This is a genomic window from Streptomyces sp. CB09001, assembly GCF_003369795.1.
Classification (GTDB): domain Bacteria; phylum Actinomycetota; class Actinomycetes; order Streptomycetales; family Streptomycetaceae; genus Streptomyces.
On record NZ_CP026730.1, the window covers coordinates 6681184 to 6736636 of the forward strand.

Below are 55453 nucleotides of genomic sequence, written 5' to 3' on the forward strand. Positions count from 1 at the left end.
CTCGCGCAGTTCGCCGATCAGGTCGGCGTCCTCGGAGAACTTCTCCGTGAGGATCGAGCGCGCCCCGTCCAGCGCGGCCTGCGGATCGGCCACGCCCTTGTCGGCGTCGACGAACGCCGCCGCCGCGGCGAGCGGGTCCACGGAGGCGTCGCTGAGCAGGCCCTCGGCCAGCGGCTCCAGGCCCGCCTCGCGCGCGATCTGCGCCTTCGTGCGCCGCTTCGGTTTGAACGGCAGGTAGATGTCCTCCAGGCGCGCCTTGGTCTCCGCCGCGCGGATGCGCCCCGCCAGCTCCTCCGTGAGCTTGCCCTGCTCGCGCACCGAGTCGAGGATCGCCGCGCGCCGCTCCTCCAGCTCCCGCAGATAGCGCAGCCGCTCCTCGAGCGTGCGCAACTGCGCGTCGTCGAGCATCTCGGTCGCTTCCTTGCGGTAGCGGGCGATGAAGGGCACCGTCGAGCCGCCGTCGAGCAGCTCGACCGCCGCCTTCACCTGCCGCTCCCGTACGCCGAGCTCGTCGGCGATCCTGCTTTCGATGGACCCTACGTCGGGTGTCGTCACGATCCCGTACCGCCTTCTCACTGAGGTTGCGCGGCAATTGTGGCAGGTGGCACCGACAATCGGGGATCAGGGCGCCGACCGGGCCGGTCGCGCGACCGAGGAGAGGGGCCCGGATCAGACCCTGCGGCTCCGGGTGGCGGACGAGGCCCCGCCGAAGAGCCGGGCCAGGGCCCGGAAGGGAAGCGTCACCACGGTGGCGATCGCTCCACCGATCTGGCGCAGGACGTCTGCGATGGCACGGAACACGTGTAGCCCCTTTCGTCTCCCGGCCGACTCGGCCGGGAGACATACGGGTACCTCGGTCGCGGCCTCGCATGCCTGTCCGTACACTTCGTCCGAGCCCGGGCGTGTCGTCAGCGCTTGGCGAGCAGATCCGCCGGGAAGGCGCCCGCACCGAGGGCCGTTCGCGCGAAGACCGACGCGAGTTCCGTCAGGCGCGCCACACCCTCGGCGCCCAGGTGCGCGTAGGGGGCCGTGTCCAGCCGGTCGGTCTCCCGCTCGATCCCCTCGCGCAGGGCCGTGCCCGCCTCGGTCAGCTCGCCCGCCGCGTCGACCAGCCCCCGCTCGCGCAGTCGGCCGGTGGCCGCGTCCCACTCCTCCTGGGTCCAGCCCCGCGTGGTGAAGATCCACTTCGGTGCCATGCCCTTGCCGGTGGCGGTGTGCGTCACCAGCGCCTCCAGGCCGTCCAGTCCCGCGGTCATCAGTGCGGCGAGATGGCCGTCGCCGCGGTGCTCGCGCAGCAGGGTCGCCGCGTGCCACAACGCCAGGTGCGGCGCGTCGGGCACGGGCAGGTCCGCGTGGGCCGAGTAGAGCGGCCGGGCGGCGCGTGTGCAGCCCTCGGCGGCGCGCAGCGCCAGCTCGGCCGCCTCCGCCATCCCGGCCGACGTCACGGCCTCCTCGCCCACGAGCCGGCGCAGCGTCGCGTCGACGGCGCGCACCCGTGCCGCCAGCGCCTGCTCCGGCGTGACCTTCTCCCACACGGCGGGCACGTGCCGGGCGACGAGGTCGTGCTTGTAGTTGTAGAACGCCGCCGTCACGGCACCGGCGCCGACCGGCCCCAGCGCGGCGGCGCGCACCGCGAAGTTGACGGCCGGGGCGCTGGTGACCCCGAGGGCGCCCAGTTCCCGGCCCAGGTCGGGCGAGAAGTAGTGCGTCGAGTGCAGCGAGTTGAGCGCGTTGTGGCAGCGGCGGCCCGCGCGGGCGTCGATGGCGGCAGTTGTCATGCCACGCACGTTACCAACCGCTCAGTACGTCGCTTCGGGCCTGCGGGCGCATGGCAGGAAAGGAGGGGTTCTCGTCATTGCGGCCGCACGGCGGCCGGGCGAAGAATCGAGGGCATGGCGCAACGAACCGGCCGAACCGTTCTGGTCCTCCTCTTCGACGACGTCCAGAGCCTCGACGTCACCGGTCCCGTGGAGGTCTTCGCGGGCGCCGAGCAGCACACACCGGGTACGTACCGCATCCGCACCGCGTCGCTGGACGGTGCTCCCGTGCGCACCTCCAGCGGTCTGAACGTCGTACCGGACCAGGCACTCGACGCCGGGCCGCGGCCGGACACCCTGGTGGTCCCCGGCGGTCAGGGCGCCCGGAACCCCGACCCGCGCCTGACCGACTGGCTGCGCGAACACGGAACGGGCGCCCGGCGCCTGGTCTCCGTCTGCACCGGGGCGATCCTGCTGGCCCGGGCCGGACTGCTGGACGGCCGCCGCGTCACCACCCACTGGGCGTACAGCGACCGGCTCGCCCGCGACCACCCGGCCGTGGAGGTGGACCCCGACCCGATCTACATCCGGGACGGGAACGTGGCCACGTCGGCCGGTGTCACCTCCGGCATCGACCTCGCCCTCGCGCTGGTGGAGGAGGACCTGGGCCGGGACGTCGCGCTGACCGTCGCCCGGCACCTGGTGGTGTTCCTGCGCCGGCCCGGGAACCAGGCCCAGTTCAGCGCCCAGCTGGCCGCCCAGACCGCCCGTCGTGAGCCGCTGCGGGAGCTCCAGCACTGGATCACCGAGCACCCCGGCGCCGACCTGAGCGTCGAGTCCCTCGCCGCCCGCGCCAGTCTCTCGCCCCGCCACTTCGCCCGCGCCTTCCAGGCGGAGACCGGCACGACGCCGGGCCGCTACGTCGACCGGGTCCGTCTGGAGCACGCCCGCCGGCTCCTCGAGGACACCGGCGACGGAGTCGAGGAGGTCTCCCGCGCCAGCGGCTACGGCACGGCGGAGGCCATGCGTCGCGCCTTCGTCAAGGCTCTCGGCACCTCACCGGCGGAGTACCGCCGCCGGTTCCGGCCCGCGCCGGTCTCCTGACGCAGCGGGACACCCGCATGCCGTACCACCGAACCGAAAGAGGCAGCACGTGCGTACAGCCATCGTTCTCTTCGACCGCTTCACCGCCCTCGACGCCGTGGGCCCGTACGAGACCATGAGCCGCATTCCGGGCGCCGAGACCGTGTTCGTCGCCGAGCGGACCGGGCCGGTGCGCAACGACACGGGGAGCCTGGCGCTCACCGCCGACCGGACCCTGGCGGACGTGCCGAGCCCGGACGTCGTCGTCGTGCCGGGCGGCCCCGGCCAGGACGCGCAGATGGGTAACGAGACCCTGCTGGACTGGCTCCGCGCCGCCGACGCCGCCAGTACCTGGACCACCTCGGTCTGCTCCGGCTCGCTGCTGCTCGCCGCCGCGGGACTGCTGAGCGGCCGCCGCGCCACCTCGCACTGGCTGGCCCTGAACCTCCTGAAGCAGTACGGCGCCGAGCCGACCGGGGAGCGGGTCGTCACCGACGGCAAGTACGTCACCGCGGCCGGTGTCTCCGCCGGCATCGACATGGGCCTGACCCTGGTCGGCCGGATCGCCGGCGACGAGCACGCCCAGGCGGTCCAGCTGCTCACCGAGTACGATCCGCAGCCGCCCTACGACGCCGGGTCCCCGGACAAGGCACCCGCGCACCTCGTCGAGGAGTTCCGCACGAGGAACCGGTTCATCCTGAAGTAGGCCCGTTCCAGCCGAAACGCGGCTGCCTGCGCTCCAGGAAGGAGGCGACCCCCTCCGCGGTGTCGCCGCTGCCGTGCGCCTGCGCGGCCCAGTGGGCGTCCCGGTCCGTGCGCCCGGCGGCGAACTCCTTCGCCGCGGACTGCGTCAGCAGGGAACGGGACGCCAGCACCCGGGTGAACTCCGCCACCCGCTTGCCCAGTTCCCCCACCGGCAGCACCTCGTCCACCAGGCCGGTGCGCAGCGCCCGCGCGGCGTCGATCAACTCACCGCTGAAGAGCAGGTACTTCGCCGTCGCGGGCCCGGTCAACGCCACCAGCCGCCGGGTGGCGGACGCCGGATACACGACCCCCAGCTTGGCCGGAGTCACGCCGAACAGCGCCGTCTCCTCGGCGAACCGCAGATCGCACGCCGCCGCCAACTGCGCCCCGCCGCCCACGCAGTGACCCCGGATCGCCGCGAGCGTCGGCTTGGGGAACGCGGCGAGAGCCTCCTCGGCCCGCACCGCCAGCCCCTGCGCCTCCGCGGCCGACTCGCGCAGGGTCGAGATGTCGGCCCCGGCGCAGAACGTCCCGCCCTCGCCGGTGAGCACCAGTGCCCGCACCCCGGGATCGGCGGCCAGGCCGTCGAGGACGCGGGGCAGCGCCCGCCACATCGCGGCCGTCATGGCGTTGCGCTTGGCCGGGTGGTGGACGACGACGGTGGCGACCGAGTCGGCGACCCGGTGCAGCAGCTGCGGCTCCATGGACCGGATGCTATCCACCGGCCTCTCCGCTTCGAGCGGCCGGGCGGGCGGGACAGGAACGGTCGCTTCTCATGCGCCAACGGTCAGAAACCGCTCGATACACGCTGACTTGTGTTCAGTCCGTGAGGGCGACGCGGCGCGTTACCAACACTCAGGGGTGTGGTGACAATCGAGCCCAGGGGTGGCGACCGGACGATGGACGAGACCGGGCCCGCCGGGCCGCTGCCGTACGAAGGTGTCTGGCGGTTCACCGCCCCCGCCGTGGACGCCTCGGTCCCGCAGGCCCGGCACGCCGTGCGCGACCTGCTGGTGCGCCAGGGCGTGCCGGTCTCCGACGACGTGACGCAGGCCCTGCTGCTGATCGTCTCGGAACTGGTCACGAACGCGGTCCGGCACGCGGCGGTGCTCTCGCCGGTACTCGCAGTGGAGGTCGCCGTCGGGCCCGAATGGGTCCGGGTGGCCGTGGAGGACGACCACCCCTACCGCCCGACCGCCCTGGAGACCGACCACGGCCGCACCGGCGGGCGCGGCCTGCTCCTGGTCCGCGAGGTCACCCGCGAGGCGGGCGGGGCCTGCGACGTGGCCCACACCGCGAGTGGCGGCAAGGTGATCTGGGCGGCCCTGCCGCTCAAGCACGCCCCGCGCTAGTACGCGAAGGGCCCGGCAGTACGCGAAGGGCCCGACGGCGGGACGTCCCTCACCAGCCCGCGGACGTGCCCGTCAGCTCACGCACGGCCGGCCGGGCCGCGTCCAGCACCGTCATGAACCACGCAGAGAAGGTGTCCTTCGCGTGCCGCTCGGTCAGCTCGGCCGGGGACACGAAGGCCGTCCCCACCACTTCCTCCGGGTCCGGGCGCGGCTCGGCCTGCACCAGGCCGACGAAAAGGTGGTTGTACTCCTGCTCGACCAGCCCGGAGGCCGGGTCGGGATGGTTGTAGCGCACCGTGCCCGCCTCGGCGAGCAGGGACGGCGACACCCCCAGCTCCTCGAACGTCCGCCGGGCCGCCGCGGCGAACGGCGCCTCGCCGGGGTAGGGGTGACCGCAGCAGGTGTTGGACCACACGCCGGGGGAGTGGTACTTGCCCAGCGCCCGCTGCTGGATCAGCAGCCGCCCCCGCTCGTCGAAGAGGAACACGGAGAAGGCGCGGTGCAGCCGCCCCGGCGGCTGGTGCGCGGAGAGCTTCTCCGCGGTGCCGATCGTCACGCCGCTCTCGTCGACCAGTTCCAGCAAAATGGCTTCTGCGGTGCCGTTCGACGAGTTGGGCGTCGCGGTGGCAGGAGTGATCGGCATACCCATCCTTCACATCGGTCCTCGCGCCCCAAGTGTGCCGTACGAATCCGGCACTCTCGGCACTTCCCGGCACACCCGCATGTCCTGCGTGCCCGTGCGGGCACCGGAGGGCGACCGGTCGGACACCGAGCAGGGGTCCGATGGGTGATCGTTCCCGGGGGCGTGCGCCGGGAACCTTCCGGTCCGCGCTCCCTCCGGGCGTGCCGCGGCGGACCGGAGGCGGACGGGGCGTTCACCGGCGCTTTCCGGTGCGTGCGCGCCCCCGGTCGGCCGCCGTGTCACCCAGGCTCAGCGGCACAGCCGCGCCTCGTGCTCCGCGTGACCGCCGGGCTCCAGCTGGAACGTGCAGTGCTCCACGTCGAAGTGGTCGCCCAGGCAGCCCTGCAGCTCGTGGAGCATCTTCTCGTGGCCGATCGCGCTCAGCGCTTCGCCGTCCACCACCACGTGCGCCGACAGTACGGGCATGCCGGAGGTGATGGTCCAGGCGTGCAGGTCGTGCACGTCCTTGACCCCGTCGAGGGCCAGTATGTGGGCGCGCACCTCGGCGATGTCCACGCCCTTGGGAGCCGCCTCGAGCAGCACGTCCAAGGTCTCGCGCAGCAGCCGCCAGGTCCGCGGCACGATCATCAGACCGATGAGCAGCGACGCGATCGGGTCGGCCTGCTGCCAGCCGGTGGCCAGGATCACCAGCGCCGAGACGATCACCGCCAGGGAGCCCAGCGCGTCGGCCGCCACCTCCAGGAAGGCGCCCCGCACGTTCAGGCTCTCCTTCTGGCCGCGCATCAGCAGCGACAGCGACACCATGTTCGCCACCAGGCCGATCGCGCCGAAGACGACGGTCGGGCCGCCCGCGGTGTCGGCCGGCGTGACGAACCGGTCGATCGCCTCGTACAGGACATAGCCGCCGACCCCGAGCAGCAGCAGACAGTTGGCCAGGGCGGCAAGGATCTCGGCGCGGGCGTAGCCGAAGGTGCGGCGGTCGCTCGGTGGCCGGCCGGCGAAGTGGACGGCCAGCAGGGCCATGCCGAGACCCAGGGCGTCGGTCGCCATGTGCGCGGCGTCGGCGATCAGCGCGAGGGAGTCGGCCAGCAGACCGCCGACGATCTCGACGACCATGACGGTGAGGGTGATCGCCAGCGCCGCCCGCAGCCTGCCCCGGTACGCGGCGGTCGCCGTCCCGCCGGCGTGCCCCCCGGGCGCGTGCCCGTGATCGTGCCCAGCCCCCATGGGAAAGCCGCCTCCCTCTGTGTACCGGCGTCCGGTGACCCGGCGCCCGGTGCCAGTCAACTACGGGTAGGGGGTATCGGGCAACGCGGCACTGAACACCGTTGTCATGTGCCCTGACCTGCGGAAACGTTCCGCAGGTCAGGGCGCGTGCTGACCCTGGGCGAACAACGGCAGACCCTGTGCGATGTCCGCGATGCCCGGTCTGGGGGCGCGGTTTGTCGGGCGGGCCCCGAATCCACGATGATGATCGCGGCAAAGGCGGGAGCAAGTGACGTCGACCGACCGTCAAACGGGCGGTGAACACGGCGTTCCCGGTATCCGATAACCTCTGCCGACATGCCGCCCGGGTGCCCCAGGCACGGGCGCCCCACCATGTACAGGCCCGGCGTCCAGGCGCCGCCACCAGGGAGTGAGTTCGGTTGCCGACTGCCATCCTCACCGGTCAGCCGGTCCCGGGCTCGTCGATCGAGAGCGAGCTGCGGTCCCTGGGCTTCGACGTGCAGCTCGCCGCCGGCACCGCCGACACCGAGACCCTGCTCGCCCGGGTCCCCGGCGAGGAGCGGGTCGCCGTCGTCGACGCCCGTTTCGTGGGCCACCCGCACGCCCTGCGCCTCGGCCTCACCGACCCCCGCTTCCCGCTCGCCGCGGTCCCCGGCGCCGTGACCGCCCAGCCGGCCGCCCGCCGGACGCTGACCCGCGCGATGGCCCGCGAGAACTCCGCCCGCGGCGGCACCGCCGTGGACGTCGACAGCCTCGCCGACCGGATCACCGCCGCCCTGGACGCCGACGGCGCCGAGGTGCACCGCCCCGAACTCGGCAGCCTCGTCGCCGCCGTCCCCGCCGACCCGCAGGCTCGCAACGAGGCACGGCAGGCCGTCGCCGCCGTCGACGACGAGGCCGTACGTCTGAAGTCGGCGGTCAAGGCCCGCGACGGCTTCGTCACCACGCACTTCGTCAGCCCCTACTCCCGCTACATCGCCCGCTGGTGCGCGCGCCGCGGCCTGACTCCCAACCAGGTCACCACCGCCTCGCTGATCACGGCGCTCGTTGCGGCCGGCTGCGCGGCCACCGGCACCCGCGGCGGCTTCGTCGCCGCCGGTGTCCTGCTCATCGCCTCCTTCGTCCTCGACTGCACCGACGGACAGCTCGCCCGGTACTCCCTCCAGTACTCCACGCTCGGTGCCTGGCTCGACGCCACCTTCGACCGGGCCAAGGAGTACACCTACTACGCCGGCCTCGCCCTCGGAGCAGCCCGCGGCGGCGACGACGTGTGGGCCCTGGCCCTCGGCGTGATGGTGCTCCAGACCTGCCGGCACGTCGTCGACTTCTCCTTCAACGAGGCCAATCACGACGCCTCGGCCAACACCAGCCCCACCGTCGCCCTCTCCGACAGGCTCGACAGCGTCGGCTGGACGGTGTGGCTGCGCCGCATGATCGTGCTGCCCATCGGCGAACGCTGGGCCATGATCGCCTTCCTGACCGCGTTCACCACGCCCCGGATCACCTTCTACGCGCTGCTGATCGGCTGTGCGTTCGCCGCGACGTACACCACCGCGGGCCGCGTCCTGCGCTCGCTGACCCGCAGGGCCAGCCGCACCGACCGGGCGGCGAAGGCGCTGGCCGACCTCGCCGACTCCGGCCCGCTCGCCGAGGCCGGGGCCAAGGGCCTCGGCGCCGCCGCCCGCCGGCTGCCCGGTCCCGCCCCCGCCATCGCCCTCCTCGGCGGCGCCGTCGTCGTCGCCACCGCCGCGCTCACCGACTTCGGGGGCCCCTGGCCGCTCGTCGCCGCGCTCGTCTACGTGCTGACCTCCGCGCTCGCCGTCGCCCGCCCCCTCAAGGGCGCGCTCGACTGGCTGGTCCCCCCGCTCTTCCGGGCCGCCGAGTACCTCACCGTCCTGTTCCTGGCCGTGAAAGCCGACGTGAACGGGGCCCTTCCGGCAGCTTTCGGGCTGGTGGCCGCGGTCGCCTACCATCACTACGACACGGTCTACCGCATCCGTGGCGGCGCGGGCGCGCCGCCGCAGTGGCTGGTGCGGACGGTCGGGGGGCACGAGGGCCGCACGCTGGTGATCACCCTGCTGGCCGTGCTGCTCACCGCCACACAGTTCAAGGTCGCGCTCACGGTCCTCGCCGTGGCTGTGGCACTCGTGGTGCTCGTGGAGAGCATCCGCTTCTGGGTCGCCGCCCACCAGGTCGGCGCACCCGCCGTACACGACGAAGGAGAACCCGCATGATCGGCCTCGTGCTGGCGGCCGGCGCCGGACGCCGTCTGCGCCCCTACACCGACACCCTGCCCAAGGCACTGGTCCCGGTCGGACCCGAGGGAGCGGAGGAGAGCATCACGGTCCTCGACCTGACGCTGGCGAACTTCGCCGAGGTCGGCCTGACGGAGGTCGGAATCATCGTCGGCTACCGCAAGGAGGCCGTGTACGACCGCCAGGCGGAGCTGGAGCAGAAGTACGGCGTCAAGCTCACCCTCATCGACAACGACAAGGCCGAGGAGTGGAACAACGCCTACTCCCTGTGGTGCGGCCGTGACGCCCTCAAGGACGGTGTGATCCTCGCCAACGGCGACACCGTGCACCCGGTCTCCGTCGAGAAGACCCTGCTCGCCGCCCGCGGCGACGGCAAGAAGATCATCCTCGCCCTCGACACGGTGAAGAACCTCGCCGACGAGGAGATGAAGGTCGTCGTCGACCCCGACAAGGGCGTCCGGCGCATCACCAAGCTGATGGACCCGGCCGAGGCGACCGGCGAGTACATCGGCGTCACCCTCATCGAGGGCGGGGCCGCGGCGGAGCTGGCCGACGCGCTGAAGACCACCTTCGAGCGCGACCCCCAGCTGTACTACGAGGACGGCTACCAGGAGCTCGTCAACCGCGGCTTCAAGGTCGACGTGGCCCCGATCGGCGACGTCAAGTGGGTCGAGATCGACAACCACGACGACCTCGCCAAGGGCAGGGAGATCGCGTGCCAGTACTGACGAGGCTCATCCCGTCGCCGGTCGTCGTGGACATCCGCGCGGGCGCCCTCGACGACCTGGGGTCTGTGCTCGCCGACGAGCGCATCTCCCACTCGGGCAAGCTCGCCGTCGCGGTCAGCGGCGGCTCCGGCGCCCGGCTGCGCGATCGCGTCGCCCCGTCCCTGCCCGGCGCCGACTGGTTCGAGGTCGGCGGCGGCACGCTGGACGACGCGATCAAGCTGGCCGGCGCCATGAAGGGCGGCCACTACGACGCGGTCGTCGGCCTCGGCGGCGGCAAGATCATCGACTGCGCCAAGTTCGCGGCGGCGCGCGTCGGCCTCCCGCTGGTCGCCGTGCCCACCAACCTCGCGCACGACGGACTGTGCTCCCCGGTCGCCACCCTCGACAACGACGCGGGCCGCGGCTCCTACGGTGTGCCGAACCCCATCGCCGTCGTCATCGACCTGGACGTCATCCGCGCGGCACCGGCCCGCTTCGTACGCGCCGGCATCGGCGACGCCGTCTCCAACGTCTCCGCGATCGCGGACTGGGAGCTGGCCAACCGGATCAAGGGCGAGCGGATCGACGGCCTGGCCGCCGCGATGGCCCGCCAGGCCGGCGAGGCCGTGCTCCGCCATCCCGGCGGCATCGGCGACAACGACTTCCTCCAGGTGCTGGCCGAGGCACTGGTGCTCAGCGGCATCGCCATGTCGGTCTCCGGCGACTCGCGGCCGTCCTCCGGCGCCTGCCACGAGATCAACCACGCCTTCGACCTGCTCTTCCCCGAGCGCGCGGCCGCCCACGGCGAGCAGTGCGGCCTGGGCGCGGCCTTCGCGATGTACCTGCGCGGGGCCCACGAGGAGTCCGTCAACATGGCCCGGGTCCTGCGGCGGCACGGGCTGCCCGTGCTGCCCGAGGAGATCGGGTTCACGCCCGAGGAGTTCTTCCGGGCCGTCGAGTTCGCCCCCCAGACGCGGCCCGGCCGCTACACGATCCTCGAGCACCTCGCCCTCACCACCGACCAGATCAAGGACCTGTACGCCGACTATGTCAAGGCCATCGGTAGCTGAACTACGCCCGGTCGTCCATCCCGCGGGAGTCAAGGACCGGCGCAGCGGTGAGCACTGGGCGGGACGCCTCTACATGCGCGAGGTCTCGCTGCGGATCGACCGCTATCTGGTGAACACCAGGATCACGCCCAACCAGCTCACGTACCTGATGACCGTCTGCGGCGTGCTGGCGGCACCGGCACTGCTCGTGCCGGGCATCTGGGGCGCCGTGCTCGGCGTGGTCGCGGTCCAGCTGTACCTGCTCCTCGACTGCGTCGACGGCGAGATCGCGCGCTGGCGGAAGCAGTACTCGCTCGGCGGCGTCTACCTGGACCGGGTCGGTGCCTACCTGACCGACGCCGCGGTCCTGGTCGGCCTGGGCCTGCGCGCCGCCGACATATGGGGCACCGGCCGCATCGACTGGCTGTGGGCCTTCCTCGGCACCCTGGCCGCGCTCGGCGCGATCCTGATCAAGGCCGAGACCGACCTGGTGGGCGTCGCCCGGCACCAGAACGGGATGCCCCCGGTCAAGGAGGCCGCCTCCGAGATCCGTGCCTCCGGCATGGCGCTGGCCCGCCGGGCCGCCGGGGCGCTCAAGTTCCACCGGCTGATCCTCGGCATCGAGGCGTCCCTGCTGATCCTGGTCCTCGCGATCGTCGACCAGGCGCGCGGCGACCTGTTCTTCACCCGCCTCGGCACCGCGGTCCTCGCCGGAATCGCGCTGCTGCAGACCGTGCTGCACCTGGTGTCCATCCTCGCCTCCAGCAGGCTGAAGTGAGCGGGCCCACGAAGGTCGGCGCCGTCGTCATCACGATGGGCAACCGCCCCGAGGAGCTGCGCGCCCTGCTGGACTCGGTAGCGCGGCAGGACGGCGACCGGGTCGAGGTGGTCGTGGTCGGCAACGGCGCGCCCGTCCCGGAGGTGCCCGAAGGCGTGCGCACCGTCGAGCTGCCCGAGAACCTGGGCATCCCCGGCGGCCGCAACGTCGGCATCGAGGCCTTCGGCCCGGGCGGCAGCGACGTCGACATCCTGCTCTTCCTCGACGACGACGGGCTGCTGGCCCGCACCGACACCGCCGAGCTGTGCCGCGAGGCGTTCGCGGCCGACGACCGGCTGGGCATCATCAGCTTCCGCATCGCAGACCCGGACACCGGCGAGACCCAGCGCCGGCACGTCCCGCGGCTGCGCGCCTCCGACCCGATGCGCTCCTCCCGGGTCACCACCTTCCTCGGCGGCGCCAACGCGGTGCGCACCCGCGTCCTCACCCAGGTCGGCGGGCTGCCGGACGCCTTCTTCTACGCCCACGAGGAGACCGACCTGGCCTGGCGGGCCGTCGACGCGGGCTGGATGATCGACTACCGGTCCGACATGGTGCTGAACCACCCCACCACCGCGCCGTCCCGGCACGCGGTCTACCACCGCATGGTCGCCCGCAACCGCGTCTGGCTCGCCCGTCGCAACCTCCCCGCGCCACTGGTCCCGGTCTACCTCGGCGTCTGGATGGCCCTCACCCTGCTGCGCCGGCCGTCGCGACCCGCCCTGAAGGCCTGGTTCGGCGGCTTCCGCGAGGGCTGGGCCACCCCGTGCGGCCCCCGCCGGCCCATGCGGTGGCGTACGGTGTGGCGCCTGACCCGGCTGGGCCGCCCCCCGGTGATCTGACAAGCTCGTACCCGAGAGTGTTCCGGCCCCGACCGGGGCCACCAGGTCCATGCCAGGCCCGCGCGGCCGAGCATTTTCGAAGACGAAAGTTTCCACCAGTGAGTGAGACAACGCACGACGGCACGGTCGCCATGACCAAGCCCGTGTCGCCCGACGAGGGCCTCACACCGGCCCGGCTCGCCGCCAAGTACGGGCTGTCCGTGAGCGGCGCCCGACCGAGCCTCAAGGAGTACGTCCGTCAGCTCTGGGGGCGGCGGCACTTCATCCTCGCCTTCTCCCAGGCGAAGCTGACCGCCCAGTACAGCCAGGCCAAGCTCGGCCAGCTGTGGCAGGTGGCCACGCCGCTGCTGAACGCGCTCGTCTACTTCCTGATCTTCGGCCTGATCCTCGACGCGGGCCGGGGCATGGAGAAGGACGTCTACATCCCGTTCCTGGTGACCGGTGTGTTCGTCTTCACCTTCACCCAGTCCTCCGCGATGGCGGGCGTGCGCGCCATCGCCGGCAACCTCGGGCTGGTGCGGGCGCTGCACTTCCCGCGGGCCTCGCTGCCCGTCTCCTTCGCGCTCCAGCAGCTCCAGCAGCTGCTGGCCTCGATGATCGTGCTGTTCCTGGTGGTCGTCGGCTTCGGCAGCTACCCCTCGCTGTCCTGGCTGCTGGTCCTCCCGGTGCTGGTCCTGCAGTTCCTCTTCAACGTGGGTATCGCGCTGGTCGTGGCCCGGATGGGGGCCAAGACGCCGGACCTGGCCCAGCTGATGCCGTTCATCATGCGCACCTGGATGTACGCGTCGGGCGTGATGTTCTCCATCCCGATCATGCTGGAGGACAAGCCGGCCTGGATCGCCGACGTGCTCCAGTGGAACCCGAGCGCCGTCTACATGGACCTGATGCGCTTCGCGCTGATCGACGGGTACGGCTCCGAGAACCTGCCGCCGCACGTGTGGGCGGTCGCGCTCGGCTGGGCCGTGGTCCTCGCCGTGGGCGGCTTCGTGTACTTCTGGAAGGCGGAGGAGAGGTACGGCCGTGGCTGAACAGCAGCAGGACCAGCGGGTGCCGACGGTCATCGCGGACGAGGTGCACATCGTCTACCGCGTCAACGGCGCCAAGACCGGCAAGGGCAGCGCGACGGCCGCCCTGAGCCGCATGCTCAAGAAGGGCTCCGACGACGCGAAGCGGGGGGTGCGCAAGGTGCACGCCGTGCGCGGCGTCTCCTTCACCGCCTACCGGGGCGAGGCCATCGGCCTGATCGGCTCCAACGGCTCCGGCAAGTCGACCCTGCTGCGGGCCATCGCCGGGCTGCTGCCCGCCGAGCGCGGCAAGGTCTACACGGACGGGCAGCCCTCCCTGCTCGGTGTGAACGCGGCCCTGATGAACGATCTGACCGGCGAGCGGAACGTCATCCTCGGCGGCCTGGCGATGGGCATGTCCCGCGAGCAGATCAAGGAGCGCTACCAGGAGATCGTCGACTTCTCCGGCATCAACGAGAAGGGCGACTTCATCACCCTGCCGATGCGCACCTACTCCTCCGGCATGGCCGCCCGGCTGCGCTTCTCCATCGCCGCGGCCAAGGACCACGACGTCCTGATGATCGACGAGGCGCTGGCCACCGGTGACCGCAAGTTCCAGACCCGTTCCGAGGAGCGCATCCGGGAGCTGAAGAAGCAGGCCGGCACCATCTTCCTGGTCAGCCACAACAACAAGTCCATCCGTGACACCTGCAACCGGGTCCTGTGGCTGGAGCGCGGCGAGCTGCGCATGGACGGCCCGACCGACGAGGTGCTCAAGGAGTACGAGAAGTTCACGGGCAAGTAGCCCGACACGCGGGGCCCCGCCGGAACTGTTCCGGCGGGGCCCCGCGTCTGCAAAGGAAACGTCAACTCCTGGCTTTCTCAGGAATCTTGAAGCCAATCGGTGTGTTGTTGTGATGCGCTGTGCACCCCGACGAACGCCCGTGAGTTGTACAACGTAAGCTGTACCGGTCCTGAAACGCGGCACATGGGGCGATAATGCCCGACACCCTGGAGCGGGCCTGCCGCGCGGGTGGCAGGGCGGCGTGTCCGAAATAGTGTGTATTGGGTCGGCAGTGTAGAACGGGAGATGTGACGGCAATGGCGACGGTAACTCCCCAGCTCCCCGAACCGTGCGCCGTCCCCGCCCAGGGCAGCCCGCGATGACGGTCACCGACACGGCGCACGCCGTCGATCCGGAGCGCGGCACCCTCGCCAAGGCCGCCGACGAGAACTTCCCCGTCGCCCCCTTCTTCCTGCCCCGCGCCTGGCGCACCGACCTCATGGCCGTCTACGGCTTCGCCCGGCTCGTCGACGACATCGGCGACGGCGACCTCGCCCCGGGCGGAGCGGACGCCCGCCTGCTCGGCGTCCCCGAGGAGCGCGCCGACGACCGCGTGCTGATGCTGGACGCCTTCGAGGAGGACCTGCGCCGTGTCTTCGCCGGCTCCGACGGCCCGCCCCGCCACCCGCTGCTGCGCCGGCTGGCGCCCACCGTGCGGCGGCGTGCGCTGCCCCCCGAGCCCTTCCTCAGCCTGATCGCCGCCAACCGTCAGGACCAACTGGTCGCACGGTACGAGACCTACGACGACCTCCTCGCCTACTGCGAGCTGTCCGCCAACCCCGTCGGCCGTCTCGTCCTCGCCGTCACCGGCACCGCGACCCCCGAACGGATCCGCCGCTCCGACGAGATCTGCACCGCCCTGCAGATCGTCGAGCACCTCCAGGACGTCGCCGAGGACCTCGGACGGGACCGGATCTACCTGCCCGCCGAGGACATGACGCGCTTCCACGTCCAGGAGACGGACCTCGCCGCGCCCAGCGCGAACGCCTCCGTGCGCGCACTGATCGCCTACGAGGCCGCCCGCGCCCGCGACCTGCTGAATGAAGGTGCCCCCCTGGTGGGTAGCGTCCACGGCAGGCTGCGACTGCTCCTCGCGGGCTTCGTCGCGGGGGGCAGGGCGGCGCTGAACGCGATCGCCGCGGCGGATCACGATGTACTTCCCGGCCCGCCCAAGTCAGGCAAGGTCCACTTGCTGCGCGAGGCGGGCGTGGTCCTGCGAGGAGAGGGGTGATCGGGTCCGTGGAGTCGTCAGCGAACATGCCGGCACCGGTGCTCGCCGCCTACAGCTACTGCGAGGCCGTCACCGGTCAGCAGGCACGCAACTTCGCCTACGGCATCCGGCTGCTGCCCACGCCCAAGCGGCGGGCGATGTCCGCGCTGTACGCGTTCTCGCGCCGGGTCGACGACATCGGCGACGGAGTGCTGGCGGACGACGTCAAGGTCACCCGGCTGGACGAGACCCGGACCGTGCTCGCCCGGATCCAGGACGGCGCGGTCGACGAGGACGACACCGACCCGGTCGCCGTCGCCCTCGCCGACGCGGCCCGGCGGTTCCCGATCCCGCTCGGCGGCCTCGACGAGCTGATCGACGGCGTCCAGATGGACCTGCGCGGCGAGACCTACGAGACCTGGGACGACCTGAAGGTCTACTGCCGCTGCGTGGCGGGCGCCATCGGACGCCTCTCCCTCGGCGTGTTCGGCACCGAACCGGGGGCGCGCGGCGCCGAGCGCGCACCCGAGTACGCCGACACGCTCGGTCTCGCGCTGCAGCTCACCAACATCCTGCGCGACGTCCGGGAGGACGCCGAGGGCGGGCGCACCTACCTGCCCGCCGACGACCTGGCCAAGTTCGGCTGCTCCGCCGGGTTCAACGGGCCGACGCCACCCGAGGGCTCCGACTTCGCGGGCCTCGTGCACTTCGAAGTGCGTCGGGCCCGCGCCCTTTTCGCCGAGGGCTACCGGCTGCTGCCCATGCTCGACCGGCGCAGCGGCGCCTGCGTGGCCGCCATGGCCGGCATCTACCGCCGCCTCCTGGACCGCATCGAGCGCGACCCCGAGGCCGTACTGCGCGGCCGGGTCTCGCTGCCGGGACGCGAGAAGGCGTACGTCGCCGTGCGCGGCCTGTCCGGCCTCGACGCCCGGCACGTCACCCGGCGGACCGTCAGGAGGCGCGCCTGATGGACACACCGGGCACACTCGACACCCGGGACCCGCACAAAACCGGCGGCGGGCAGCGGCGGGCAACCCTGCGGTGGCGGTCGGCGTCCCTGACTGAGACGGTCAGCCGTACGCCGTTCAAACACCGCGGCGGCCGGACAGGGAAGGGCGCACCATGACGCAGGGCAAGGGCACGCGCGAGGGCGGGGTGCTCGCGGACGTCTCGGCCCTCGGCCCCGGCGGGCATGCCGTCGTGGTCGGCGGCGGACTCGCGGGGGTCACCACCGCGCTGGCGCTGGCGGACGCCGGCGTGCGCGTCACCCTGCTCGAAGGACGCCCCCGGCTGGGCGGGCTCGCCTTCTCCTTCCAGCGCGGCGACCTCACCGTCGACAACGGCCAGCACGTGTACCTGCGCTGCTGCACCGCCTACCGGTGGTTCCTCGACCGGATCGGCGGAGCGGCGCTCGCACCCGTGCAGGAACGTCTCGACGTGCCCGTCGTCGACCTGGCCAGGTCCGAGGGCAACCGGCTCGGCAGACTGCGGCGCGACGCGCTGCCCGTCCCCCTGCACCTGGGGCGCAGCCTGGCGACCTACCCGCACCTCTCCCTCGCCGAACGCGCCTCGGTGGGGCGCGCCGCGCTCGCGCTGAAGGGGCTCGACCTCGCCGATCCGAGCCTGGACACCCAGGACTTCGGCAGCTGGCTGACCGCGCACGGTCAGTCGGCGCGTGCCGTCGAGGCCCTGTGGGACCTGGTCGGGGTCGCCACCCTCAACGCGGTCGCGGGCGACTCCTCGCTGGGGCTCGCCGCGATGGTGTTCAAGACCGGTCTGCTGTCCGACCCGGGAGCGGCCGACATCGGGTGGGCCCGTGTCCCGCTGGGCGAACTGCACGACCGGCTGGCCCGCAAGGCGCTCGACTCCGTGGGCGTCCGTACCGAGGTCCGTACACGCGTCACCTCCGTCTCCGTAAACGAGAACGGCGGCTGGAGCGTTCAGGTTCCCGGCGAGACGCTCGAAGCGGACGCCGTCGTCCTCGCCGTACCCCAGCGCGAGGCCCACGACCTGCTGCCGGACGGTGCGCTGGACGCCCCGGAAAATCTTCTGCGGATCGGCACCGCGCCGATCCTCAACGTCCACGTGATCTACGACCGCAAGGTGCTCGCCACGCCGTTCCTCACGGCTCTCGGCACCCCGGTCCAGTGGGTGTTCGACCGCACCGAGGCCTCCGGGCTGAAGGAGGGTCAGTACCTGGCGCTGTCCCAGTCGACCGCGCAGAACGACATCGACGAGCCCGTGGCCGTGCTGCGCGAGCGGTACCTGCCCGAACTGGAGCGGCTGCTGCCGCGCACCCGGGGTGCCGAGGTGAAGGACTTCTTCGTGACCAGGGAGCGCACCGCCACGTTCGCCCCCGCCCCCGGCGTCGGCCGTCTGCGGCCCGGCGCCCGCACCAAGGCACCCGGCCTCTACCTGGCCGGAGCGTGGACCGCCACCGGGTGGCCCGCGACCATGGAGAGTGCGGTTCGCAGCGGTGTCGGGGCGGCGGCCGCCGCGCTCGGCGCCCTGGGCCGGTCCCGCGGCCTCCTTCCCGATTTCTTCGAGGAGGCGGCGTGAAAGCCGATCCGCGCGGGACCGGCTCCCGCACTCCCGGCACCGCAACTGGAGGAAAGACTGTGCCCACTGTGCCCCCGGCCCCGAAGGCCGATCGACGGACCACGGTGGACGTGACCGCGCTTCTGGAGCGCGGCCGGACCCTGGCCACGCCGGTTCTGCGGGCGGCGGTCGACCGACTGGCCCCTCCCATGGACACCGTCGCCGCCTACCACTTCGGCTGGATCGACGCCCAGGGCAACCCCGCGGACGGCGACGGCGGCAAGGCCGTGCGCCCCGCGCTCGCCGTGCTCTCCGCCGAGGTCACCGGCGCCGCGCCCGAGGCCGGCGTGCCCGGCGCGGTGGCCGTGGAACTGGTGCACAACTTCTCCCTCCTGCACGACGACCTGATGGACGGCGACGAGCAGCGCCGCCACCGCGACACCGTCTGGAAGGTGCACGGCCCCGCCCAGGCCATCCTGGTCGGCGACGCCCTGTTCGCGCTGGCCAACGAGGTGCTGCTGGAGCTGGGCACCGTCGAGGCCGGGCGGGCCACCCGCCGCCTGACCAAGGCCAGCCGCTCCCTGATCGACGGTCAGGCACAGGACATCTCCTACGAGCACCGCGACCGCGTCAGCGTCGAGGAGTGCCTGGAGATGGAGGGCAACAAGACCGGCGCCCTGCTCGCCTGCGCCAGCTCCATCGGAGCGGTGCTCGGCGGCGCCGACGAACACACCGCCGACACGCTCGAGAAGTACGGCTACCACCTCGGTCTCGCCTTCCAGGCCGTCGACGACCTGCTCGGCATCTGGGGCGACCCGGACGCCACCGGCAAGCAGACCTGGAGCGACCTGCGCCAGCGCAAGAAGTCGCTGCCGGTCGTAGCCGCCCTCGCGGCCGGCGGGCCCGCCTCCGAGCGGCTCGGCGAGATCCTCACGGCCGACGCCAAGGCCAGCGACTTCGCGAACTTCTCCGAGGAGGAGTTCGCGGCCCGCGCCGCCCTCATCGAGGAAGCGGGCGGGCGGGAGTGGACCGCCGACGAGGCGCGTCGCCAGCACACCATCGCCATCGAAGCCCTCGACGCCGTCGACATGCCCGACCGGGTGCGGGACCGGTTCACGGCACTCGCGGACTTCGTCGTCGTACGAAAGAGATGATCATTATCGGTCGAATAGCCCTCGCGTAGTCGCCGGCCGGTGTCGTGGAGACACGAGCACCGGCCGACGGCGGACCCAGCAGACGCACCACATGCACACTGCACGAAGGGGAAGCCATGACAGCGACGACCGACGGAAGCACCGGAGCCTCCCTGCGGCCCCTGGCAGCCTCGGCCAGCGACACCGACATCACGATCCCCGCCGCGGCGGCCGGGGTACCCGAAGCCGCCGCCCGCGCCACCCGGCGTGCCACCGACTTCCTGCTCGCCAAGCAGGACGCCGAGGGCTGGTGGAAGGGCGACCTCGAGACGAACGTCACGATGGACGCCGAAGACCTGCTCCTGCGTCAGTTCCTGGGCATCCAGGACGAGGAGACCACCCGCGCCGCCGCGCTGTTCATCCGCGGCGAGCAGCGCGAGGACGGCACCTGGGCCACCTTCTACGGGGGCCCCGGCGAACTGTCCACGACCATCGAGGCCTACGTCGCCCTCCGCCTGGCCGGTGACGCGCCCGACGCGCCCCACATGGCGCGGGCCGCCGAGTGGATCAGGTCCCGCGGCGGCATCGCCTCCGCCCGCGTCTTCACCCGGATCTGGCTGGCCCTGTTCGGCTGGTGGAAGTGGGACGACCTGCCCGAACTCCCGCCGGAACTCATCTACTTCCCCACCTGGGTCCCGCTCAACATCTACGACTTCGGCTGCTGGGCCCGGCAGACCATCGTGCCGCTCACCATCGTCTCCGCGAAGCGGCCGGTGCGTCCCGCGCCCTTCTCCCTGGACGAACTGCACACCGACCCGGCCCGCCCCAACCCGCCGCGCCCCCTGGCACCCGCGGCCAGCTGGGACGGCGCCTTCCAGCGCATCGACAAGGCCCTGCACGCCTACCGCAAGGTCGCCCCGCGCCGGCTGCGCCGGGCCGCGATGAACAGCGCCGCCCGCTGGATCATCGAGCGGCAGGAGAACGACGGATGCTGGGGCGGCATCCAGCCCCCGGCCGTCTACTCGGTCATCGCCCTCTACCTGCTCGGCTACGACCTCGAACACCCCGTGATGCGCGCGGGACTCGAGTCGCTGGACCGTTTCGCCGTGTGGCGCGAGGACGGGGCCCGGATGATCGAGGCCTGTCAGTCCCCGGTGTGGGACACCTGCCTGGCCACCATCGCGCTGGCCGACGCGGGCGTGCCCGAGGACCACCCGCAGCTGGTGAAGGCCTCGGACTGGATGCTCGGCGAACAGATCGTGCGCCCCGGCGACTGGTCGGTGAAGCGCCCCGGACTCCCGCCCGGCGGCTGGGCGTTCGAGTTCCACAACGACAACTACCCCGACATCGACGACACCGCCGAGGTGGTCCTCGCGCTGCGCCGGGTCAGGCACCACGACCCGGAGCGGGTGGAGAAGGCGATCGGGCGCGGGGTGCGCTGGAACCTCGGCATGCAGTCCAAGAACGGCGCCTGGGGCGCCTTCGACGTCGACAACACCAGCGCCTTCCCCAACCGGCTGCCGTTCTGCGACTTCGGCGAGGTCATCGACCCGCCGTCCGCCGACGTCACCGCACACGTCGTCGAGATGCTCGCCGTCGAGGGCCTCGCCCACGACCCGCGCACCCGCCGCGGCATCCAGTGGCTCCTGGACGCGCAGGAGGCGGACGGCTCGTGGTTCGGCCGCTGGGGCGTCAACTACGTCTACGGCACCGGTTCCGTGATCCCCGCGCTGACCGCGGCCGGACTGCCCACCTCGCACCCGGCCATCCGCCGGGCGGTGCGCTGGCTGGAGTCCGTCCAGAACGAGGACGGCGGCTGGGGCGAGGACCTGCGCTCCTACCGCTACGTCCGGGAGTGGAGCGGCCGGGGCGCCTCGACCGCCTCGCAGACCGGCTGGGCGCTGATGGCCCTGCTGGCGGCGGGGGAGCGGGACTCCAAGGCCGTGGAGCGCGGCGTCGAATGGCTCGCGGCCACCCAGCGTGAGGACGGCTCCTGGGACGAGCCGTACTTCACGGGCACCGGCTTCCCGTGGGACTTCTCCATCAACTACAACCTCTACCGCCAGGTCTTCCCGCTCACCGCGCTCGGCCGGTACGTCCACGGCGAGCCCTTCGCCAAGAAACCCCGGGCGGCCGGGGCCCCCGCCGAAGCCACCCCGGCCGAGGTGAAGGGCAGCTGATGACCCCGCAGACCGGCCCGTCCCCGCTGCTGATCGCCTGCGCGCTCGGCATCGAGCACCTCGCCCTGCGCACCGGCGACCGCGCCGGCGCCGGCGGGCCGGTCACCGTGGTGCGCACCGGCATGGGCCCCAAGGCGGCCGAACGCTCGGTCACCCGGGTCCTCGCCGACCCGGCGCTCGACGGCGCCGCCGTGCTCGCCACGGGCTTCTGCGCGGGACTCTCGCCCGGCATGCACCCCGGTGACCTGGTCGTCGCCGAGGAGACCCGGGACCCGCGCTCCACCGTCCCCTGCGTCGCGACCGACCGGCTCGTCAAGGAACTCGCGCGAGCCGTCCCCGGGCGCACCGTCCACACCGGGCCGCTGACCGGCTCGGACCACGTCGTCCGCGGCCCCGAGCGCGCCGACCTGCTCGCGACCGGCGCGATCGCCGTGGACATGGAGTCCGCGGCCACGCTCCTGAGCGCCGTCCGCACGGGCCCGCGCCCGGTTGCGGCCGTCCGAGTGGTCGTGGACGCTCCAGAACACGAACTCGTCCGGATCGGCACCGTACGCGGTGGAATATCGGCTTTCCGTGTTCTCCGATCCGTTCTTCCCGCATTTTTCGAATGGCACCGTTCTTTGTTGCTTCCCCGGAGGTGAGCCAGATGGCCATGCCGCTGCGCCAGTCCATCAAGGTCGCTACATACCTGGCCGAACAGAAGATTCGCCGACGGGACAAGTTCCCGCTCATCGTGGAGCTGGAACCGCTCTTCGCCTGCAACCTGGCGTGCGAGGGGTGCGGCAAGATCCAGCACCCCGCCGGTGTGCTCAAGCAGCGCATGCCGGTCGCGCAGGCCGTCGGGGCAGTGCTGGAATCGGGCGCGCCGATGGTCTCCATCGCCGGCGGCGAACCCCTGATGCACCCGCAGATCGACGAGATCGTGCGGCAGTTGGTGGCCAAGCGGAAGTACGTCTTCCTCTGCACCAACGCCATGCTCATGCGCAAGAAGATGGACAAGTTCAAGCCCTCGCCGTACTTCGCCTTCGCGGTGCACATCGACGGACTGCGCGAGCGCCACGACGAGTCCGTGGCGAAGGAGGGCGTGTTCGACGAGGCCGTGGAGGCCATCAAGGAGGCCAAGCGGCGCGGCTTCCGGGTGACCACCAACTCGACCTTCTTCAACACCGACACCCCGCAGACCATCGTCGAGGTGCTCAACTTCCTCAACGACGACCTCAAGGTCGACGAGATGATGATCTCGCCCGCCTACGCCTACGAGAAGGCACCCGACCAGGAGCACTTCCTGGGCGTGGAGCAGACCCGCGAGCTGTTCAAGAAGGCCTTCTCGGGCGGCAACCGGGCCCGCTGGCGGCTCAACCACTCCCCGCTGTTCCTCGACTTCCTCGAGGGCAAGGTCGACTTCCCGTGCACGGCCTGGGCGATCCCGAACTACTCCCTCTTCGGCTGGCAGCGCCCCTGCTACCTGATGAGCGACGGCTACGTCCCGACGTACCGGGAGCTGATCGAGAAGACCGACTGGGACAAGTACGGCCGCGGCAAGGACCCGCGCTGCGACAACTGCATGGCGCACTGCGGCTACGAGCCCACCGCCGTCCTGGCCACCATGGGCTCGCTCAAGGAGTCCCTGCGCGCCATGCGGGAGACGGTCTCCGGAAACCGGGAGTGACGTCATGACCGCCATCCCCTTGGGGCTCCCCGAGGTACCGGTCCGGCCGATCGCCGAGCGGCGCGTGTCGCGGCGGATCCAGGTCGGGCCGGTGGCGGTCGGGGGCGGGGCCCCGGTGTCGGTGCAGTCGATGACGACGACCCGCACCTCCGACATCGGGGCGACGCTCCAGCAGATCGCCGAGCTGACGGCGTCGGGCTGCCAGATCGTCCGGGTGGCCTGCCCCACCCAGGACGACGCCGACGCGCTGCCCGTCATCGCGAGGAAGTCGCAGATCCCGGTGATCGCGGACATCCACTTCCAGCCCAAGTACGTCTTCGCCGCGATCGAGGCCGGCTGCGCGGCGGTCCGCGTGAACCCGGGCAACATCAAGAAGTTCGACGACCAGATCAGGGAGATCGCGAAGGCGGCCCGCGACCACGGCACCCCGATCCGCATCGGGGTCAACGCGGGTTCCCTGGACCCCCGCCTGCTCCAGAAGTACGGCAGGGCGACCCCGGAGGCGCTGGCCGAGTCCGCCCTCTGGGAGGCGTCGCTGTTCGAGGAGCACGACTTCCGGGACATCAAGATCTCGGTGAAGCACAACGACCCGGTCGTGATGGTCGAGGCGTACCGCCAGCTCGCCGCCCAGTGCGACTACCCGCTGCACCTGGGGGTGACGGAGGCGGGACCTGCCTTCCAGGGCACCATCAAGTCGGCGGTCGCCTTCGGCGCGCTCCTCTCCCAGGGCATCGGCGACACCATCCGGGTGTCGCTGAGCGCCCCGCCGGTCGAGGAGGTCAAGGTCGGCATCCAGATCCTGGAGTCGCTGAACCTGCGCCAGCGCGGCCTGGAGATCGTCTCCTGCCCGTCCTGCGGCCGCGCCCAGGTCGACGTCTACAAGCTGGCCGAGGAGGTCACCGCCGGTCTGGAGGGCATGGAGGTGCCGCTGCGCGTCGCCGTCATGGGCTGCGTCGTCAACGGCCCCGGCGAGGCCCGCGAGGCCGACCTGGGCGTCGCCTCCGGCAACGGCAAGGGGCAGATCTTCGTCAAGGGCGAGGTCGTCAAGACCGTGCCCGAGTCGAAGATCGTGGAGACCCTCATCGAGGAGGCGATGAGGATCGCGGAGCAGATGGAGAAGGACGGCGCCTCGGGGGCGCCGGCCGTCACCGTGAGCTGAAACGCGGACCGAAGGGGGCCCGAGCGTGACGATTCTGGAGAACATCCGGGGACCACGCGACCTGAAGTCGCTGTCCGAGGCGGAACTCGGTGAACTGTCCGACGAGATACGTGACTTCCTGGTGCACGCGGTCGCCCGCACCGGCGGTCACCTCGGACCCAATCTCGGCGTGGTGGAACTCACCGTCGCCCTGCACCGGGTCTTCGAGTCGCCGGACGACCGCATCCTGTGGGACACCGGCCACCAGAGCTACGTGCACAAACTCCTGACCGGGCGTCAGGACTTCTCCAAGCTGCGGAGCAAGGGCGGCCTGTCCGGCTATCCCTCGCGCGAGGAGTCCGAGCACGACGTCATCGAGAACAGCCACGCCTCCACCGTCCTCGGCTGGGCCGACGGCCTCGCCAAGGCCCGGCAGGTGCAGGGGGAGCGCAGCCACGTCGTCGCCGTCATCGGCGACGGCGCGCTCACCGGCGGCATGGCCTGGGAGGCGCTGAACAACATCGCGGCGGCCAGGGACCGGCCGCTGATCATCGTCGTCAACGACAACGAACGCTCGTACGCCCCGACCATCGGCGGCCTCGCCAACCACCTCGCGACGCTGCGCACCACCGACAGCTACGAGCGGGCCCTGGCCTGGGGCAAGGACGTGCTCCAGCGCACGCCCGTGGTCGGCAACACCGTCTACGAGGCCCTGCACGGCGCCAAGAAGGGCTTCAAGGACGCCTTCGCCCCGCAGGGGCTCTTCGAGGACCTGGGACTGAAGTACCTCGGCCCGATCGACGGGCACGACATCGGCGCCGTCGAGTCGGCGCTGCGCCGTGCCAAACGCTTCCACGGTCCGGTGCTGGTGCACTGCCTCACCGAGAAGGGCCGCGGCTACGAACCCGCCCTGCGCGACGAGGAGGACCACTTCCACACCGTCGGCGTGATGGACCCGCTCACCTGCGAGCCGCTCAGCCCGGCGGGCGGCCCGTCCTGGACCTCCGTGTTCGGCGAGGAGATCGTCCGGATCGGCGAGGAGCGCGCGGACGTGGTGGCGATCACCGCGGCGATGCTGCACCCGGTGGGCCTCGCCCCCTTCGCCGAACGCTTCCCCGACCGGGTCTGGGACGTCGGCATCGCCGAGCAGCACGCCGCCGTGTCCGCCGCCGGCCTCGCCACCGGCGGGCTGCACCCGGTCGTCGCCGTCTACGCCACCTTCCTCAACCGCGCCTTCGACCAGCTTCTGATGGACGTGGCACTGCACCGCTGCGGCGTCACCTTCGTCCTGGACCGGGCCGGCGTCACCGGCGTCGACGGGGCCTCGCACAACGGCATGTGGGACATGTCCGTCCTCCAGGTCGTCCCCGGGCTGCGCATCGCCGCGCCGCGCGACGCCGACCAGCTGCGCGCCCAGCTGCGCGAGGCGGTCGCCGTGGACGACGCGCCGACGCTGCTGCGCTTCCCGAAGGAGTCCGTCGGACCCGCCGTACCCGCCGTCGACCGGATCGGCGGCCTGGACGTCCTGCACGCCGCGGACCGGCCCGAGGTGCTGCTCGTGGCGGTGGGCGTGATGGCGCCGGTCTGTCTCGGGGCCGCCGAACTCCTCGAGGCCCGAGGCATCGGCTGCACCGTCGTCGACCCGCGCTGGGTCAAGCCCGTCGACCCGGCGCTCGCACCGCTGGCGGCGGGGCACCGGCTGGTGGCCGTGGTCGAGGACAACAGCCGGGCCGCCGGGGTAGGTTCCGCGGTGGCGCTGGCGCTGGGCGACGCCGAGATCGACGTCCCCGTGCGCCGCTTCGGCATCCCCGAGCAGTTCCTCGCGCACGCCAAGCGCGCCGAGGTGCTCGCGGACATCGGCCTCACCCCGGTCGACGTCGCCGGCCGGATCGCCGCGAGCCTGGCCCTCGCCCAGCCGGCCGGGGACCGGGCGGGGGAACCGGCAGTGGAACAGCCCGGCGACGGACGGATCGTCATGCCAGCGCAAGGAGAGAACTGAATGACCAAGGAGTTCGACCTCGCCGCGCTCTTGGCCGAGCGCGGGGCCGAGCGGTACGAGCTGCACGCCAGGCACCTCAACCACCAGCTGCCGCGCATGCTGCACACCATCGGCTTCGACAAGGTCTACGAGCGGGCCGAGGGCGCGCACTTCTGGGACGCGGACGGCAACGGCTACCTGGACATGCTCGCCGGGTTCGCGGTGATGGGCCTGGGCCGTCACCACCCGGTCGTCCGCAAGGCGCTGCACGACGTGCTCGACGCCTCGCTCGCCGACCTGACCCGCTTCGACTGCCCGCCGCTGCCGGGGCTGCTGGCCGAGAAGCTGCTCTCCTACAGCCCGCACCTGGACCGCGTCTTCTTCGGCAACAGCGGCACCGAGGCCGTGGAGACCGCGCTGAAGTTCGCCCGGTACGCGACCGGCCGGCAGCGGATCCTGTACTGCACGCACGCCTTCCACGGACTGACCACCGGCTCGCTGTCCGTCAACGGCGAGGACGGCTTCCGCAAGGGCTTCGCGCCGCTGCTGCCCGACACCGCCGTCCCGCTCGGCGACCTGGACGCCCTGGCGCGGGAGCTGAGGAAGGGCGACGTGGCGGCCCTGATCGTGGAGCCGGTCCAGGGCAAGGGCGTGCACGAGGCCCCGCCCGGATACCTGCTCGCCGCGCAGGAGCTGCTGCACCGGCACAAGGCGCTGCTGATCGCCGACGAGGTGCAGACGGGCCTCGGCCGTACCGGCAAGTTCTACGCGTACCAGCACTCGGACGGCGTGGAACCCGACCTGGTCTGCGTGGCCAAGGCGCTGTCCGGCGGATACGTGCCGGTGGGGGCCACCCTGGGCAAGGACTGGATTTTCCAGAAGGTGTACTCCTCGATGGACCGCGTGCAGGTCCACTCGGCGAGCTTCGGATCCAACGCACAGGCCATGGCGGCCGGGCTCGCGGTGCTGTCGGTGATGGAGAACGAGGAGATCGTCGCGAACGCCGCCGCGGTGGGGGAGCGGCTGAAGTCCCGGCTGGCGGAGCTGGTGGACCGCTACGAGCTGCTCGCCGACGTCCGGGGCCGCGGACTGATGATCGGCATCGAGTTCGGCCGGCCGAGGTCCCTGAAGCTGCGCAGCCGCTGGACGATGCTGCAGGCGGCGCGGAAGGGACTGTTCGCGCAGATGGTGGTCGTGCCGCTGCTGCAACGGCACCGGATCCTGACCCAGGTGTCCGGCGACCACTTGGAGGTGATCAAGCTGATCCCGCCGCTGATCATCGACACCGGCGACGCCGACCGGTTCGTCGACGCCTTCACGGAGGTGATGGAGGACGCGCACAATGGCGGTGGCCTGATGTGGGACTTCGGGAAGACCCTGGTCAAGCAGGCGGTGGCCAACCGCTGAGGGTGCCCTCGGGCGTTTTTGCCTCTGAGGCAAGGAATTTGCCTGGCAGGCAAGATTCGGGCTGAATGGAGGCATGAGCTCCTCCGAGACCGGCCCCGCCGAGGGGGCGGTCGCCGCCGTCGCGCCCCAGCTGCGTGAGCTGCGGCGGCGGGCCGCCCTCACCCTGGAGACCGCGGCCCGCGCCGCAGGACTCTCGCCCGCCCACCTCTCCCGCCTGGAGACCGGGCAGCGCCAGCCCTCGCTGCCGATGCTGCTCTCCCTCGCCCGGGTCTACGGTACGACCGTCGCCGAACTGCTGGGCGAGACGGCCGCCGACCGGGACGCCGTCGTCCGCGCCGCCGACATGGAACCCACCGCCGCGGGCGGCTGGACGTACTGGCGGGCCGGAGCGCCGGGCCGCGGCATGCAGGCCCTGCGCGTCCAGGTTCCGTACGGCTCCCAGGGCGACGTCGTGCGGGTGCACCCCGGCGAGGAGTGGCTCCACGTCCTCCGGGGCCGGTTGCGACTGCGCCTCGGGGACACCGAGCACCGGCTCACCGCGGGGGACAGCGCCCACTTCGACTCGATGACCCCGCACCGGATCGCCGCGCAGGACCCCGACGGGGTCGAGCTGCTGTTCGTCCACACCCTGCTGCAGAGCCCGACGGCCGCCCTGTGCCTCGGCCCGACCCCTGGAGAGACGCCATGAGCACCATGCAGGAGAAGTTCCCGCGCGCCCTGTGGGTGCGACTGGTCGTCTACATCGCCCTGGGGCACGTCTTCGGCGGCTTCCTCTACCTGCTGTTCGAGGTGGGAGCCAAGTAGCGCCGGCCGCGGGCGGGCGGCTCAGTCCAGCATCCGCTCGCGCAGCCGCTCCCGGGTCGCGGGAGTGAGCCGCAGTCCCTGCTCCAGGTAGGCGTCGACGCCGCCCCACGTCTCCTCGACGGTCTCGAAGGCCGCCGCCAGGTACTCGGCGCGCGCGTCGAACAGAGGACTGAGCAGCTCCATGACCTCGGGGGAGTAGGCCGAGGCCGCGGCACCGCTGCGGCGCACCTTGTAGCGCCGGTGCGCGGCGTTCGACTTCAGGTAGTCCTCGACGACGGCCTCGCGCTCGACGCCCAGGGCGAGCAGGGTGACGGCGATCGACAGGCCCGCCCGGTCCTTTCCGGCGGCGCAGTGCATCAGGGCGGGGACGCTGTCCTCGGCGAGCGCGTGCAGGATGCGGGAGTGCTCCGCGGTGCGCTCCGCGACGATCGATCGGTAGGAGCGGATCATCCGGTCCGCGGCCTTGCCGTCGGCCAGGATCTCGCGCAGCTGGTCGAGGTCGCCGTCCCGGACCATCGTCCAGAACTCGGCGCCGTCGGCCGGGTCGCTCAGCGGCAGGTTCACATTGCGCACGCCCGGCAGCTCGACGTCCGGGCCCTCGAGCTTCTGGTCGGCCGCGTTGCGGAAGTCGAAGATGGTGTGCAGGCCCAGCGAGGCCAGGAACGCGGCGTCCTCCCCGGTGGCGTGAGCCAGGTGACCACTGCGGAACAGCACCCCCTGGCGCACCCGCCGCCCGTCCACGGTCGGCAGTCCGCCCACGTCCCGGAAGTTGCGCACACCGGTCAGCTCGGGTTCGGTCGACGGGACCTGCTGCGTCACGGGGGGCTCCTCCCACTCCGCCCCGCCGCCGCTGCTCGCCGGCGGGCTCCACCCGACGATACGGCATCACCCGTGTGCGAAATCGCACCCCGAGGCACATTCCGAGCCGATAAAGGCCTTCTGTCCGAATTGGCGCCTTAGTTACAACTGGCCCTGAAATGGCGGATGGTGAATGAGAGGCGCGTGAGCAGCGTCATATCCGTGACCGTCCGTTGCCCGTCATGTTCACGTAATTCAACTGCTTCTCAAGGGGCTTTAGATAAAACGCGCAGTGGAAAACGACGCAGTGTTACCGGATATTCCCGTAATGGATCAATCGGAACACCCGTCGGGGGAACCCCTCGCTTGTCCCCGTCCGTCTTGGTCCCTTACGTTCACCACCGATCCGGACGGACGCCTAATCCTGCCGCCGACCGGAGCCCGCACTCATCGACCACCCGTACACGGCAGGAGCGGGGGACCCACAGGTAGAACTGCCTGTTCCGGTTCCCGGAACGGCTTGGGGTAAAGCCGCGTTTCGGCGCGGCCGGGCATCTCCAGCCCGCACCCGACAGCTCACCTCGCAGGCGCCGGAGAGGAATTCGCCATGCCCGCGAAGGGTAAGCACCGCCGTACCAGGGCCATGCGCCTGACCCGCACCATCGCCGTCGCCGGTACCGGTGGCGCCGCGCTCGCGCTCCCGCTGATGGGTGCCGCCGCCGCCAACGCCGCTCCCACGCACTCCGTTTCCGAGCAGGCCGTGCAGTCCGTTCCGACGTCCGCCAAGAAGGCCGCCGCCGAGAAGAACTCCGACTCGCGCACCTACACCGTGAAGAGCGGCGACTACCTCTCGAAGATCGCCGACGAGCAGGACGTCGACGGCGGCTGGAAGAAGCTCTACGCGGACAACCGCGAGGCCGTCGGTTCCGACCCCTCGCTGATCCACCCCGGGCTCAAGCTCTCGATCGACGGCCAGGCCGCCAAGTCGTCGGCGCCGTCCTCCGCGCAGTCGCAGAAGCCCGCGCAGAAGTCCGCCGAGAAGCCCGCCGCCGCGAAGCCGGCCAAGAAGTCGACGGACGCCGCGAAGACCTCCTCCTCGGACGACTCCGGCTCCTCGGAGTCCTCGAACACAGGCACCCAGTCCGCGGGCACCACCAGCGGCTACACCTCCCCCGTCGCGGGCGGCACCGTCGGCACCCCGTACCACCAGTCCGGCAGCATGTGGTCCAGCGGCTACCACACCGGCACCGACTTCGTCGTCCCGACCGGCACCTCGCTCAAGGCCGTCGGCGCGGGCACCGTCGTCTCCGCCGGCTGGGGCGGCGCGTACGGCAACCAGGTCGTCATCCAGCTCGCCGACGGCCACTACGCCCAGTACGCCCACCTCTCCTCGCTCTCCGTCTCCGCCGGTCAGTCGGTGACGGCGGGTCAGCAGGTCGGCCTCTCGGGTGCCACCGGCAACGTGACCGGCCCGCACCTGCACTTCGAGATCCGCACCACGCCGGACTACGGCTCGGACATCGACCCGCTGGCGTTCCTGCGCTCGCACGGCGTCTCCGTCTGACGACCGGTTCCGCGCGGCCCCCGCGCCCCGAAGGCCGGACCCCGATCCCCGGGTCCGGCCTTCGGTGTGTCCGGACCTCGGCGTACGCGCCGTGCAGCGCCCTCGCCGTATTCCGGAATTGACGAATACTTTAGGCGTGGCCTTTCTCACCGCCCGTCAACCCCTTCCTACGGTCGCGTAGGCCACATTCCAAGGTGAATCATGGGCCGATGTGGCCAACGATTCGAAGAGTGACAGCAGAGCAGTGATCGGGTCGTACGTGGCGGTGGGGGACAGCTTCACCGAGGGCGTCGGCGACCCCGGCCCCGAGGGGGCGTTCGTCGGCTGGGCCGACCGGCTCGCCGTACTGCTCGCGGACCGGCGCCCCGAGGGCGACTTCACGTACACGAACCTCGCCGTGCGCGGCAGGCTCCTCGACCAGATCGTGGCGGAACAGGTCCCGCGAGTCGTCGGACTCGCGCCGGACCTGGTCTCGTTCGCGGCAGGCGGCAACGACATCATCCGGCCCGGCACCGATCCCGACGAGGTCGCCGAGCGGTTCGAGCTGGCGGTGGCCGCGCTGACCGCCGCGGCCGGAACCGTCCTGGTGACCACCGGATTCGACACCCGTGGGGTGCCCGTCCTCAAGCACCTGCGCGGCAAGATCGCCACGTACAACGGGCACGTCCGTGCCGTCGCCGACCGCTACGGCTGCCCGGTGCTCGACCTGTGGTCGCTGCGGAGCGTCCAGGACCGCAGGGCGTGGGACGCCGACCGGCTGCACCTGTCGCCCGAGGGGCACACCCGCGTGGCGCTGCGCGCGGGGCAGGCCCTGGGCCTGCGCGTCCCGGCCGACCCGGACCAGCCCTGGCCGCCCCTGCCGCCGCGCGGCACGCTCGACGTCCGGCGCGACGACGTGCACTGGGCGCGCGAGTACCTGGTGCCGTGGATCGGGCGCCGGCTGCGCGGCGAGTCGTCGGGCGACCACGTGACGGCCAAGGGGACGCTGTCGCCGGACGACATCAAGACGCGGATCGCCTCGGTGGCCTGACGGCGGGTGTCCGAGAGGGCCGGTGCCGGTGCCCCGACGGGCCCGGTGTCCCGGCCGGCGCTAGCGCCGCGTGGTCGTCAACGCCGCGCGCTCCAGCCCGAGTTCCCGGGCCAGGGCCTCGTCCACCCACTCCTGCGCCCGGGTCCGCGACACCGTGCCCGTGTACGACGTGAGCTGCACCGCCAGCCCGTCCAGCAACGCCGTCAGCCGCAGGGCCGCGGCGTCCGGCTCGGGGCAGGAGAACTCACCGGCGGCCACGCCCTCGGCGATGACCTCGGCGATCGCCGCCTTCCACTGGCGGTCCAGCTCGCGCGTGACGTCCCGCAGCGCGGGCTCGCGCGGCGCCGCCGCCCAGCCCTCGATCCACAGCCGCCAGCCCTTGGCCGGACCGGTCGGCGCGTACCAGCGCACGGCCGCCCGCAGACGGCGCAGCGCCGAGGTGCGACGGGCGAGCAGCCCCCGCAGATGGGCGAGGTCGTCCTCGGCGGCATGGGTGAACGCGGCGGCGACCAGCCGCTCCTTCGTGGAGAAGTGGTAGAGCACCAGGGCGTTGCTGACACCGAGCGCCGCGGCCACGTCGGCGATCCGCAACGCCGCCACGCCCCGCGCGGATATCTGCTCGACGGCGGCGCCCAGCAGCTCCTCGCGCCGCTCCGCCACGCTCAACCGGACTCTCCCCACGGACGTCACCCTATACAGGCGCCCCGGACGTGCGCCGACGCCCTTCCCGGTCCCGGCGGACCTGGGGAACACGGATGTCACATCCGTCGTTCGAGGTGACGTAGGACGAGAAGACCATACTGAGAGCCTGAACCACTCCACCTGGAGGTACCGTGGCCGCTTTCCGTTCCCCGAGTCCCGGGTTCAGCGTGCCCCGGCCCGCGGCCTTCGGCGCGGACCCGAGCGGTGAGCGCATGGCGCGCATCCGCAGATCGCCGCACTTCCGCGACGGCGTCTTCCAGAACCCCGGGGGCACGGCACGGACCCGGCCCTCCGGATCGGCCGCCGAATTCGCCAAGATCTACTTCAACAGGGAGGCGCGGCTGCGCCGGTCCCCGCAGGGGCCGATCCCGGTGCACGCGACCACTCTGGCCGACCTCGCCCGGCCGCCCGCCACCGGACTCCGGCTGACCTGGATGGGCCACTCCAGCGTGCTCGCCGAGATCGACGGGCAGCGCGTGCTCTTCGATCCGGTGTGGGGTGAGCGCTGCTCCCCGTTCCCCTTCGCCGGCCCCAAGCGCCTGCACCCGGTGCCGCTGCCGCTGGCCGCCCTGGGCCCGGTCGACGTGGTCGTCATCTCCCACGACCACTACGACCACCTGGACATGCCCACCATCAAGGCGCTGGCCACCACGGACACCCTGTTCGCCGTGCCGCTCGGCGTCGGAGGCCACCTCGAACACTGGGGCGTCTCCCCCGACCGGCTGCGCGAGCTGGACTGGCACGAGTCGACCCGCGTCGGCGGCCTCACCCTCACCGCCACCCCGGCCCGGCACTTCTGCGGGCGCGGGCTGCGCAACACCCAGCACACCCTCTGGGCGTCCTGGGTCGTCGCCGGTGCCGAGCACCGCGTGTACCACAGCGGGGACACCGGCTACTTCGACGGTTTCCGCGACATCGGCGCGGCGCACGGCCCGTTCGACGCCACGATGATCCAGCTCGGGGCGTACGCCGAGTTCTGGCCGGACATCCACATGACTCCCGAGGAGGGCGTCCGTGCCCACCTCGACCTCCAGGGCGGCGAGCCGCACGGGGCCCTGCTGCCGATCCACTGGGGCACCTTCAACCTGGCGCCGCACGCGTGGGCGGAGCCGGGGGAGTGGACGAAGGATGCGGCCGAGGAGGTCGGGCAGACGGTGGCGTTCCCGCGGCCGGGGGAACCGTTCGAGCCGGCCGGGAAGTTGCCCGCGAATGCTTGGTGGCGTGAGGTGTCTCAGCCTATTACTCATCCGTGGCGCCGGCCGAAGCCGACGGGGGATCCTGGGGAGTCCGCCCAGCGTGACCTTGATATGGCAGGTGATCGGTGACTTCGGGTGAGGACGAGTTCGGCGTTGATGCTCCGGGGTGAGGACGGTTGCGGCGATGACTGCCGGCAGATGCGCCTGCGACAGATAAGCCGCGGCCCGGCGCAGCGCCTCGTTCTTCTCCGAAGTCTGTGGCCACCTGCTCCACCGTCACACGTGGGCCGCGGTTTCTCGAGACTCGCACGGCGCCTTGGCGGAACTTTTCCGGGTAAGGCCTGGGCACAGCGACATCTTTGCCACCCGACCTATAGGGCAAGCCAGTTCAGATGTCACCCGATCGTGCAGCAGACCCGTCCTCCCGAAGACAGGCCGAACGAGCACGCACATGGCCGCCAACCAGGAAGTTGAGGCAGAGCGACGGCACTGGAGCCTGGAGTAGGCGTCTACGGCGAGGTGGACGTCTGGGGGCTGCGGAGGACGAGCAGGGTGATCTCGCTGGGAGCGAAGACGCGGAACGGCGGGCCCCAGAAGCCAGTGCCGCGGCTGGTGTAGAGGAGGGTGCGGGTGCCGTGGTGGCTGAGGCCGGCGAGGGCGGGCTGGTCGAGGCGGACCAGGTGGTGGAAGGGCCAGATCTGGCCGCCGTGGGTGTGGCCGGAGAGCTGGAGGTCGATGCCGGCCGCTACCGCTCGGTCGACGAATGCGGGCTGGTGTGCCAGGAGCAGGATGGGGAGGTCGGGGTCGGCTCCGTCCAGGGCGCCGGTGAGGTGGGCGCGGTGGCCTGCCAGGCCGGAGGACTCGGCGGTGACGTCGTCCACGCCGGCGACCACGAGGGTGTCGCCGCAGCATTCGAGAAGCAGGTGGCGGTTGCGCAGTGGCTCCCAGCCCAGCTCGTCCATGAGGTCGACCCAGCCCTGGGCCTCGCTGTAGTACTCGTGGTTGCCGGTGACGTAGACACGGGCGTGGGTGGCCCGGACGGTACCGAGCGGTACGGCCTGGGCGCGGCGTCGTTCGGCCGTGCCGTCCGCGATGTCGCCGGTGTGGCAGACCAGGTCGGCTTCGAGTGCGTTCACCGTCTCGCATACCCGTGCCGACCAGCGGGCGCGGTCGAGCGGGCCGTAGTGGGTGTCCGTGATGAGGGCGACCCGGAGTCCGTCCAACCCGGCTCCCAGTCGGGGGAGCCGCACATCGAGCCGGCGTACGCGCGGCACGCGGCGAGCCTCGGCATACCCCCAGGCCAGCAGTATGGCACTCACTCCGAGCACGGCCCACGTGACGATCCGGGCCCGGTCCTGGCTCTCGCCGACGCCGCCAATGGTCAAGGCTAGCCGCAGGAGGACGCCAAGCAGCACGGACCAGGTGAACAGGACCCAACTAATCCCCAGCAGCGTGTCACCGACGATCGCGGCTCGGTCCTGCTGGCGTCGGCCGTGGCCGCGCACCATTGCGAGCGGCATGCATGCCATGCCGAGCACGAACAGAGCGGTGCCCGTCAGCGTGACGGGCAACGGCCAGTGCTGGCCGCTGTGCAGGAGCACCCAGCAGGGCACGGCCCACAGCAGGACGGGGGCGATCAGGGGGACGAAGCGCATCAGGCGATGCAGCGGGCTCTGCCGCGGCGCTCGCGCTTCCCCCTCGGCAGGCCGGGTGCTGCTGGTGTCGGCCACGCTTCCCCTCCCTCACCGGGCTGCAGTCCCGCGCACTGTATCCCGTCGCCCGAGGCCGGGCGGGGGCGTTCATAAGAACGCAAGCATGGGCAGAGGGCTTCCCGCGCACATGTCATGAGGCCGCAGCGGTGGTCAGAGCGAGCTGATAGATGGTTTGGCTACGTGACGCATGCCAGCTTACGGAGGTGCGGAGCCACGATGTGCCGTACGCAGGCTATGACTGCACATGGGGGAGCCGAGGGCTGGCACCTCGCACATCCGGCTGACCGCTGTCACACGGCCACACGGCCACACGGCCACATGAACTGACCGCGCCGAGCTGCGTCGTTACTCTTGCCGTACGAGTTGCTGGACAGCGCCTAGTTCACGGTGCTGCCAGTGGGGGAGCGGGTGCAGAGATAACTGTCAGCGTTTGTGACTCGGGAAAGCCGAGGAGCAGAGCAGCCCTGCCAGTGGGAGTTGATATCCCATCGCGCGGCGGACCATCGTTTTGGCCATGGCCACCTTGGTCTCGAAGGCGCCGATGCTGGCCCGGTGGCATTTCCCGGTCGTCGGTCCAGGAGGCGGGCAGATACAGACGCCGGTCGATCAGCGTCCGGCCACGGTCGGTGCCATAGGCGAGGAAGACGCCGACCTGGCAGTTCTCCCTCCGCCCGGCGGGTCCGGATTACTGCCGCTGCATTCCTGCCGACCGCGTGCCCTTCTTCAGGAAGCCGGTGTCGTCCACGATCAGAACGGCGTCCCGGTCACCGAGGTTGGCGACCACGTACTGACGCACGTCGTCGAGCACCTCGTCGGCGGCCCACTCGATCCGGTTCAGCATCCGGTGGATGCGGTCCGGGCCTGCGTGGCCTGTTTCGTCCGCCGGCGTCCAGCCGTTCTTCCGCTGCAGCGCAGCGATCAGGCCCCGCACATAGGCCAGTGCCGACTCCCGGGGTTCCGACCTGCAGAAACGGCGCACGAACCGCCCATGCACAGTGGCCGGTTCACCCGCCCACACCTGACATCAGCAACGTCCCCACCCACAACCACACCCACGACCGACCTGGTCGCCAGTCACGGCAAGCACCGTTGAAGTGCTAGGACCGCCGCTCGGCAGGTACCGACCTCGGCCCGTGGCGGCCCGTCGAGCCGCGCGGGCGGCCCCGAGCCAGGTGACCTGGCCGCACCGGCCGGACGGCTGTGCCTCCGGCCGGTGCGGTGCCGGTTCAGGAGGCCAGTGCCGAGGCGGCGCCCTCGTGCAGCAGGTCCCGCAGGTCCCGCGCCTCGTCCGAGCCCAGCTCCTCGTACAGGGCGAGCGCCTCCCGCCAGCAGGACTTGGCCCGGCCGGACTGGCCGAGCTGGGCGAGCGCGCGGCCCAGCAGCGTCAACGCGTTCGCCCGCCACACGTCTCCGCCGACCTCGTCCAGCGGGGCCAGCGCGGCCTCCGCGGCGACCGCGGCGACCGCCGGAGCGCCCTGGGCGAGCTGGATCTCCGCCATCCGGTAGTGCATCATGCTCTGCCAGAACAGCTGTCTGCCGCCCCGGAACACCTCCAGCGCCTCGCCGAGCAGGCGCAGCGCGGTGGCCGGCTCCCCGGTGGCGGCCACCGCAAGCGCCAGGGCGTAGCCCGCGTTCGCCCCGCGCAGGGCCTGGCCCATCGCGTCGTACATCTCCATCCCCTGCCGGGCGAGCTGGACGGCCTCCTCGGGGCGGCCGGCCGCCATCCGCAGGCGGGACAGGCTGCTCAGCGCCATCGCCTCGCCGGGCCAGTCGCCGCAGGCTCGGAAGCCGTCGGCCGCCTGGAGCAGATACCCGTCACCGTCGGCGAGCCGGCGCTGGTACTGCGCGATGACGCCCCGCCGGAAGCACGCCCAGGCCGTGGTCAGGGGATCGGTGCCGGTGCTCAGCTCGACGGCCCGCGCGGCGGCCCCGTCCGCTTCCTCGAACCGGCCGCTGATCACATGGGCGTGCGCCACCGTGACCAGCGCCCGCGCCTCGGCCCGCCGGTCGCCCGCCGCGCGGGCGGCGCCGCACAGGGCCAGGGCCGTCTCCTCGTACGCCCGCGCCTTGCTGCCCTCGGACAGGTCGAGTGCGGCCCACAGAGTGTCCACCGCGCGGCCGAGCAGCAGCGGCTGCCGGGCCGACCGGCGTACCACGGAGAGCAGGGGACCGGCCTCCGCGTACAGCCAGTCCTGGGCCTCCCGCGGGCTGGTGAAGGACAGCCCGGGCCGCCCGGCGTCGTGCAGGTGCTCCACCACCCGGTCTCCGGGCCGTTCGGCCGCGTACGCCTGGGTGGCCGTGGCCAGGTGGAAGTCCAGCAGACGGGAAAGGGCGGCCTCCCGTTCGCTCGGCGGCTCGTCCCGCTCCGCGCAGGCGCGGGCGTAGAGGCGGACCAGATCGTGGAAGTGGTAGCGGCCGGGCGCGGCCGACTCCAGCAGGGAAGTGTCGACCAGGGACTCCAGCAGGTCCTCGGCGTCCTCGGCTGGAAGGTCCAGCAGGGCCGCCGCGGCGGCCAAGGAGATGTCGGGGACGTCGGCCAGGCCGAGGAGGCGGAAGGCGCGGGCCTGGGCCGGCTCCAGCTGCCCGTAGCCGAGTTCGAACGTGGCCTTGACCGCGAGGTCGCCCGCCCGGAGCTCGTCCAGCCGGCGCCGTTCGTCCGCCAGTTTCACCGCCAGCACCGAGACCGTCCACCTGCGGCGGGCCGCCAGGCGGGACGCGGCGATCCGGATGGCCAGGGGCAGACGGCCGCAGGCCTCGATCACCTCCATGGCCGCCTCGGGTTCCGCCGCCACCCGTTCCTCGCCCACGATCCGCGTGAACAGGGCCAGGCCCTCCCGCGAGGACATGACGTCCAAGTCCACCAGATGGGCGCCTTCGAGGTCCAGCATCCGCACGCGCGAGGTCACCAGCGCCGCGGAGCCGGGGGTACCGGGCAGCAGCGGGCGCACCTGGGCCGCGTCCCTGGCGTTGTCCAGCACCACCAGGGTCCGCCGGCCGCGCAGCAGTGAGCGGTACAGCGCCGCGCGCTCCTCCGCCGAGTCGGGGATCGCCGGGTCCGGGGTGCCGAGCGCGCGCAGGAACGAGCCGAGCACCGAGGCCGGCTTGGCGGGATGCGGGCCCGCCCCCCGAAGGTCGACGTACAGCTGCCCGTCCGGGAAGGCGTCGCTCGCCTGATGTGCCACCTGCACCGCCAGCGCCGTCTTGCCGACCCCGCCGATGCCCGTGAGGGACGATACGGCCATCACCCCGCCCTGGCCCGATCCGAGCAGGTCGCGCAGCTGCTCCACGAAGGCGGCCCGGCCCGTGAAGTCGGGGATGCCAGCGGGCAGTTGCGCCGGGACCACTGATGCGGCGGCGGCCGAACCGGCCACCGGGGCCGAGGGCTCCGCGAGGGCCGGGTCCGCCTGGAGGATGCGCTGCTGGAGGTCGCTGAGGCCCGGGTGCGGGTCCACACCCAGTTCGTTCTGGAGCAGCCGGCGGGTGTCCGCGTACACCGCGAGGGCCTCCGCCTGCCGGCCACTGCGGTACAGCGCCAGCATCAGCAGTTCGCGAAGCCGTTCGCGCAGCGGGTGGGCCACCGTCAGCGCGATCAGCTCCGCCACCACCTCGGCGTGCCGGCCTTGCTCCAGGTCCATGTCCAGCCGTGACTCGAGGAGTTGCAGCCGCCATTCCTCCAGGCGTGCGCGCTGCACCTCCGCGTACGGGCCCGGCACGCCGGCCAGTGGCTCGCCGTCCCACAGGGCCAGCGCCCGGTCCAGGGCGTCCCGTGCCTGGCACGGGTCCCCGGCGGCACGTGCCCGCTCCGCCTCCTCGGCCAGATCGCGGGCGACCCACAGGTCCACCGCGTCGCGGGGCAGCGCGCGCATCGCGTACCCGCCCGACTCGCTGACCAGGACCCGGGGGTCCAGGATCTTGCGCAGCCGGGAGGCGTATGTGCGGACGACGGCCAGTGCCGTGGACGGCGGCTCGTCGCCCCACAGGGAGTCGATCAGCTCGGCGGGCGTTGTCGTGCGGCCCTCGCGTAGCAACAGGGCAACGAGCAGGGCGCGTTGATTGGGGCTGCCCGTGGACAGGGGATCTCCGCCCCGCCAGGCGCGCACCGGGCCGAGGAGGGTGAACCGCGGTTCCGGGTCGCCGGATGCCGATTCACGCATGATGCCCCCTTCCTGCAAGCCAGGGTAACAACCGGCGCGGATGGCGCGTATATCGTTCGTATATCCCGGCGCGCCATTATGTCGCAGCGAGGCTTCCGCGACTTGCCCAGTCCGGAGCTGATCAGAGCCGGGGAACCCAGGGGTGGCTCCCTGGGGCCCCTGCTTTTCTCGCCGTCCCGGCCAACTCTGGCCCACGAGGCTCGGTTTGAGCTACCGTCAATTCACCGGCACTCCATCGCGGCCGTCCATGTCCCCTGCCAAGGGACGCGTATGGCCTGCTCGCGGCGGCGCCGGACCGGACTGGGCATGTCGCACAGAGAAGAGCGCCGTATGCACTCGATGAGTCTTGCTGTCCTGCTCTCGGCCGGAGTCGTGGTGGCTCTGGCCTATTTCGTACTCGTGGCCTATCTCGCCCGGGCCCTGAAGTCGGCACACCGACTACCCGTGGTGATCGGGGCGCTGACCGGGCTCGTCGGGGCCCTCCCGGCCATCCTCTACGCGCTGTACGCCGCGCTCAAAGTGATCGCTTGACGCCCGTCGTCCCCACCGGGGACGACGAAGGGCGCGGCCCGCCCCCCACGACAGGCCGCGCCCTCCGGCCTAGTACCGCAACGTTGCTTGCCATGACTGGCGACCGGAGCAGGTGGCCAGCTCCCCGGCCGGCAACACCTTCACGTCGTCGAAGTCGGCCTCCGCCTCCGGGCTGGTGGGACTGAGGGACAAACGCCTTCACTGGCGCCTTCCCGGACGCCGCCAGGATCTCGGGCTTCCGGTCAGCAACGTAGGGTCGGCGCTTGCAGCGCCAGCCCCGTGGCGTCGGCCGAAGCCGGGCACCCTCGGGTGCAGCTGAAGCATGAGCCTCGAAGTTTCATGATGGTCCGCCGACGGAGTCGGCGGACCATCATGTTGCGGGTGGCGCAGGCTGGGCAGGTTGAGGGCCCGAGTGTCGTCTCGGGGTGGTGCCGGGTTCCACTGCTCCGGTGTCGGGATGCTGTCGTAGGGGGGAATCTACTGGTCAGCCCGGGTTTGGCAGGAGTGCGAGCCGGTCGAGGGCTGCGGTGATCTCGCTGGTCCAGGGCCAGTGCCGGGCCAGGCGGAGGATCCGTCGGGGGCCGGTGGTCACGAGGTGTCCCGCCGCGGTGAACAGGCGGAAGCGCAGACGGCGGAGTTCCCAGAGCCGGGCTGTGCCGGTCAGGGCAAGCGTCGGCATCCAGGCCAGGAGATCGAGGGCGATCTGCACGATCCCGAGCCAGACCTTGTACTGGGCTGAGGTGTGCAGGGGCGGGTTGCGCAGGCCGGTGGCCCGGGCGGCTCTGATGCGGTCCTCGGCCCTCGCTCGCAGCCGGTGGCGGAGTCCGAGTTCGGCGATAGGCCTGTCGGGGGTGTTGGTCTCGAAGCATGTGATCCGCATGCCGTCCGCGTCCGTGATCCTCAACTGGGCACCGGGGCAGGGCCGTTCCTTTCGGGCGATGAGCCGCATGCCCTTGGGCCAGCCGTCCAGGAGCCTGCCGGTGAGCTCGGCGACCCAGGCCCCGTCACGGGCCTCACCGTCGGAATCGACGGCTGGCGTCCAGGCCCGGGCGGGGACCTTCAGCACGTGTTCGTGGATCGCTTCGGTGACCGTCATGCCGACCGAGCAGGACAGCCATCGGCCCCGCTTCGCGAGCCAGGACACGAAGTCGTGGGTGCCGTCGGCGGAGTTCGTGCGGATCAGCGTCTGCCGTCCTCGTCGATAGTGCCTGGGCAGTTGGGCAGGGGCGAGGTGGGCGGTGGTGATGTGGTTGGCGGCCGTGTTCGATCCCGCGTTCCCCGGCCTGAGGAGAGCGGCGACGGGCTCGCCGGTGCCGCCCGGGCCGTGGTCGACGAAGGCCGTCAGCGGATGGTGGCCGTAGGTCTTCTTCCAGGTCGCGGCCGCATCCTCCTTGTCCGAGTGCGCGACCACCAGGACACCGTCGAGGTCGACCGTGACCTGACCGTCGGCGTCCGGGGCATTCCTCCCGGCCAACGACCAGACCCGCTGGCGGACTTCGGGCCGTGCGGACCGGATGGCCCGCAGAGCCGTCTCGCCGGAGGCGCCGATGGTCATGCCTGGCCCAGCCCGCCCTGAAAGCCCGAGGAGCCACTGCTAGTTGACGCGTCAATCACTGACCTCTAGCATAGATGATGCATCAACCAAATGGGGAGGTCGCCCGGCCGGGCCATCCCGTATCTGCCTCACCGCGGGGCATCGAGATGCCGGGAGCTCCCGGAGACCCGCGGACGCAAGGCTTCAGAAGGGGAATCCCATGAGTACTGAGAACAAGACCGGACTCGGCGCGCTGCTGACGCCCGAGGAAAGCGTGCTCACCCTCATTGACCATCAGCCGTTCCAGTTCGCCAACCTGCACAGCCATGAACCGACGATGGTCATCAACAACGTCGTCGGGCTCGCCAAGGCAGCCAGGGTGTTCGACGTCCCGACCATTCTGACAACCGTCGTGGAGGAGCGCGGCGGCCTCCTTCTCCAGGATCTGCAGGATGTGTTCCCGGAGCAGAAGCCGATCAACAGGACCTTCATCAACACCTGGCAGGACGAGCGGGTCGTGGATGCCGTCAAGGCGACCGGACGTAAGAAGCTGATCATCGCCGGCCTCTGGACGGAGATCTGTGTGGCCATGCCGGCGATACAGGCGGCAGGCGAGGGCTTCGAGGTCTTCGTCGTCACCGACGCGTCGGGCGGTGTCTCGAAGGAGGCCCACGACATGGCGGTGCAGCGCATGATCCAGGCGGGCGTGGTCCCGATCACCTGGATGGCGGTGCTGGGCGAGTGGCAGCGGGACTGGGCCCGCGAGAAGACCGTGCAGGGTGCCGCCGGGGTCCAGGCACAGCATGGCGGTGCGAGCGGTGTGGCCTTCGCCTGGGAGATGCAGCTCCTGGCCACGTCCCCCGGAGAAGAGGCCTGACATCCCCGCCGCCCCGGGGAGGTGGTCCGGTACGACCACGAAGGGAACGCCGACGATTTCCCGGCAGGACGAGCGGCTGATCGACGAGTACGACGTGGGTCTCACTGCCGTGACGGTGCCCGTAGCAGCCTGTCGAGAACGGGCCGCCGGATATTCCGGCGGCCCGTGTCCGCCAACCCGGTCATCACAAACTGATGGGCTAGAGGTTGTCCCGTAACCAGTGATGCTGCTGGTGCGTTGGTCGGGCGTGGGTGGGGTGATCTCAGCAGATGATCCGAAGTGGATCGAGCCTTGGCGGGTCTGACCGAGGTGCAGTTCGCGCGGCTGGTGGCACTGCAAGAACTACCGGTACTCGACCAACCTGCAGGTCGTCATCGACGCCAACAGCCGCCTGGTCGTGGCCATCGGTCTCCCTCTGCCCCGGCAGCCGCAACGACTGCCGGGCCGTTACCGAGTCCGGCATCGATCGGGCCTGCCGCGGCGCCCCGACCCTCGCCGACGGCGGCTACCCAGGCACCGGCCTCCTCGTCCCGCACCGCAAACGACGAGGCCAGGGCCGCCTCAGCCCCTCGCAGGAGGCAGAGAACACCGAACATCGCCGGGCACGAGCGCGCGTGGAACACGCCCTGTCGCGGTTGAAGAACGTCCGTCCCTGACGTCACGCTCACGAGTGGCGATGAGCAGAGTCACCGACGGGACCCAGCGGCCATTCCGAGACACTCACTGATGTGACGACGCCACGGCGATTGTGCTGTTGACGATGACCGCGGTCATGGTGCGGGCCACCGCTTCGCCGGCGGCTCCGGCACCCCAGTTGCCGTGTTCCAGCTCCCGGGCACGGTCGATCACCGCCGAGGTCCAGGGGATCTGCGGATCGAACTGGGGGAGCGTACCGCTGGCCCAGATCAGAGCCGTCAGTGCGGCGATGCGAGCGGTTGGCTCTACGCGGTCGACGAGGGCGTCGCGGACTTCTTCGAGGAGGCCGGCCCGACGCCCGTTCCGGCTGTCCTTGAGGACGCTCGTCCTGAAGAAGCCGAACACCTTGTGACTGTCCCTGCGAATGTCGCCACGGGTGATGAGACGTTCCAGCACGAGGTGACGGAGCCCCGGACCGATCGCGGGGAGCACCGTCTGGACGCCGCGTGGTGTGTCCGACACATACTCCCAGGCGGAGAGGAGGATCTCGTCCGACGGCGGTGGCTTGTCCCGGACGGCTTCCACGGTGACGGCCCCGGCCCGGGTGGTCGTCACGGCTACCGATTCGTGAAGGGCGAGGTCCGCGAGCGCGGCTCCGGCGAGCACGTAGAAGAGAGTGGTCTCGCCGGCAACGACTCCGGACTCGGGTTGAAAAAGCAGAAGCAGGAGGTCCTCGGGCAGGGTCGGGGAGTCCGGTCCAGTCGCGGTCCAGGGTGTCTCTGTCCTTGCCTCGATGGATGGTTCGTCAGGTTGTTCAGTCATGTGTCGGGTTCCTCCCCTGACTGCCCGGAGCAGGTACGGGCAACGGCGTGTCACCGGAGGCGGGCCGGAGACCTCGCCCGTTCTGCGTCAGTGTGCGGTGCGGCGCGCTGCGGACTCCACCCTGGGTGATCAACCGCCCTGACCTCCTCCCGCGAACGTGGCGTGCAGGTCGGCGCGGTCCACATGGTCCACATGGTCCACGAGCATGACGCGGCCGTCATCGCCCGGATAGGGATCGGGCATGATCGATTCCGGGTCGACCAGGTAGACCTCGTGACCAGTCAGCGTCAGCCGGCGCGCGACCTCCAGCAGGACGCGCCGTGCCACGTCGTCGATCGAGTGGACCCTTGTCAGGTCCAAAGCCACCCTGACGTCCGCAGGGGGGATGTCCATGGCTTCCTGAACAACTCGCTCGGCCCCGGCGAAGCCGATGCCCCCTTGCAGTTGCAGGACCCGGAGCGCGTTCGGTCCGCTGCCGACGACATGGTGGGACCGTACGACGGCACGCGCAGCGGCGGGAACCTCCATCACATGCAGACCCATGTCGGAAGAGAACCGTTCGAACAGTGACACCCCGCGAACGCTGTTCCCATGGCCATCCAGTCGCGGTGAGAACGTGGCAATGCCGATCTGTCCGGGGAGCGCGCCGATCAGACCTCCGGCCACCCCGCTCTTCGCCGGGATGCCTACCTGGGTCGCCCAGTCACCGGCGGCGTCGTACATTCCACAGCTGAACATGACGCTCAGCACCTGACGCACCACCGGTTCCGGCACCACCTGCTCGCCCGAGAGAGGGTTTGTCCCACGGTTGGCCAACGTCGCGGCCATCATGGCGAGATCTCGCGTGGTGACGAGTACCGAACACTGGCGGGTGTAGCCGTCCACGATGGCCCTCGGGTCCTCGGTGAGGACATTGTGGTTGCGGAGCATATGGGCAATGGCGAGGTTGCGGTGCGCATGCTCCATCTCCGACGCACATACCGCCTCATCCATCTCCAGCCGACGACCGGCAAACGCCGAGAGGCCGTGGAGCACGCGTTCCACACGCTCTCTCGGGTTCAGGTCCTCTGCGCCGGCCAGTGAGTGCACGGTGATCGCCCCGGCGTTGATCATGGGATTGAGAGGACGCCCCGTATCGCTCTCGAGCGAGATCTCGTTGAACGCCTCTCCGGACGGCTCGACACCGACTTTGGCGAGCACAGGGTCGAATCCACGATCGGACAGCGCCAACGCATAGATGAACGGCTTGGAGATCGATTGGATGGTGAACTCGGTATCGATGTCCCCGGCGCCGTAGACCTCTCCGTCAATCATGGCGAAGGCCGCACCGAGGCGCTCGGGGTCCGCTGCCGCGAGCTCGGGGATGTATCCCGCCGGCTCCCCGGACCTGTGCGGCTGCACATCTCTCAATGCCTCGGCCAGATAGTCGGGAATGATGGGCCGCATTCGTCCTCCATGCATCATGGCGGTCTTCACGCTGCGAGAACCGCGTTCCGTCCGCCCTGGTATCGGGCTGCACCTGGCTGCGCGTCACTGCGTCACAGTGTCGATGCACTCCACGGGGATGACCTGACGCCCCGCCGGGCGCGGCGCGCGTGATCAATCCCGGGTCCTCGGTGTGCCCCGGCGGAATACCCACCGCCAGCGGTGAATTGATCGAGCCGGCGATCTCGAGGGCGACCGTTGCGGATATCGACCGGTGCCCCGCTACGAGTGCTCGAGTAGCTCTGTCGGAGCAGGGGCGGCGGTGAGTACGCGAAGCTGGTCGGCGTCGACATGTGCTCCGAAGGCGGGGTTTCCGGGCTCGAGCCGGACACCCGCTGCGAGGTCGCCGATGATGAGTGGGTCGAATCCGAGGGTGTCGACCAGCGCGGACACGACGGCGAGGTCCTCGGGCGAGTCACCGGCGATCGCGATGGCCTTGCGTCCGAGGCCGCCGGCCGGACGCGCCCCGTCCTCGAGGTCGTGGTATCCCGTGTGGTTGAGGGCTTTCACGACACGCGCGGCCGTCAGGAACCGCTGTACGACTTCACTCGACGAGGTGTCGGGTGGGAGGAGGGTGTCGCGGGGACCATCGACCTCCCACCAGTGGTTCATCGCGTCGATGACCAGCTTGCCTTCCAGCTTCGAAACCGGGAGGTCACGGTGTTTGCCGAGCGGGAGCGCCAGGACCACCAGGTCGGCGGCATCCGCGGCCTGAGCCGGCCATACGGCGGTTGCCCCGGGGGTGAGAATCTCGGCGGTGAGCGCGATCCTGGAGGGGTCACCGGACCCGGAGATCAGGACTCGATAGCCGGCGGTGACCGCCAGGCGCGCCAGGACGGTGCCGAGCTTACCGGCTCCCAGGATCCCGATGGTGGTGACCGGGTTGGTCATCGCGTCGCTCCCGCCGTGGCCGCCGGCTGCTCGGCCAGGAGCTCGCGGACCCGAGGGATGACCTGGGTGCCGTACAGCTCGACCGAGCGCAGACGTGCGGAGGCTGAAACGGTGCCGGCGGCGGAGTAGATCATGTCGAACCGGCCCGCGTTCAGTGCCCTGATGGTGCGGGCGATCTTGACCGCGACCGTCTCGGCCGAGCCGACGTACAGCGATCCGCGGTCCACCTCGGCGTCGAATCCCTCACGGCGGAGCGGCGGCCAGCCGCGCTGCCCCCCGATCCGGTCGCGGATCTCCTTGTATCCGGGGTAGAAGAGTTCCTTGGCTTCTTCGTCGGTGGAGGCGACGAAGCCGGGCGAATGCGTCCCGACCGGCTGTGCGGTCGTGCCGAACTCCTGGCTGGCACGCCGGTACAGGTCCGCATAGGGAGCGAACCGGTTGGGCGCGCCGCCGATGATGGCCAGCATGAGCCGGAAGCCGTACTGCGCGGTGCGGATCACGGACTGCGGTGTCCCGCCAACTCCTACCCAGGTGTTGAGCCGTCCCGACTCCGTCTTCGGGTACACGTCTGCGTGGTGCAGGGCGGCGCGAGTGGCGCCTTCCCAGGTGACCGGCTTCTCGTCCAGGAGCCGATGGAAGAGGTCGATCTTCTCCTCGAACAGCACCTCGTAGTCCGTGAGGTCGTACCCGAACAGGGGGAACGACTCGGTGAAGGAACCGCGTCCCAGGATCACCTCGGCGCGGCCGCTGGAGAGCGCGTCGACCGTGGCGAACCGCTGGAACACGCGCACAGGGTCGTCCGAGGACAGCACCGTCACGCCCGAGGCGAGCCGGATCCGCTTCGTGGTTGTCGCGATGCCCGCCAGCACTGTCTCAGGGCTGGAGATCGCGTACTCGGGACGGTGGTGTTCGCCCAACGCGACAACGTCGATACCGACCTCATCGGCGAGGACCGCTTCGGTTACCGCCGCGCGGATCGCCTGAGCGTGCGAGACGATCTCGCCTCGGTCGTTCCGGGGGCGGTCTCCGAAGCTGTCGATACCGAACTCGATCTGCGGCACATCCATCGTGTTCACTTCGCTCAGCGCTTTCGTCGTAGCGGGGCAGGGCGGTGTGTGTGGCGCGACGGCCTGACGGAACGACCGTCCAGGGCGGCTGCGCGAGTTCCGGCCCGTCAGGGTCCGTGCCAGGTCATTCCCACCGGTCTAGTTGACGTGTAAACAATGACACCTTATGGTTTACACGTCAACTAGACCGCGGTGCGATGCCGGCATCCCGGGCGTACGCCGCTCCGCGGAGCTCGGCCGCCGGGCGTTCGGCGATCCGTGCTTGCCGGCCGGCCGCAGGTTGAACTCAAATCACCGTCGAGGATGTGATCCTCTGTCGGGAGGGGGCTCGCCCCCGACGGTCACGCCGAAACGGTGGCTCTGAACCTGCGGGAGATCCGCGAAGGCGTGTACCTGAACTCCTGGACCGAGGCGAGCGGGGCCACCGTGACGCACCTGGAGGACTTCGAGAACGGGGCGCTGTATTCGAACGTGACCGTCGACGGCAAGCTCTACCACTTCACCGGAACCATTGAGGAGGCCTGACCATGGCCCAGTACGCCGCAGCGCAGGACGACAAGGCACAAGGCAACGTCGACATCGTCCTCACCGCCATGCGGGAGTTGTTCGCCGACAAGGACCTCACCGCGATAGACCGATACTGGGCCGAGCCCTACATTCAGCACAGCCCGCAGATGCCCAATGGACTCGACACCCTGCGTCAGGTCGTTCCGAACCTGGAGGGCTTCTCCTGGGAGCCGCAGCGGATCGCCGCCCAGGGCGATCTGGTCTTCACCCACAGCATCGTCCACGGCTGGGCCTCGGACCCCGTGGCCATCGTCGACATCTTCCGGCTGGACGACGGACGCATCGTGGAGCACTGGGACGTCGTCCAGGACATCGTCCCTCCGGAAGAATCAGCCAACGGCAACGCCATGGTCTAGTCCGGCTGCTTCTCCATGTGATCCAGGACGCGCTGGGAGATCCGGCCGAGCGTGTTGAGCTGGTTCGGGGTCAGGGCATCGACGAAGAGGCGGCGGACGTGCTCGACGTGCAGAGGCGCGGCCTCTTCGATCGCCCGGTAGCCGGCCGGGGTGGCCACGATGAACGCTCCGCGTCCGTCGTCGGGACACTCCTCCCTGGCTACGAGCCCGCGTTTCGCCATCCGAGTGACCTGGTGGGACATCCGGCTCTTCTCCCACTCCACGAGTTTGGCCAGATCCAGGAAGCGCATCCGGCCGTTACCCCTCTCGGTGAGGCTGGCGAGCACGATGTAGTCCGCTGCTGACATCCCGGAGTCGGCCTGGACGCGTCGCGACAGCCGTCCGATGAGCTTCTCCTGCATGCGGATGAAGCTGTCCCAGGCGGCCTTCTGGTCCGGGTCGAGCCAACGCGGCTGTGCGTCCATGAGGTCAGTCTACGAAACCGTTGACAGCTCACCTACCGGACGTGCCGGTGTGAGGCGTGCTTCCCGCAGGTCCGGAGTCCGGCACCTCGCGCTCGCGCTGCATCGCGGACGCCCTGGGAACGTTTCGGTTGATGCGTCAACTTCGTAGGGCTAGGCTGATGTCCTGGCTGACGGGATGCTGCCGAGTCGAGCCGGATCAGACGCACGAGGAGGACATATGACGGTCGAAGTGAGCGACATGCCCGAGGCGAAGCGCTACGAGGCCCGTGTCGATGGAGAGTCCAAGGTGGCGGGCGTCGCGGAGTACATCCGTACGACGGAACTCGTGGCGTTCGTGCACACCGAGGTCGAGGCGGAGTACGAGGGCGCGGGAGTCGGGTCCGCGCTGGCCCGCACAGCCCTCGACGAGGCGCGCGCCGCGAACCTGCGGGTGCTGGCCACCTGTCCCTTCATCGCGGGCTGGATCAGCAGGCACCCCGAGTACCAGGACCTGCTGTACCAGTCCCGCAGCAAGGTCACCGACTGACAAGCCGAGCACGACGGGAGCGGAGGCGGGCATGAGCGGCGAAGCCGAACAGAAGTCCTGTCAGACGGAATCGATCACGGTGACCTTCGAGGCGAGGCGCTGCCTTCACGCCGCCGAATGCGTCCATGGTCTGCCCGAGGTGTTCGACCCGACGAAGCGACCGTGGATCCAGCCGGACAGGACCACGGCCGAGCTCCTGGCGGAGATCGTCCGGCGCTGTCCCTCGGGCGCGCTCCAGTACGAACTCGTGCCGGGCGGGACGGAAACCCCGAACGGCCCACCACGATCACCCGAAGCGCCACCGGGCAACTGGCCGTGCGCGGGCAGCTGAGCGTGGACACGCCGCACGGCGCGCGCGCCGAGACCAGGGCCGTACTGTGCGGCTGCGGTCGGAGCGGCCTCCAGCCATACTGCGACCACGCGGGGCCACGCGTTCAATCGCGCATCGATCCTGAGCAAGCACCGCGTACCGCCGCCTCGTGACCATTAGGGCCACTGCTCCGGATCTTGACGGTCACCGGATGACGCTCCCGGCTCCTGCGTCCGGGAAGTCCCCGAAGTTGTGCGCCGGTCGATCTCCGAGGGCCGAGCTCTGGGCGGGTCTGCCGGGCAGCCGAGGGTGTGATCCGGTGGCCACCTTCTCGGCAACGTCCCTAGATGGTGACCGCCACCCAGATCGTGGCCGAGATCTTGTCTGCGGAGAGGACCTGCTGGGCGGCCTCGTACGCGGACGTCTGCTTCGAGGCGTTCGCCGGATCGGTTGCGGCCTCCGCCAGAGCGAGGGCGGCGCGCTCCGGGGGAGTGAACAGGCCGGTGTCCCGCCATGCGCTCAGGACTCCGAGTCTCTGGGGTGATTCGCCGGCGCGCAGGGCCGCTCTGGTGTGCACGTCGAGGCAGTAGGCGCAGCCGTTGAGCTGGGAGACGCGGAGGTTGATCAGTTCCACGGTGGTGCGGTCGAGTCCGGCCTCGGAGGCTGTCGTTCGCACCACTTCCGACACCTGCACCAAGGCACGGAAGGCCTGGGGACTCTGTTTGTCGATGAAGACCCTTCGGGTCGGGGAGTTGTGGGTGTGGTCGCTCACGACGGGGCTCCTTCGGGTCACGCTCACAGTGGCCTGTCTCCGGGTGTTGTGGCCATCGGCCTGCCTCCATGGCATTCTAGTTGACGTGACAACCAGAACCAGGAGGTGCTCCCCATGAGCAACGCGGAAACCGGTCCCGCGGCTCTTCGCTGCGGAGCGTTCACCGAACGCGACCGACCGGCCGGATCCCCCCATGTCGACGTCCTGTCGGCTCGAGAGGTCCCCCTCGGCGGTCCACGCGCGCTACGCGTGCGGCGGACGCTGCCCCAGCGGAAGCGCACGCTCATCGGCGCCTGGTGCTTCGCCGATCACTACGGTCCGCACGATGTCGCCGCGTCGGGCGGCATGGACGTGCCGCCGCACCCACACACCGGCCTGCAGACGGTGAGCTGGCTGTTCAGCGGAGAGGTCGAACATCGCGACACCCTCGGCAGCCATGCCCTGATCCGGCCCGGCGAGATGAACCTCATGACCGGCGGACGCGGCATAGCCCACTCAGAGGTCTCCACCGCGAACACCACCGTCCTCCACGGCGTCCAGTTGTGGGTCGCACTGCCCGGTGAACACCGCGACGCCGCCCGGGACTTCCAGCACTACGTGCCCGAACTCGCGCAGGCCGACGGGGCCGAGATCAGGGTCTTCCTGGGCTCGCTCCTCGGCCGGACCTCCCCGGTCCGGACCTTCACGCCGCTGCTCGGCGCCGAAATCGTCATCGAACCCCACGCGACGCTCACTCTCGCCGTGGACGCGACTTTCGAACACGGCCTCCTCGTGGACACTGGGGACGTCCGCTTGATCGACGCGGTGCTGCGGCCTGCCGAACTCGGCTACGTCCCTCGTGGCTCGGCCACCCTGACGATGGTGAACGAGGCCGACGCCCCGGCGCGGGCCGTCCTCCTCGGAGGACCTCCCTTCAGGGAAGAGATCGTCATGTGGTGGAACTTCATCGGTCGCAGCCACGAGGACATCGTGAAAGCTCGCGAGGACTGGGAAGCCTCCTCCGACCGCTTCGGCGTCATCGAAAACTTTCCCGGCGGGCGCCTCCCCGCACCGGCCCTGCCGAACGCCGTCATCACACCGCGCCGGAACCCACCAGCCGTCTGACCTCCCTCACGAAAGGCACACCATGAGCGAGTCCTCCACCACCACAGTCGTCGAGCGTGCGGACGCCGATCGCCGGTACGAGATCCTGGTCGACGGCCGACGCGCCGGTCTGACCGCCTACCGTGACCTGAACGTGCAGCGTGTCTTCTTCCACACGGAGATCGACGAGGCCTTCGCCGGCCAGGGACTGGGCTCACAGCTGGTTCAGCAGGCACTCGTCGACGTGCGCGCATCCGGAATGCGGATCGTCCCGGTCTGCCCGTACGTCGCCAAGTTCCTCAAGCGGCACGACGAGTTCGCGGACATCACCGACCCGGTCACACCTGATGTCCTGCGGTGGCTGAAGGCGCAGCTCGGCTGAGTGCCCATCCGACCGCCGAGGCAGTCGGGCGCGGAAGCTGCGGGAGCTGTAACCCTTGTCTGCGATGACTTGGTCGGGCCTGCAGCGCGGCCGGCCGGGGCCGGGGCGGGGAACACGAATCCGTTCCAGCAGAGGGCGTGCGCAGACGCTGTCGATGGTGGAGCCGATCTGGACCAGCCAGTCGATGTCGCCGGCCGCGTCGGCGTAGGCCTGGATCTGGTGCAGGGTATATCGAGCCACGCTCGACGTTCCGCACGAGCTTGTCGAGCACGTTGCCTGGCCGCTCTACGAGCACTGCTCATGCTGGGCCGCCGTTCGCCCAGCCCGGCGAATCAGCCCGACCGTCCCAGCCACCCACACGCTCCTGACACGCGACTGTGCAGGATGAAAGGAGGCTCTTTGACGGTTCAGTAGTCACGTTGTCTGAGGGCGATCCGCCGAGTGAGGTTGATCACCGCTCGAGTCGACTTCCCCACCACCTGACCACGATCAAATCCTGGCTTGATCGGACACCAGATGCCAGTCGCTTCAGGCGGAGCAGACGGGTTGGCCGTCGAGGCCGGCCGGGGTCGCCGTGCCCGAGAGGTAGCGGTCGAGCATCTCGCGGCGCTGAGTGATCTGTTGCTCCTGACGGGCGAGTTCGTCGCGGACCTGCCGGACGCGGGCCAGGAGTTGGGTGCACTCGCCTTCGGGAGGCGTCGGTGCGGTGCAGGGAAGAATGTCCCGGATGATCTGGGAGGGCAGTCCCGCGCGGTAGAGGTCCTGGATGAAGGCGACCTGGCGTACGGCCTCCTCGCCGTAGTCCCGGTAGCCGTTGGAGCGGCGGTCGCTGGAGAGCAGCCCTTGGCCCTCGTAGTACCGGAGCGAACGGGTGCTGGCCCCGGTGGCCCTGCTGAGTTCTCCGATGCGCATACTCTCTCCTCCGCCGGGCCAGGCTTGACATTGACGTTAATGTCAGAGTTTACCGTTCCGGGCATGAAGTCGAAAAAAGAGACGAGCGGGGTGTTGCTGTCGTGACCGGTGCCGCGACAGGCATTGGGGCCGCGATCACCGAGCGGCTGGCCGAACAGGGCATGCACCTGGTCCTGGTCGCACGGGACGGCGCCCGCCTGGAGGCGGCGGCCAAGCGGCTGCACGCCGAGTACGGGGCCCAGGTGTCGACGCTCGCGCTGGACCTGTCGCAGCAGTGTGCTCCAGCTCGGCTGGCCAAGTGGCTGACGGGTTCGGGAACCGAGGTCGACGTGCTGGTCAACAATGCCGGCGCCAGCCTGATGGGGCCGGTCGCCAACAGCGATCCCGCGCGGCTTCGGGGCCTGGTCAACCTCAATGTCGGCGCGATGGCGGAGCTGACAGCGCTCTTGCTGCCCGCGATGGTCGCGCGGGGGCGGGGGGCTGTCGTCAACATCGCGAGCACCGGTGCGTACGCACCCGCTCCGTATGTGGCCGCTTATGCGGCCTCGAAAGCTTTCGTGCTCTCCTTCACCCAGGCGGTGTGGGCCGAGACGAAGGCGACGGGGGTGCGGGTCGTGGCGGTCAGCCCCGGCCCCACCGACACTGCGATGAACACGCGGCACATGCCGGGCAAGCGCGAGCCCGGTTCCGTCGCGGACACCGTGATGACTGCCTTGCGCAGCCGGGGCCCGGCAGTTGTCGATGGCGGTCTCAACGGCTTCCAGACCTTCGTATTCGGTCGCCTGCTGCCCGCGTCACTGGCTGCCCGGATCGCCGAGCGATCCCTGCGCAGGGCGGCGCTCGGGCACTGAGGCTCCGTGCCTCCCGGACCTATGACGCCTCGTCAGGAAGCAGCATTGTCGTGGCAAACGCCCTACCGCCACCACGCCGGACCACGCACCGACGCGAAGTGACACCAGCCTGCCTTGTGTTGGGGGTGCCACAGCCTTCGCGGGCCCGGTGTTGGTATAGACGCGGGGTCGCCTCGCCTGCCTCTCCGCCCGGCGGCTCCCGGCTTCCGCGAGCCGTGACCGGCGGTGCTCACGCAGAGATTCGCACCTTCAACACCCCGCGATACAACGGATATGCCCTGATCGCGGCCTTCTGCAAAGCCCTTGAATGCAGCCGGACCGGTACAGGCGTGGGTGAGACCGAGCGCTGGAAGGCCGCACGCCAGGACAGCAGGCCATCACCCCAGCCAGGCCGGGCCCCATCCGGCTTCGTACAGGAGGCGCTCGGCTTTGGCTGATCCGACGACAGCGGGGTCGGATGGGATCACCCCGCCCGGCCCCGCTGCTCGCTCCCGGCTACTCACCGGCTGAGGCGGAACGGGCGCGTGCAGGTGTCCGTCTGCCACGGCAGGCGTGCTGGCCGTGACCTTCTCCGCCGGGCGCAGCCCTGGCCTATGAGCCCGTCACTTTGGCGAATGACTTGGGCTGGTGCGACGCTTGCTCGTCCACCTGTCTGCGGTCCGACGCGGCGGCGGAGCCGTAGAGCTCTCTCGTTGCGGACTGATGCACTGGTCCATGCCCGTCAGGGAGCCTCATCGTTCAACTGGCGCCGCCCCTGGCGGTCGTCATCAGTGCGTGGCTGCGGCTGCGGGAGGTGGCCCCAGACGGTCGTCGAGACCTGGGTTGCACTTCCGGCAATGCTCTTACGCCGTCGGCATTGCCGGCGGCGTAAGAGCGGAGGTCAGGGAGCAGGCTTGGCCGCTTCTGCCTCTGCCGCACGGGCGAGGCGCTCGACCCAGTCCTGGTGGTAGCGGTAGAGCGCACCGGGGTGCTTGCGTCCGAGTTCCTCGACGAAGAAGGGGCCCTGCTGGGTCTCCTCGGTCAGTACGTGACAGCCGTCGGCCGTGGGCGTGATGACCCAGCCGTGGTACGCGCTTGAGCCCGTTTCGTCGCCGTCGACCGTCGTCTCCCACGCGAGCCGGGTGAACGGCTCGTACTCCGTCACGTTGAGAGACATGGAAAATCCGACCGTCACTCGGCTGAACTTGGTTCCGAGATCCAGTTCCGGCCCGCCGGTGAGGATCTTCACGCGGTCCTCGGGAGGGAAGTAACTCGACCAGTTCTCAGCTTCGACGAGCAGCTTCCACACCACTTCAGGCGGCGCCTTGACGTCGATATCGTTGAGCGCGTAGAGGGCCGAAATTTTTGGATCATACTGTTCGGGCCAAATGACCTTGTCATACATGGCTATTCACACCTTCTGGATGTCTTGGTGAGCGCTTCGATGCCTATCGTGGGTCAATGCATCTGAATCTCGCGCTCGGTCGCCACCTTGGCGAGCGCTGCAAGCAGCCTCTCGTGCGTACGCCAGAAGACTTCCGGGTCCTGCTTTGCCAGTTCGATCCAGAGCGGGCCCTGCATCGTCTCCTCGGTCCAGAGATGGCTCCCCTTCGGGGTGCGTGTAATGATCCAGGCGTGGTATGCCACGGATGCCTCAGCGGCCTTGGGATAGCCACCCCAGGCAATGCGCGTCTCAGGCTGGAACTCCTGCACGGACGCGAAGACATCCTGGCCGGCCAGGTTGGTTTCGAACCGGGTTCCGAGGCGTAGTGAGTCGTGGCCGTCAAGCAGCTGGACATGTCCGACGCCCGGGTAGAAGCTGGGCCAGGTTCGAGGGTCTACGAGCAGGGACCAGATCGTTTCCGGAGAGG

At 70.6% G+C, this 55453-nt stretch carries 54 protein-coding genes, 4 pseudogenes and 1 riboswitch (2 of these 59 running past the window's edge); of the genes and pseudogenes, 36 read left to right on the top strand and 22 right to left on the bottom strand.

The features are described from left to right. The 3 genes from C4J65_RS30750 to C4J65_RS30760 form a co-directional block, all read right to left on the bottom strand. On the bottom strand, window positions 1-555 hold the 5' portion of the coding sequence (locus C4J65_RS30750) for a Tex family protein (RefSeq protein ID WP_115745358.1). It extends 1788 nt beyond the left edge of the window; 555 of the gene's 2343 nt are visible here — the first part of the coding sequence; it begins with the start codon at window positions 553-555; its stop codon lies beyond the left edge, outside the window. A gap of 114 nt (window positions 556-669) precedes the next feature. After that, a complete protein-coding gene (locus tag C4J65_RS37120; RefSeq protein WP_274821112.1) occupies window positions 670-801 on the bottom strand; it encodes an LPFR motif small protein in 132 nt (43 codons plus the stop codon). A 107-nt stretch (window positions 802-908) separates the two neighbouring features. Then, complete coding sequence (locus C4J65_RS30760) at window positions 909-1778, bottom strand: hypothetical protein (protein WP_162833425.1); 870 nt, start codon at window positions 1776-1778, stop codon at window positions 909-911. A 114-nt stretch (window positions 1779-1892) separates the two neighbouring features. On the opposite strand from C4J65_RS30760, the gene C4J65_RS30765 reads away from it, so the two are divergent. After that, window positions 1893-2861 carry a GlxA family transcriptional regulator gene (locus tag C4J65_RS30765; RefSeq protein WP_115745360.1) on the top strand — a complete coding sequence of 323 codons (969 nt, stop codon included), beginning with the start codon at window positions 1893-1895 and terminating at the stop codon, window positions 2859-2861. A 49-nt stretch (window positions 2862-2910) separates the two neighbouring features. Further along, window positions 2911-3546, top strand: a complete 636-nt coding sequence (locus C4J65_RS30770; RefSeq protein WP_115745361.1) for a DJ-1/PfpI family protein — start codon at window positions 2911-2913, stop codon at window positions 3544-3546. Here the strand turns inward: C4J65_RS30770 and C4J65_RS30775 are convergent. Next, window positions 3533-4288 carry an enoyl-CoA hydratase/isomerase family protein gene (locus C4J65_RS30775; RefSeq protein ID WP_162833426.1) on the bottom strand — a complete coding sequence of 252 codons (756 nt, stop codon included), beginning with the start codon at window positions 4286-4288 and terminating at the stop codon, window positions 3533-3535. The two genes, C4J65_RS30770 and C4J65_RS30775, sit on opposite strands and share 14 nt — an antisense overlap. 195 nt (window positions 4289-4483) lie before the next feature. Here C4J65_RS30775 and C4J65_RS30780 point away from each other — a divergent pair, with 195 nt between their 5' ends. Beyond that, a complete protein-coding gene (locus C4J65_RS30780) occupies window positions 4484-4936 on the top strand; it encodes an ATP-binding protein (RefSeq protein ID WP_162833647.1) in 453 nt (150 codons plus the stop codon). A 49-nt stretch (window positions 4937-4985) separates the two neighbouring features. Here the strand turns inward: C4J65_RS30780 and idi are convergent, their stop codons facing one another. Together idi and C4J65_RS30790 are read right to left on the bottom strand one after the other, a co-directional pair. After that, window positions 4986-5579, bottom strand: a complete 594-nt coding sequence (gene idi / locus C4J65_RS30785) for an isopentenyl-diphosphate Delta-isomerase (protein ID WP_115745363.1) — start codon at window positions 5577-5579, stop codon at window positions 4986-4988. Window positions 5580-5867: 288 nt separating this feature from the next. Then, on the bottom strand, window positions 5868-6806 hold the full coding sequence (locus C4J65_RS30790; RefSeq protein WP_115745364.1) for a cation diffusion facilitator family transporter: 939 nt from the start codon (window positions 6804-6806) through the stop codon (window positions 5868-5870). A 419-nt stretch (window positions 6807-7225) separates the two neighbouring features. Between C4J65_RS30790 and C4J65_RS30800 the strand changes: the two genes are divergently transcribed. The 20 genes from C4J65_RS30800 to C4J65_RS30895 all read left to right on the top strand — a co-directional run bounded on the left by C4J65_RS30800 (window position 7226) and on the right by C4J65_RS30895 (window position 28381). Beyond that, on the top strand, window positions 7226-9040 hold the full coding sequence (locus C4J65_RS30800; RefSeq protein ID WP_115745366.1) for a DUF5941 domain-containing protein: 1815 nt from the start codon (window positions 7226-7228) through the stop codon (window positions 9038-9040). Next, on the top strand, window positions 9037-9789 hold the full coding sequence (locus C4J65_RS30805; RefSeq protein WP_115745367.1) for a phosphocholine cytidylyltransferase family protein: 753 nt from the start codon (window positions 9037-9039) through the stop codon (window positions 9787-9789). The genes C4J65_RS30800 and C4J65_RS30805 overlap by 4 nt, the downstream gene beginning before the upstream one ends. Beyond that, a complete protein-coding gene (locus C4J65_RS30810; RefSeq protein ID WP_115745368.1) occupies window positions 9777-10838 on the top strand; it encodes an iron-containing alcohol dehydrogenase family protein in 1062 nt (353 codons plus the stop codon). Before C4J65_RS30805 ends, C4J65_RS30810 begins: the two co-directional genes overlap by 13 nt. Further along, a complete protein-coding gene (locus C4J65_RS30815) occupies window positions 10816-11595 on the top strand; it encodes a CDP-alcohol phosphatidyltransferase family protein (RefSeq protein WP_162833427.1) in 780 nt (259 codons plus the stop codon). Before C4J65_RS30810 ends, C4J65_RS30815 begins: the two co-directional genes overlap by 23 nt. 35 nt (window positions 11596-11630) lie before the next feature. Then, complete coding sequence (locus tag C4J65_RS30820; protein WP_115746712.1) at window positions 11631-12476, top strand: glycosyltransferase; 846 nt, start codon at window positions 11631-11633, stop codon at window positions 12474-12476. A 98-nt stretch (window positions 12477-12574) separates the two neighbouring features. Further along, on the top strand, window positions 12575-13504 hold the full coding sequence (locus tag C4J65_RS30825; RefSeq protein ID WP_115745370.1) for an ABC transporter permease: 930 nt from the start codon (window positions 12575-12577) through the stop codon (window positions 13502-13504). Next, a complete protein-coding gene (locus C4J65_RS30830; RefSeq protein ID WP_162833428.1) occupies window positions 13497-14285 on the top strand; it encodes an ABC transporter ATP-binding protein in 789 nt (262 codons plus the stop codon). Before C4J65_RS30825 ends, C4J65_RS30830 begins: the two co-directional genes overlap by 8 nt. Before the next feature lie 358 nt (window positions 14286-14643). Then, the gene (gene hpnC / locus C4J65_RS30835; RefSeq protein WP_115745371.1) at window positions 14644-15555 is read left to right on the top strand and encodes a squalene synthase HpnC; all 912 of its coding nucleotides are present in this window, start codon (window positions 14644-14646) and stop codon (window positions 15553-15555) included. Window positions 15556-15581: 26 nt separating this feature from the next. Next, on the top strand, window positions 15582-16502 hold the full coding sequence (hpnD, locus tag C4J65_RS30840; RefSeq protein ID WP_162833429.1) for a presqualene diphosphate synthase HpnD: 921 nt from the start codon (window positions 15582-15584) through the stop codon (window positions 16500-16502). After that, window positions 16502-16660 carry a DUF6380 family protein gene (locus C4J65_RS36895; protein ID WP_115745372.1) on the top strand — a complete coding sequence of 53 codons (159 nt, stop codon included), beginning with the start codon at window positions 16502-16504 and terminating at the stop codon, window positions 16658-16660. Before hpnD ends, C4J65_RS36895 begins: the two co-directional genes overlap by 1 nt. Further along, window positions 16657-18093, top strand: a complete 1437-nt coding sequence (hpnE, locus tag C4J65_RS30850; protein WP_115745373.1) for a hydroxysqualene dehydroxylase HpnE — start codon at window positions 16657-16659, stop codon at window positions 18091-18093. The genes C4J65_RS36895 and hpnE overlap by 4 nt, the downstream gene beginning before the upstream one ends. Before the next feature lie 68 nt (window positions 18094-18161). Continuing rightward, window positions 18162-19226, top strand: a complete 1065-nt coding sequence (locus tag C4J65_RS30855) for a polyprenyl synthetase family protein (RefSeq protein WP_162833648.1) — start codon at window positions 18162-18164, stop codon at window positions 19224-19226. A gap of 116 nt (window positions 19227-19342) precedes the next feature. Then, window positions 19343-21385, top strand: a complete 2043-nt coding sequence (gene shc / locus C4J65_RS30860; protein WP_115745375.1) for a squalene--hopene cyclase — start codon at window positions 19343-19345, stop codon at window positions 21383-21385. Then, complete coding sequence (locus C4J65_RS30865; protein WP_115745376.1) at window positions 21385-22026, top strand: 1-hydroxy-2-methyl-2-butenyl 4-diphosphate reductase; 642 nt, start codon at window positions 21385-21387, stop codon at window positions 22024-22026. Before shc ends, C4J65_RS30865 begins: the two co-directional genes overlap by 1 nt. Window positions 22027-22031: 5 nt before the next feature. After that, on the top strand, window positions 22032-23054 hold the full coding sequence (gene hpnH / locus C4J65_RS30870) for an adenosyl-hopene transferase HpnH (protein ID WP_003972231.1): 1023 nt from the start codon (window positions 22032-22034) through the stop codon (window positions 23052-23054). Between the two features lie 4 nt (window positions 23055-23058). Next, window positions 23059-24213: a flavodoxin-dependent (E)-4-hydroxy-3-methylbut-2-enyl-diphosphate synthase gene (ispG, locus tag C4J65_RS30875; RefSeq protein ID WP_115745377.1), complete on the top strand. Its 1155-nt coding sequence runs from the start codon at window positions 23059-23061 to the stop codon at window positions 24211-24213. Between the two features lie 25 nt (window positions 24214-24238). Further along, window positions 24239-26191 (top strand): 1-deoxy-D-xylulose-5-phosphate synthase, encoded by a 1953-nt coding sequence (dxs, locus tag C4J65_RS30880; RefSeq protein WP_115745378.1) that lies wholly within the window; start codon window positions 24239-24241, stop codon window positions 26189-26191. Beyond that, on the top strand, window positions 26192-27577 hold the full coding sequence (locus tag C4J65_RS30885; protein ID WP_115745379.1) for an aspartate aminotransferase family protein: 1386 nt from the start codon (window positions 26192-26194) through the stop codon (window positions 27575-27577). 73 nt (window positions 27578-27650) lie between these two features. Then, window positions 27651-28265: an XRE family transcriptional regulator gene (locus C4J65_RS30890; RefSeq protein ID WP_115745380.1), complete on the top strand. Its 615-nt coding sequence runs from the start codon at window positions 27651-27653 to the stop codon at window positions 28263-28265. Further along, window positions 28262-28381, top strand: a complete 120-nt coding sequence (locus tag C4J65_RS30895; RefSeq protein ID WP_115745381.1) for a DUF6126 family protein — start codon at window positions 28262-28264, stop codon at window positions 28379-28381. Before C4J65_RS30890 ends, C4J65_RS30895 begins: the two co-directional genes overlap by 4 nt. A 21-nt stretch (window positions 28382-28402) precedes the next feature. On the opposite strand, the gene C4J65_RS30900 is transcribed toward C4J65_RS30895, so the two are convergent. Next, the gene (locus tag C4J65_RS30900; RefSeq protein ID WP_115745382.1) at window positions 28403-29200 is read right to left on the bottom strand and encodes a tyrosine-protein phosphatase; all 798 of its coding nucleotides are present in this window, start codon (window positions 29198-29200) and stop codon (window positions 28403-28405) included. A 424-nt stretch (window positions 29201-29624) separates the two neighbouring features. Further along, a riboswitch (cyclic di-AMP (ydaO/yuaA leader) is annotated at window positions 29625-29782 on the top strand. A gap of 4 nt (window positions 29783-29786) precedes the next feature. On the opposite strand from C4J65_RS30900, the gene C4J65_RS30905 reads away from it, so the two are divergent. Together C4J65_RS30905 and C4J65_RS30910 are read left to right on the top strand one after the other, a co-directional pair. Further along, entirely contained in the window at window positions 29787-30743 is a 957-nt protein-coding gene (locus C4J65_RS30905; RefSeq protein WP_115745383.1) for a M23 family metallopeptidase, read from the top strand. Between the two features lie 244 nt (window positions 30744-30987). Then, window positions 30988-31773, top strand: coding sequence for an SGNH/GDSL hydrolase family protein (locus tag C4J65_RS30910; protein WP_115745384.1), 786 nt, complete (start codon window positions 30988-30990; stop codon window positions 31771-31773). A 60-nt stretch (window positions 31774-31833) separates the two neighbouring features. On the opposite strand, the gene C4J65_RS30915 is transcribed toward C4J65_RS30910, so the two are convergent. Beyond that, complete coding sequence (locus C4J65_RS30915) at window positions 31834-32454, bottom strand: TetR family transcriptional regulator C-terminal domain-containing protein (RefSeq protein ID WP_115746715.1); 621 nt, start codon at window positions 32452-32454, stop codon at window positions 31834-31836. 152 nt (window positions 32455-32606) lie between these two features. On the opposite strand from C4J65_RS30915, the gene C4J65_RS30920 reads away from it, so the two are divergent. After that, window positions 32607-33800, top strand: a complete 1194-nt coding sequence (locus C4J65_RS30920; RefSeq protein ID WP_115745385.1) for an MBL fold metallo-hydrolase — start codon at window positions 32607-32609, stop codon at window positions 33798-33800. Between the two features lie 380 nt (window positions 33801-34180). Here C4J65_RS30920 and C4J65_RS30930 read toward each other — a convergent pair whose 3' ends face one another. The 3 genes and pseudogenes from C4J65_RS30930 to C4J65_RS30940 all read right to left on the bottom strand — a co-directional run bounded on the left by C4J65_RS30930 (window position 34181) and on the right by C4J65_RS30940 (window position 39537). After that, complete coding sequence (locus C4J65_RS30930; RefSeq protein ID WP_115745387.1) at window positions 34181-35401, bottom strand: metallophosphoesterase; 1221 nt, start codon at window positions 35399-35401, stop codon at window positions 34181-34183. Between the two features lie 453 nt (window positions 35402-35854). Then, window positions 35855-36427 (bottom strand): annotated as a pseudogene (locus C4J65_RS30935) (transposase); the annotation flags it as partial. A gap of 182 nt (window positions 36428-36609) precedes the next feature. Next, the gene (locus C4J65_RS30940) at window positions 36610-39537 is read right to left on the bottom strand and encodes an AfsR/SARP family transcriptional regulator (RefSeq protein WP_115745388.1); all 2928 of its coding nucleotides are present in this window, start codon (window positions 39535-39537) and stop codon (window positions 36610-36612) included. Window positions 39538-39876: 339 nt separating this feature from the next. Between C4J65_RS30940 and C4J65_RS30945 the strand changes: the two genes are divergently transcribed. Beyond that, complete coding sequence (locus C4J65_RS30945; protein ID WP_240330558.1) at window positions 39877-40068, top strand: hypothetical protein; 192 nt, start codon at window positions 39877-39879, stop codon at window positions 40066-40068. Window positions 40069-40552: 484 nt separating this feature from the next. Here C4J65_RS30945 and C4J65_RS30955 read toward each other — a convergent pair. After that, window positions 40553-41617, bottom strand: a pseudogene (locus C4J65_RS30955) (IS1380 family transposase); the annotation flags it as partial. 205 nt (window positions 41618-41822) lie between these two features. On the opposite strand from C4J65_RS30955, the gene C4J65_RS30960 reads away from it, so the two are divergent. Both C4J65_RS30960 and C4J65_RS30965 read left to right on the top strand, forming a co-directional pair. Next, window positions 41823-42479, top strand: coding sequence for a hydrolase (locus C4J65_RS30960; RefSeq protein ID WP_115745390.1), 657 nt, complete (start codon window positions 41823-41825; stop codon window positions 42477-42479). Window positions 42480-42726: 247 nt separating this feature from the next. Then, window positions 42727-43123 (top strand): annotated as a pseudogene (locus tag C4J65_RS30965) (transposase family protein); the annotation flags it as partial. Between the two features lie 76 nt (window positions 43124-43199). Here C4J65_RS30965 and C4J65_RS30970 read toward each other — a convergent pair. From C4J65_RS30970 to C4J65_RS30985, 4 genes are all read right to left on the bottom strand, one after another. Further along, the gene (locus C4J65_RS30970; RefSeq protein ID WP_205351094.1) at window positions 43200-43937 is read right to left on the bottom strand and encodes a GPP34 family phosphoprotein; all 738 of its coding nucleotides are present in this window, start codon (window positions 43935-43937) and stop codon (window positions 43200-43202) included. A gap of 129 nt (window positions 43938-44066) precedes the next feature. Then, complete coding sequence (locus tag C4J65_RS30975) at window positions 44067-45383, bottom strand: glutaminase (protein ID WP_115745391.1); 1317 nt, start codon at window positions 45381-45383, stop codon at window positions 44067-44069. A gap of 261 nt (window positions 45384-45644) precedes the next feature. Continuing rightward, entirely contained in the window at window positions 45645-46313 is a 669-nt protein-coding gene (locus tag C4J65_RS30980; protein WP_115745392.1) for an NADPH-dependent F420 reductase, read from the bottom strand. After that, window positions 46310-47380, bottom strand: coding sequence for an LLM class flavin-dependent oxidoreductase (locus C4J65_RS30985; RefSeq protein WP_205351095.1), 1071 nt, complete (start codon window positions 47378-47380; stop codon window positions 46310-46312). Before C4J65_RS30985 ends, C4J65_RS30980 begins: the two co-directional genes overlap by 4 nt. 354 nt (window positions 47381-47734) lie before the next feature. Between C4J65_RS30985 and C4J65_RS36230 the strand changes: the two genes are divergently transcribed. Both C4J65_RS36230 and C4J65_RS30990 read left to right on the top strand, forming a co-directional pair. Beyond that, on the top strand, window positions 47735-47905 hold the full coding sequence (locus tag C4J65_RS36230; RefSeq protein WP_162833430.1) for a hypothetical protein: 171 nt from the start codon (window positions 47735-47737) through the stop codon (window positions 47903-47905). Window positions 47906-47907: 2 nt separating this feature from the next. Beyond that, on the top strand, window positions 47908-48303 hold the full coding sequence (locus C4J65_RS30990) for a nuclear transport factor 2 family protein (protein WP_115745393.1): 396 nt from the start codon (window positions 47908-47910) through the stop codon (window positions 48301-48303). On the opposite strand, the gene C4J65_RS30995 is transcribed toward C4J65_RS30990, so the two are convergent. Continuing rightward, window positions 48300-48767 carry a MarR family transcriptional regulator gene (locus C4J65_RS30995; RefSeq protein ID WP_115745394.1) on the bottom strand — a complete coding sequence of 156 codons (468 nt, stop codon included), beginning with the start codon at window positions 48765-48767 and terminating at the stop codon, window positions 48300-48302. The genes C4J65_RS30990 and C4J65_RS30995 overlap by 4 nt on opposite strands. Before the next feature lie 217 nt (window positions 48768-48984). Here C4J65_RS30995 and C4J65_RS31000 point away from each other — a divergent pair, with 217 nt between their 5' ends. Together C4J65_RS31000 and C4J65_RS31005 are read left to right on the top strand one after the other, a co-directional pair. After that, entirely contained in the window at window positions 48985-49293 is a 309-nt protein-coding gene (locus C4J65_RS31000; protein ID WP_115745395.1) for a GNAT family N-acetyltransferase, read from the top strand. Between the two features lie 31 nt (window positions 49294-49324). Further along, window positions 49325-49624, top strand: a complete 300-nt coding sequence (locus C4J65_RS31005; RefSeq protein ID WP_240330559.1) for a (4Fe-4S)-binding protein — start codon at window positions 49325-49327, stop codon at window positions 49622-49624. A 322-nt stretch (window positions 49625-49946) separates the two neighbouring features. Here C4J65_RS31005 and C4J65_RS31010 read toward each other — a convergent pair whose 3' ends face one another. Beyond that, window positions 49947-50375, bottom strand: coding sequence for a carboxymuconolactone decarboxylase family protein (locus C4J65_RS31010; protein WP_240330560.1), 429 nt, complete (start codon window positions 50373-50375; stop codon window positions 49947-49949). 114 nt (window positions 50376-50489) lie between these two features. On the opposite strand from C4J65_RS31010, the gene C4J65_RS31015 reads away from it, so the two are divergent. Then, complete coding sequence (locus tag C4J65_RS31015; protein WP_115745397.1) at window positions 50490-51479, top strand: pirin family protein; 990 nt, start codon at window positions 50490-50492, stop codon at window positions 51477-51479. 22 nt (window positions 51480-51501) lie between these two features. Further along, window positions 51502-51840, top strand: a complete 339-nt coding sequence (locus C4J65_RS31020) for a GNAT family N-acetyltransferase (protein WP_115745398.1) — start codon at window positions 51502-51504, stop codon at window positions 51838-51840. 39 nt (window positions 51841-51879) lie between these two features. On the opposite strand, the pseudogene C4J65_RS36440 reads toward C4J65_RS31020, so the two are convergent. After that, window positions 51880-51972, bottom strand: a pseudogene (locus C4J65_RS36440) (IS5/IS1182 family transposase); the annotation flags it as partial. Between the two features lie 396 nt (window positions 51973-52368). Beyond that, window positions 52369-52752: a MerR family transcriptional regulator gene (locus C4J65_RS31030; protein WP_115745399.1), complete on the bottom strand. Its 384-nt coding sequence runs from the start codon at window positions 52750-52752 to the stop codon at window positions 52369-52371. Window positions 52753-52853: 101 nt separating this feature from the next. Between C4J65_RS31030 and C4J65_RS31035 the strand changes: the two genes are divergently transcribed. Continuing rightward, a complete protein-coding gene (locus tag C4J65_RS31035; protein ID WP_115745400.1) occupies window positions 52854-53603 on the top strand; it encodes an SDR family NAD(P)-dependent oxidoreductase in 750 nt (249 codons plus the stop codon). 880 nt (window positions 53604-54483) lie between these two features. Here C4J65_RS31035 and C4J65_RS31040 read toward each other — a convergent pair. Continuing rightward, complete coding sequence (locus C4J65_RS31040) at window positions 54484-54987, bottom strand: SRPBCC domain-containing protein (protein ID WP_115745401.1); 504 nt, start codon at window positions 54985-54987, stop codon at window positions 54484-54486. A gap of 53 nt (window positions 54988-55040) precedes the next feature. Continuing rightward, on the bottom strand, window positions 55041-55453 hold the 3' portion of the coding sequence (locus tag C4J65_RS31045) for an SRPBCC domain-containing protein (RefSeq protein WP_115745402.1). The gene runs 82 nt beyond the window's last position; only the last 413 of its 495 coding nucleotides appear in the window; its start codon lies beyond the right edge, outside the window; it ends in the stop codon at window positions 55041-55043.

Excerpts from the sequence above, each read along its gene's own strand:
- C4J65_RS30760 (WP_162833425.1), bottom strand. The coding sequence starts at position 1,778 with ATGACAACTGCCGCCATCGACGCCCGCGCGGGCCGCCGCTGCCACAAC.
- C4J65_RS30765 (WP_115745360.1), top strand. The coding sequence starts at position 1,893 with ATGGCGCAACGAACCGGCCGAACCGTTCTGGTCCTCCTCTTCGACGAC.
- C4J65_RS30775 (WP_162833426.1), bottom strand. The coding sequence starts at position 4,288 with ATGGAGCCGCAGCTGCTGCACCGGGTCGCCGACTCGGTCGCCACCGTC.
- C4J65_RS30780 (WP_162833647.1), top strand. The coding sequence starts at position 4,484 with ATGGACGAGACCGGGCCCGCCGGGCCGCTGCCGTACGAAGGTGTCTGG.
- idi (WP_115745363.1), bottom strand. The coding sequence starts at position 5,579 with ATGCCGATCACTCCTGCCACCGCGACGCCCAACTCGTCGAACGGCACC.
- C4J65_RS30790 (WP_115745364.1), bottom strand. The coding sequence starts at position 6,806 with ATGGGGGCTGGGCACGATCACGGGCACGCGCCCGGGGGGCACGCCGGC.
- C4J65_RS30805 (WP_115745367.1), top strand. The coding sequence starts at position 9,037 with ATGATCGGCCTCGTGCTGGCGGCCGGCGCCGGACGCCGTCTGCGCCCC.
- C4J65_RS30815 (WP_162833427.1), top strand. The coding sequence starts at position 10,816 with ATGTCAAGGCCATCGGTAGCTGAACTACGCCCGGTCGTCCATCCCGCG.
- C4J65_RS30820 (WP_115746712.1), top strand. The coding sequence starts at position 11,631 with ATGGGCAACCGCCCCGAGGAGCTGCGCGCCCTGCTGGACTCGGTAGCG.
- hpnC (WP_115745371.1), top strand. The coding sequence starts at position 14,644 with ATGACGGTCACCGACACGGCGCACGCCGTCGATCCGGAGCGCGGCACC.
- hpnD (WP_162833429.1), top strand. The coding sequence starts at position 15,582 with ATGCCGGCACCGGTGCTCGCCGCCTACAGCTACTGCGAGGCCGTCACC.
- C4J65_RS36895 (WP_115745372.1), top strand. The coding sequence starts at position 16,502 with ATGGACACACCGGGCACACTCGACACCCGGGACCCGCACAAAACCGGC.
- hpnE (WP_115745373.1), top strand. The coding sequence starts at position 16,657 with ATGACGCAGGGCAAGGGCACGCGCGAGGGCGGGGTGCTCGCGGACGTC.
- shc (WP_115745375.1), top strand. The coding sequence starts at position 19,343 with ATGACAGCGACGACCGACGGAAGCACCGGAGCCTCCCTGCGGCCCCTG.
- C4J65_RS30865 (WP_115745376.1), top strand. The coding sequence starts at position 21,385 with ATGACCCCGCAGACCGGCCCGTCCCCGCTGCTGATCGCCTGCGCGCTC.
- hpnH (WP_003972231.1), top strand. The coding sequence starts at position 22,032 with ATGGCCATGCCGCTGCGCCAGTCCATCAAGGTCGCTACATACCTGGCC.
- ispG (WP_115745377.1), top strand. The coding sequence starts at position 23,059 with ATGACCGCCATCCCCTTGGGGCTCCCCGAGGTACCGGTCCGGCCGATC.
- C4J65_RS30885 (WP_115745379.1), top strand. The coding sequence starts at position 26,192 with ATGACCAAGGAGTTCGACCTCGCCGCGCTCTTGGCCGAGCGCGGGGCC.
- C4J65_RS30890 (WP_115745380.1), top strand. The coding sequence starts at position 27,651 with ATGAGCTCCTCCGAGACCGGCCCCGCCGAGGGGGCGGTCGCCGCCGTC.
- C4J65_RS30895 (WP_115745381.1), top strand. The coding sequence starts at position 28,262 with ATGAGCACCATGCAGGAGAAGTTCCCGCGCGCCCTGTGGGTGCGACTG.
- C4J65_RS30905 (WP_115745383.1), top strand. The coding sequence starts at position 29,787 with ATGCCCGCGAAGGGTAAGCACCGCCGTACCAGGGCCATGCGCCTGACC.
- C4J65_RS30940 (WP_115745388.1), bottom strand. The coding sequence starts at position 39,537 with ATGCGTGAATCGGCATCCGGCGACCCGGAACCGCGGTTCACCCTCCTC.
- C4J65_RS30945 (WP_240330558.1), top strand. The coding sequence starts at position 39,877 with ATGAGTCTTGCTGTCCTGCTCTCGGCCGGAGTCGTGGTGGCTCTGGCC.
- C4J65_RS30960 (WP_115745390.1), top strand. The coding sequence starts at position 41,823 with ATGAGTACTGAGAACAAGACCGGACTCGGCGCGCTGCTGACGCCCGAG.
- C4J65_RS30970 (WP_205351094.1), bottom strand. The coding sequence starts at position 43,937 with ATGACTGAACAACCTGACGAACCATCCATCGAGGCAAGGACAGAGACA.
- C4J65_RS30975 (WP_115745391.1), bottom strand. The coding sequence starts at position 45,383 with ATGCGGCCCATCATTCCCGACTATCTGGCCGAGGCATTGAGAGATGTG.
- C4J65_RS30980 (WP_115745392.1), bottom strand. The coding sequence starts at position 46,313 with ATGACCAACCCGGTCACCACCATCGGGATCCTGGGAGCCGGTAAGCTC.
- C4J65_RS30985 (WP_205351095.1), bottom strand. The coding sequence starts at position 47,380 with ATGGATGTGCCGCAGATCGAGTTCGGTATCGACAGCTTCGGAGACCGC.
- C4J65_RS30990 (WP_115745393.1), top strand. The coding sequence starts at position 47,908 with ATGGCCCAGTACGCCGCAGCGCAGGACGACAAGGCACAAGGCAACGTC.
- C4J65_RS30995 (WP_115745394.1), bottom strand. The coding sequence starts at position 48,767 with ATGGACGCACAGCCGCGTTGGCTCGACCCGGACCAGAAGGCCGCCTGG.
- C4J65_RS31000 (WP_115745395.1), top strand. The coding sequence starts at position 48,985 with ATGACGGTCGAAGTGAGCGACATGCCCGAGGCGAAGCGCTACGAGGCC.
- C4J65_RS31005 (WP_240330559.1), top strand. The coding sequence starts at position 49,325 with ATGAGCGGCGAAGCCGAACAGAAGTCCTGTCAGACGGAATCGATCACG.
- C4J65_RS31015 (WP_115745397.1), top strand. The coding sequence starts at position 50,490 with ATGAGCAACGCGGAAACCGGTCCCGCGGCTCTTCGCTGCGGAGCGTTC.
- C4J65_RS31020 (WP_115745398.1), top strand. The coding sequence starts at position 51,502 with ATGAGCGAGTCCTCCACCACCACAGTCGTCGAGCGTGCGGACGCCGAT.
- C4J65_RS31030 (WP_115745399.1), bottom strand. The coding sequence starts at position 52,752 with ATGCGCATCGGAGAACTCAGCAGGGCCACCGGGGCCAGCACCCGTTCG.
- C4J65_RS31040 (WP_115745401.1), bottom strand. The coding sequence starts at position 54,987 with ATGTATGACAAGGTCATTTGGCCCGAACAGTATGATCCAAAAATTTCG.